The organism is Rhizobium sullae, assembly GCF_900169785.1.
Lineage (GTDB): Bacteria > Pseudomonadota > Alphaproteobacteria > Rhizobiales > Rhizobiaceae > Rhizobium > Rhizobium sullae.
This window is the reverse complement of sequence record NZ_FWER01000047.1, coordinates 53,958-108,149: the sequence shown is the minus strand read 5'-3', so window position 1 is coordinate 108,149 and position 54,192 is coordinate 53,958. Positions and strand designations below refer to the sequence as shown.

The 54,192-nt window shown below is 62.3% G+C and carries 58 protein-coding genes and 1 pseudogene (2 of these 59 running past the window's edge); 31 read left to right on the top strand and 28 right to left on the bottom strand.

All coding sequences use genetic code 11. The features are described from left to right. The 3 genes in view from BN1800_RS29935 to BN1800_RS29925 are tightly spaced (at most 1 nt apart) and all read left to right on the top strand, a layout consistent with a single transcriptional unit that may run on beyond the window. On the top strand, positions 1 to 327 hold the 3' portion of the coding sequence (locus tag BN1800_RS29935; protein WP_087002644.1) for a type I secretion system permease/ATPase. Its footprint begins 1,830 nt before the window's first position; only the last 327 of its 2,157 coding nucleotides appear in the window; the start codon falls outside the window, past its left edge; its stop codon occupies positions 325 to 327. Beyond that, complete coding sequence (locus BN1800_RS29930; protein ID WP_087002642.1) at positions 324 to 1,616, top strand: HlyD family type I secretion periplasmic adaptor subunit; 1,293 nt, start codon at positions 324 to 326, stop codon at positions 1,614 to 1,616. Before BN1800_RS29935 ends, BN1800_RS29930 begins: the two co-directional genes overlap by 4 nt. Position 1,617: 1 nt before the next feature. Beyond that, positions 1,618 to 2,277, top strand: a complete 660-nt coding sequence (locus BN1800_RS29925; RefSeq protein WP_087002640.1) for a ribbon-helix-helix domain-containing protein — start codon at positions 1,618 to 1,620, stop codon at positions 2,275 to 2,277. Between the two features lie 68 nt (positions 2,278 to 2,345). On the opposite strand, the gene BN1800_RS29920 is transcribed toward BN1800_RS29925, so the two are convergent. Next, positions 2,346 to 3,146 (bottom strand): transglutaminase-like cysteine peptidase, encoded by an 801-nt coding sequence (locus tag BN1800_RS29920; protein ID WP_244564703.1) that lies wholly within the window; start codon positions 3,144 to 3,146, stop codon positions 2,346 to 2,348. Between the two features lie 402 nt (positions 3,147 to 3,548). On the opposite strand from BN1800_RS29920, the gene BN1800_RS29915 reads away from it, so the two are divergent. Beyond that, on the top strand, positions 3,549 to 4,784 hold the full coding sequence (locus BN1800_RS29915; RefSeq protein ID WP_087002636.1) for a type 1 periplasmic-binding domain-containing protein: 1,236 nt from the start codon (positions 3,549 to 3,551) through the stop codon (positions 4,782 to 4,784). Between the two features lie 201 nt (positions 4,785 to 4,985). Here the strand turns inward: BN1800_RS29915 and BN1800_RS29910 are convergent, their stop codons facing one another. After that, complete coding sequence (locus BN1800_RS29910) at positions 4,986 to 6,509, bottom strand: ABC-F family ATP-binding cassette domain-containing protein (protein WP_087002634.1); 1,524 nt, start codon at positions 6,507 to 6,509, stop codon at positions 4,986 to 4,988. A gap of 436 nt (positions 6,510 to 6,945) precedes the next feature. On the opposite strand from BN1800_RS29910, the gene BN1800_RS29905 reads away from it, so the two are divergent. Beyond that, positions 6,946 to 7,248 carry an alkylphosphonate utilization protein gene (locus BN1800_RS29905; protein WP_087002632.1) on the top strand — a complete coding sequence of 101 codons (303 nt, stop codon included), beginning with the start codon at positions 6,946 to 6,948 and terminating at the stop codon, positions 7,246 to 7,248. A 207-nt stretch (positions 7,249 to 7,455) separates the two neighbouring features. Here the strand turns inward: BN1800_RS29905 and BN1800_RS29900 are convergent, their stop codons facing one another. Continuing rightward, the gene (locus BN1800_RS29900; RefSeq protein ID WP_027507608.1) at positions 7,456 to 9,024 is read right to left on the bottom strand and encodes a helicase HerA-like C-terminal domain-containing protein; all 1,569 of its coding nucleotides are present in this window, start codon (positions 9,022 to 9,024) and stop codon (positions 7,456 to 7,458) included. A gap of 233 nt (positions 9,025 to 9,257) precedes the next feature. Between BN1800_RS29900 and BN1800_RS29895 the strand changes: the two genes are divergently transcribed. Next, entirely contained in the window at positions 9,258 to 9,647 is a 390-nt protein-coding gene (locus BN1800_RS29895) for a hypothetical protein (RefSeq protein ID WP_027507607.1), read from the top strand. Positions 9,648 to 9,803: 156 nt separating this feature from the next. Here BN1800_RS29895 and BN1800_RS43680 read toward each other — a convergent pair whose 3' ends face one another. Next, positions 9,804 to 10,049, bottom strand: a complete 246-nt coding sequence (locus BN1800_RS43680) for a hypothetical protein (RefSeq protein ID WP_425299076.1) — start codon at positions 10,047 to 10,049, stop codon at positions 9,804 to 9,806. Further along, a complete protein-coding gene (locus BN1800_RS43675; RefSeq protein WP_342210319.1) occupies positions 10,046 to 10,363 on the bottom strand; it encodes a TetR/AcrR family transcriptional regulator in 318 nt (105 codons plus the stop codon). The genes BN1800_RS43680 and BN1800_RS43675 overlap by 4 nt, the downstream gene beginning before the upstream one ends. Before the next feature lie 144 nt (positions 10,364 to 10,507). Between BN1800_RS43675 and BN1800_RS29885 the strand changes: the two genes are divergently transcribed. Beyond that, positions 10,508 to 11,032: a DinB family protein gene (locus tag BN1800_RS29885; protein ID WP_027507605.1), complete on the top strand. Its 525-nt coding sequence runs from the start codon at positions 10,508 to 10,510 to the stop codon at positions 11,030 to 11,032. Between the two features lie 15 nt (positions 11,033 to 11,047). On the opposite strand, the gene zwf is transcribed toward BN1800_RS29885, so the two are convergent. After that, entirely contained in the window at positions 11,048 to 12,559 is a 1,512-nt protein-coding gene (zwf, locus tag BN1800_RS29880) for a glucose-6-phosphate dehydrogenase (protein ID WP_087002630.1), read from the bottom strand. A 355-nt stretch (positions 12,560 to 12,914) separates the two neighbouring features. Further along, the gene (gene tam / locus BN1800_RS29875) at positions 12,915 to 13,685 is read right to left on the bottom strand and encodes a trans-aconitate 2-methyltransferase (protein WP_087002628.1); all 771 of its coding nucleotides are present in this window, start codon (positions 13,683 to 13,685) and stop codon (positions 12,915 to 12,917) included. 166 nt (positions 13,686 to 13,851) lie between these two features. On the opposite strand from tam, the gene BN1800_RS29870 reads away from it, so the two are divergent. Then, positions 13,852 to 14,514 (top strand): EF-hand domain-containing protein, encoded by a 663-nt coding sequence (locus BN1800_RS29870; protein ID WP_179213923.1) that lies wholly within the window; start codon positions 13,852 to 13,854, stop codon positions 14,512 to 14,514. Positions 14,515 to 14,531: 17 nt separating this feature from the next. On the opposite strand, the gene BN1800_RS29865 is transcribed toward BN1800_RS29870, so the two are convergent. After that, positions 14,532 to 15,155, bottom strand: coding sequence for a cysteine hydrolase family protein (locus BN1800_RS29865; protein WP_087002625.1), 624 nt, complete (start codon positions 15,153 to 15,155; stop codon positions 14,532 to 14,534). A gap of 80 nt (positions 15,156 to 15,235) precedes the next feature. Here BN1800_RS29865 and BN1800_RS29860 point away from each other — a divergent pair, with 80 nt between their 5' ends. Beyond that, the gene (locus tag BN1800_RS29860; protein WP_087002623.1) at positions 15,236 to 16,120 is read left to right on the top strand and encodes a LysR family transcriptional regulator; all 885 of its coding nucleotides are present in this window, start codon (positions 15,236 to 15,238) and stop codon (positions 16,118 to 16,120) included. Here BN1800_RS29860 and BN1800_RS29855 read toward each other — a convergent pair. From BN1800_RS29855 to BN1800_RS29845, 3 genes are read right to left on the bottom strand one after another with little or no spacing between them, the layout of a single operon-like run. Next, positions 16,117 to 16,368, bottom strand: a complete 252-nt coding sequence (locus BN1800_RS29855) for a PIN domain-containing protein (protein ID WP_087002621.1) — start codon at positions 16,366 to 16,368, stop codon at positions 16,117 to 16,119. The two genes, BN1800_RS29860 and BN1800_RS29855, sit on opposite strands and share 4 nt — an antisense overlap. Further along, positions 16,322 to 17,053 carry a metallophosphoesterase gene (locus BN1800_RS29850; protein ID WP_027507599.1) on the bottom strand — a complete coding sequence of 244 codons (732 nt, stop codon included), beginning with the start codon at positions 17,051 to 17,053 and terminating at the stop codon, positions 16,322 to 16,324. Before BN1800_RS29850 ends, BN1800_RS29855 begins: the two co-directional genes overlap by 47 nt. 12 nt (positions 17,054 to 17,065) lie before the next feature. Then, positions 17,066 to 18,106: a zinc-dependent alcohol dehydrogenase family protein gene (locus tag BN1800_RS29845; protein ID WP_087002619.1), complete on the bottom strand. Its 1,041-nt coding sequence runs from the start codon at positions 18,104 to 18,106 to the stop codon at positions 17,066 to 17,068. Between the two features lie 252 nt (positions 18,107 to 18,358). On the opposite strand from BN1800_RS29845, the gene BN1800_RS29840 reads away from it, so the two are divergent. Beyond that, positions 18,359 to 19,246: a branched-chain amino acid aminotransferase gene (locus BN1800_RS29840; protein WP_087002657.1), complete on the top strand. Its 888-nt coding sequence runs from the start codon at positions 18,359 to 18,361 to the stop codon at positions 19,244 to 19,246. Between the two features lie 34 nt (positions 19,247 to 19,280). On the opposite strand, the gene BN1800_RS29835 is transcribed toward BN1800_RS29840, so the two are convergent. Continuing rightward, on the bottom strand, positions 19,281 to 19,859 hold the full coding sequence (locus BN1800_RS29835) for a hypothetical protein (RefSeq protein ID WP_087002617.1): 579 nt from the start codon (positions 19,857 to 19,859) through the stop codon (positions 19,281 to 19,283). Between the two features lie 154 nt (positions 19,860 to 20,013). Between BN1800_RS29835 and BN1800_RS29830 the strand changes: the two genes are divergently transcribed. Beyond that, the gene (locus BN1800_RS29830) at positions 20,014 to 22,110 is read left to right on the top strand and encodes a catalase (protein WP_087002615.1); all 2,097 of its coding nucleotides are present in this window, start codon (positions 20,014 to 20,016) and stop codon (positions 22,108 to 22,110) included. 95 nt (positions 22,111 to 22,205) lie between these two features. Here the strand turns inward: BN1800_RS29830 and BN1800_RS29825 are convergent, their stop codons facing one another. Then, positions 22,206 to 23,435, bottom strand: a complete 1,230-nt coding sequence (locus BN1800_RS29825; protein WP_087002613.1) for a multidrug efflux MFS transporter — start codon at positions 23,433 to 23,435, stop codon at positions 22,206 to 22,208. 170 nt (positions 23,436 to 23,605) lie between these two features. On the opposite strand from BN1800_RS29825, the gene BN1800_RS29820 reads away from it, so the two are divergent. After that, positions 23,606 to 23,938, top strand: a complete 333-nt coding sequence (locus BN1800_RS29820) for a nuclear transport factor 2 family protein (RefSeq protein WP_087002612.1) — start codon at positions 23,606 to 23,608, stop codon at positions 23,936 to 23,938. 164 nt (positions 23,939 to 24,102) lie between these two features. Here BN1800_RS29820 and BN1800_RS29815 read toward each other — a convergent pair whose 3' ends face one another. Then, the gene (locus BN1800_RS29815; RefSeq protein WP_027507592.1) at positions 24,103 to 24,834 is read right to left on the bottom strand and encodes a sulfite exporter TauE/SafE family protein; all 732 of its coding nucleotides are present in this window, start codon (positions 24,832 to 24,834) and stop codon (positions 24,103 to 24,105) included. A gap of 544 nt (positions 24,835 to 25,378) precedes the next feature. On the opposite strand from BN1800_RS29815, the gene BN1800_RS41620 reads away from it, so the two are divergent. Beyond that, positions 25,379 to 25,528 carry a hypothetical protein gene (locus BN1800_RS41620; RefSeq protein WP_165928111.1) on the top strand — a complete coding sequence of 50 codons (150 nt, stop codon included), beginning with the start codon at positions 25,379 to 25,381 and terminating at the stop codon, positions 25,526 to 25,528. An 88-nt stretch (positions 25,529 to 25,616) separates the two neighbouring features. Then, a complete protein-coding gene (locus BN1800_RS29810) occupies positions 25,617 to 25,943 on the top strand; it encodes a GCG_CRPN prefix-to-repeats domain-containing protein (protein ID WP_087002610.1) in 327 nt (108 codons plus the stop codon). 61 nt (positions 25,944 to 26,004) lie between these two features. Here BN1800_RS29810 and BN1800_RS29805 read toward each other — a convergent pair whose 3' ends face one another. From BN1800_RS29805 to BN1800_RS29795, 3 genes are all read right to left on the bottom strand, one after another. Beyond that, entirely contained in the window at positions 26,005 to 26,808 is an 804-nt protein-coding gene (locus BN1800_RS29805) for a COG3904 family protein (protein WP_087002608.1), read from the bottom strand. Next, positions 26,805 to 28,106: a hypothetical protein gene (locus tag BN1800_RS29800; RefSeq protein ID WP_143534145.1), complete on the bottom strand. Its 1,302-nt coding sequence runs from the start codon at positions 28,104 to 28,106 to the stop codon at positions 26,805 to 26,807. The genes BN1800_RS29805 and BN1800_RS29800 overlap by 4 nt, the downstream gene beginning before the upstream one ends. Positions 28,107 to 28,222: 116 nt before the next feature. Continuing rightward, complete coding sequence (locus BN1800_RS29795; RefSeq protein ID WP_087002655.1) at positions 28,223 to 28,552, bottom strand: hypothetical protein; 330 nt, start codon at positions 28,550 to 28,552, stop codon at positions 28,223 to 28,225. Between the two features lie 212 nt (positions 28,553 to 28,764). Between BN1800_RS29795 and BN1800_RS29790 the strand changes: the two genes are divergently transcribed. The 3 genes from BN1800_RS29790 (at position 28,765) to BN1800_RS29780 (ending at position 30,964) form a co-directional block, all read left to right on the top strand. Beyond that, a complete protein-coding gene (locus BN1800_RS29790; RefSeq protein ID WP_027507588.1) occupies positions 28,765 to 29,367 on the top strand; it encodes a superoxide dismutase in 603 nt (200 codons plus the stop codon). 181 nt (positions 29,368 to 29,548) lie between these two features. After that, complete coding sequence (locus BN1800_RS29785; RefSeq protein ID WP_087002606.1) at positions 29,549 to 30,394, top strand: metallophosphoesterase; 846 nt, start codon at positions 29,549 to 29,551, stop codon at positions 30,392 to 30,394. Positions 30,395 to 30,448: 54 nt separating this feature from the next. Beyond that, positions 30,449 to 30,964 carry an anthrone oxygenase family protein gene (locus BN1800_RS29780; protein WP_244564701.1) on the top strand — a complete coding sequence of 172 codons (516 nt, stop codon included), beginning with the start codon at positions 30,449 to 30,451 and terminating at the stop codon, positions 30,962 to 30,964. A 29-nt stretch (positions 30,965 to 30,993) separates the two neighbouring features. On the opposite strand, the gene BN1800_RS29775 is transcribed toward BN1800_RS29780, so the two are convergent. Then, positions 30,994 to 31,695 (bottom strand): helix-turn-helix transcriptional regulator, encoded by a 702-nt coding sequence (locus tag BN1800_RS29775; protein ID WP_087002604.1) that lies wholly within the window; start codon positions 31,693 to 31,695, stop codon positions 30,994 to 30,996. A gap of 131 nt (positions 31,696 to 31,826) precedes the next feature. Here BN1800_RS29775 and BN1800_RS29770 point away from each other — a divergent pair, with 131 nt between their 5' ends. The 4 genes and pseudogenes from BN1800_RS29770 to BN1800_RS29755 all read left to right on the top strand — a co-directional run. Then, complete coding sequence (locus BN1800_RS29770) at positions 31,827 to 32,465, top strand: LysE family translocator (protein WP_087002603.1); 639 nt, start codon at positions 31,827 to 31,829, stop codon at positions 32,463 to 32,465. 337 nt (positions 32,466 to 32,802) lie between these two features. Further along, positions 32,803 to 33,246, top strand: coding sequence for a c-type cytochrome (locus tag BN1800_RS29765; protein WP_027507583.1), 444 nt, complete (start codon positions 32,803 to 32,805; stop codon positions 33,244 to 33,246). A 102-nt stretch (positions 33,247 to 33,348) separates the two neighbouring features. Then, a complete protein-coding gene (locus tag BN1800_RS29760; RefSeq protein WP_087002600.1) occupies positions 33,349 to 34,263 on the top strand; it encodes a cytochrome c in 915 nt (304 codons plus the stop codon). A gap of 53 nt (positions 34,264 to 34,316) precedes the next feature. Further along, positions 34,317 to 34,481: pseudogene (locus BN1800_RS29755) on the top strand (toxin-antitoxin system HicB family antitoxin); the annotation flags it as partial. A gap of 3 nt (positions 34,482 to 34,484) precedes the next feature. Here the strand turns inward: BN1800_RS29755 and BN1800_RS29750 are convergent. Beyond that, complete coding sequence (locus BN1800_RS29750) at positions 34,485 to 35,063, bottom strand: type 1 glutamine amidotransferase family protein (RefSeq protein WP_087002596.1); 579 nt, start codon at positions 35,061 to 35,063, stop codon at positions 34,485 to 34,487. A 34-nt stretch (positions 35,064 to 35,097) separates the two neighbouring features. Then, positions 35,098 to 35,673 carry a GNAT family N-acetyltransferase gene (locus BN1800_RS29745; RefSeq protein ID WP_179213922.1) on the bottom strand — a complete coding sequence of 192 codons (576 nt, stop codon included), beginning with the start codon at positions 35,671 to 35,673 and terminating at the stop codon, positions 35,098 to 35,100. A gap of 215 nt (positions 35,674 to 35,888) precedes the next feature. On the opposite strand from BN1800_RS29745, the gene BN1800_RS40685 reads away from it, so the two are divergent. The 4 genes from BN1800_RS40685 (at position 35,889) to bla (ending at position 38,990) form a co-directional block, all read left to right on the top strand. Beyond that, positions 35,889 to 36,137 carry a hypothetical protein gene (locus BN1800_RS40685; protein WP_143534143.1) on the top strand — a complete coding sequence of 83 codons (249 nt, stop codon included), beginning with the start codon at positions 35,889 to 35,891 and terminating at the stop codon, positions 36,135 to 36,137. A gap of 557 nt (positions 36,138 to 36,694) precedes the next feature. After that, positions 36,695 to 36,967 carry a Ni(II)/Co(II)-sensing transcriptional repressor DmeR gene (dmeR, locus tag BN1800_RS29735; RefSeq protein ID WP_039844305.1) on the top strand — a complete coding sequence of 91 codons (273 nt, stop codon included), beginning with the start codon at positions 36,695 to 36,697 and terminating at the stop codon, positions 36,965 to 36,967. Positions 36,968 to 36,987: 20 nt separating this feature from the next. After that, on the top strand, positions 36,988 to 37,950 hold the full coding sequence (gene dmeF / locus BN1800_RS29730) for a CDF family Co(II)/Ni(II) efflux transporter DmeF (protein ID WP_087002592.1): 963 nt from the start codon (positions 36,988 to 36,990) through the stop codon (positions 37,948 to 37,950). 77 nt (positions 37,951 to 38,027) lie between these two features. Continuing rightward, positions 38,028 to 38,990: a class A beta-lactamase gene (bla, locus tag BN1800_RS29725; RefSeq protein ID WP_087002590.1), complete on the top strand. Its 963-nt coding sequence runs from the start codon at positions 38,028 to 38,030 to the stop codon at positions 38,988 to 38,990. Positions 38,991 to 39,297: 307 nt separating this feature from the next. Here bla and BN1800_RS29720 read toward each other — a convergent pair whose 3' ends face one another. Further along, positions 39,298 to 41,637 (bottom strand): glucose/quinate/shikimate family membrane-bound PQQ-dependent dehydrogenase, encoded by a 2,340-nt coding sequence (locus BN1800_RS29720; RefSeq protein ID WP_087002588.1) that lies wholly within the window; start codon positions 41,635 to 41,637, stop codon positions 39,298 to 39,300. Positions 41,638 to 41,834: 197 nt separating this feature from the next. Here BN1800_RS29720 and BN1800_RS42930 point away from each other — a divergent pair, with 197 nt between their 5' ends. After that, a complete protein-coding gene (locus BN1800_RS42930) occupies positions 41,835 to 42,620 on the top strand; it encodes a GNAT family N-acetyltransferase (RefSeq protein WP_244564700.1) in 786 nt (261 codons plus the stop codon). Positions 42,621 to 42,626: 6 nt separating this feature from the next. Here the strand turns inward: BN1800_RS42930 and BN1800_RS29705 are convergent, their stop codons facing one another. The 3 genes from BN1800_RS29705 to BN1800_RS29695 form a co-directional block, all read right to left on the bottom strand. Continuing rightward, complete coding sequence (locus BN1800_RS29705) at positions 42,627 to 44,129, bottom strand: protein adenylyltransferase SelO (RefSeq protein ID WP_087002582.1); 1,503 nt, start codon at positions 44,127 to 44,129, stop codon at positions 42,627 to 42,629. A gap of 69 nt (positions 44,130 to 44,198) precedes the next feature. Continuing rightward, positions 44,199 to 44,438: a hypothetical protein gene (locus BN1800_RS29700; RefSeq protein WP_027507570.1), complete on the bottom strand. Its 240-nt coding sequence runs from the start codon at positions 44,436 to 44,438 to the stop codon at positions 44,199 to 44,201. 8 nt (positions 44,439 to 44,446) lie between these two features. Then, a complete protein-coding gene (locus tag BN1800_RS29695) occupies positions 44,447 to 45,403 on the bottom strand; it encodes a homocysteine S-methyltransferase family protein (protein WP_087002651.1) in 957 nt (318 codons plus the stop codon). A gap of 208 nt (positions 45,404 to 45,611) precedes the next feature. On the opposite strand from BN1800_RS29695, the gene BN1800_RS29690 reads away from it, so the two are divergent. Further along, complete coding sequence (locus BN1800_RS29690) at positions 45,612 to 46,241, top strand: TetR/AcrR family transcriptional regulator (RefSeq protein WP_027507568.1); 630 nt, start codon at positions 45,612 to 45,614, stop codon at positions 46,239 to 46,241. Between the two features lie 56 nt (positions 46,242 to 46,297). Then, the gene (locus BN1800_RS29685; RefSeq protein ID WP_087002580.1) at positions 46,298 to 46,570 is read left to right on the top strand and encodes a ribbon-helix-helix domain-containing protein; all 273 of its coding nucleotides are present in this window, start codon (positions 46,298 to 46,300) and stop codon (positions 46,568 to 46,570) included. Positions 46,571 to 46,753: 183 nt separating this feature from the next. Here the strand turns inward: BN1800_RS29685 and BN1800_RS29680 are convergent, their stop codons facing one another. After that, positions 46,754 to 47,278 carry a DUF1697 domain-containing protein gene (locus BN1800_RS29680; protein ID WP_027507566.1) on the bottom strand — a complete coding sequence of 175 codons (525 nt, stop codon included), beginning with the start codon at positions 47,276 to 47,278 and terminating at the stop codon, positions 46,754 to 46,756. 235 nt (positions 47,279 to 47,513) lie between these two features. After that, entirely contained in the window at positions 47,514 to 49,622 is a 2,109-nt protein-coding gene (locus tag BN1800_RS29675; protein WP_087002579.1) for a S9 family peptidase, read from the bottom strand. 245 nt (positions 49,623 to 49,867) lie between these two features. Here BN1800_RS29675 and BN1800_RS29670 point away from each other — a divergent pair, with 245 nt between their 5' ends. Next, positions 49,868 to 50,257 carry a DUF930 domain-containing protein gene (locus BN1800_RS29670; protein WP_087002577.1) on the top strand — a complete coding sequence of 130 codons (390 nt, stop codon included), beginning with the start codon at positions 49,868 to 49,870 and terminating at the stop codon, positions 50,255 to 50,257. Between the two features lie 301 nt (positions 50,258 to 50,558). On the opposite strand, the gene BN1800_RS29665 is transcribed toward BN1800_RS29670, so the two are convergent. Beyond that, positions 50,559 to 51,725 (bottom strand): AI-2E family transporter, encoded by a 1,167-nt coding sequence (locus BN1800_RS29665; RefSeq protein WP_087002575.1) that lies wholly within the window; start codon positions 51,723 to 51,725, stop codon positions 50,559 to 50,561. 164 nt (positions 51,726 to 51,889) lie between these two features. Here BN1800_RS29665 and BN1800_RS29660 point away from each other — a divergent pair, with 164 nt between their 5' ends. After that, on the top strand, positions 51,890 to 52,963 hold the full coding sequence (locus BN1800_RS29660; protein ID WP_087002574.1) for a methyltransferase domain-containing protein: 1,074 nt from the start codon (positions 51,890 to 51,892) through the stop codon (positions 52,961 to 52,963). A 22-nt stretch (positions 52,964 to 52,985) separates the two neighbouring features. On the opposite strand, the gene BN1800_RS29655 is transcribed toward BN1800_RS29660, so the two are convergent. Further along, positions 52,986 to 53,846, bottom strand: a complete 861-nt coding sequence (locus BN1800_RS29655; protein ID WP_087002572.1) for a VOC family protein — start codon at positions 53,844 to 53,846, stop codon at positions 52,986 to 52,988. Positions 53,847 to 54,118: 272 nt separating this feature from the next. Between BN1800_RS29655 and BN1800_RS29650 the strand changes: the two genes are divergently transcribed. Continuing rightward, a protein-coding gene (locus BN1800_RS29650) for a universal stress protein (RefSeq protein WP_087002570.1) crosses the window boundary here: on the top strand, positions 54,119 to 54,192 show its beginning. The gene runs 337 nt beyond the window's last position; only the first 74 of its 411 coding nucleotides appear in the window; the start codon lies at positions 54,119 to 54,121; its stop codon lies beyond the right edge, outside the window.

The window sequence follows — 54,192 nt, the reverse complement described above, 5'->3', positions numbered from 1 at the left end:
TTCGACATGCCGGTCGGTGAGCGGGGAACCAATCTGTCGAGCGGCCAGAAGCAGGCGCTGACGATAGCCCGCTTGCTTTTGACCAAGCCGAAGATCGTCTTCCTCGACGAACCCTCGGGCGCGATGGACCTTGCGACCGAGCGTCATCTGATCTCTAGGCTGTCCGGCGCCTTCGGCCGCGAAACGACGCTTCTGATCGCGACGCACCGCCACAGCATGTTGGAGCTTGTCGACCGCCTGATCGTTATCGACAAGGGCCGAATCGTCGCCGACGGTCCGAAGCAGGCCGTGATCGAGGCCATGCGCAAACCGGCGGGGCAGCAATGAGCGCGAACCGTCTCGACCATCCACCGTTTTTCGCCCGCGCCATCCTTGCGCTCTGCGCGCTGCTGATTGCAAGCTTCATCGGCTGGGCGACGATCGCGAGCGTCGATGAGATCGCCCGCGGCGAAGGCAAGGTCATTCCCGTTTCGAAAACCCAGATCATCCAGTCCTCCGAACCCGGCGTCGTCCAGCAGATCGCCGTCACGCTTGGCCAGGTCGTCCGCAAGGGCCAGCTTCTGGTCCAGCTCGACAATACCACGACCACCTCGACGCTCGGAGAATCGGTCGCCAAGGCACGCGCGCTCGGTGCCAAGGTCGCCAGGCTGAAGCTGGAGGAGGCGGGTCGGTACGAGATGCCTTATATCTGCCCGGAGGAGATTCTTGCCGTCGCCAAGGATGTCTGCAGCAACGAAGCGAGCCTCTTTGCTGCCGACCGCGCGAGCTACGAAAACAAGCTCGGCGTTCTCAAGGAGCGCGTCAAGCAGCGCGAAAACGAGCTCAACGAGGCGCATGCCAATATCGCCCGCCTGCAGGACAATATCGAGGGCGCGCAGCGCCAATACGACCTGATCAAGCCGCTCAGCGAAAAGAAGCTTGTGGCCCAAACCGAAATGCTGAAGGTCGAACGCGACCTGACGGACCAGCAGGGCCAGCTCAAGGTCTATCAGGAAAGCATTGATCGCCTGGAAGCCGCGGTGCAGGAGGCGACGCTCCAGCTCGGCGACTTGGCGCTTGAACTCCGCCAGCAGGCGTTGACCGAGAAGGCGACGACGCTTGCAGAACTCTCCGTCGTCGACGAAACGATCCGCGGTGCTTCCGACCGTGTCAAACGCACCGATATCCGCTCGCCGGTCGATGGCATCGTCAACACGCTGGAAGTCAATACGATAGGTGCCTATGTCGATCCGGGCCGCGTCATCGCCGGCATCGTGCCGACTGCCGATACCTTGCTGATCGAAGCGAAGATTTCCCCGCGCGACGTCGCTTTCGTCCGTCGCGGTCAGCCGGCGATCGTCAAGATCACGGCCTATGATTTCTCGATCTTCGGCGGGCTTGAAGGTGTGGTGGAAAACATCTCGGCCGACAGCCTGGTCGAAAAGGAAAAAGGCGAGACCTACTACGTGGTGCAGGTGAAGACCGACACATCGGAGCTGGAGCGCGACGGCAAGCTCTATCCCATCATTCCGGGCATGGTCGCCGCCGTCGAAATCATGACGGGCAACAAGACGGTCCTCAGCTACCTGCTGAAGCCGATCAACAAGGCGCGCTCCGAAGCGCTGACGGAGCGGTGAGATGCTGATTTCCAAACCCCGCGCGACCGATCTGACGAAGGCTGAACCCGCCGACGAGCCGCTGCCGGTTATCGGCGCGGAGGAAATCGAGCCGCGCTTCCGGGCCGTCGTCGGCCGGGCAGGTGAGCGCCGCGGCATCCGCCTGGAGCGCATCTATTGGGACGGCCTGGGCCGCATGTCCTCCGCTGGCAAGATGACGACCGCCGATCTGGTGCAATATACGGCGTCGCAGATGCCGGAATCCGGCAATCTCGCCTCGCTGCTGCGCGTTCTCAGTCTGAAATGGGCGCTGCGCCGCCTGGACGCCGTCGAGGACATAGCCTCGATGACGAACCTCAATGCCGTCATCCAGGCGTCGCCATCGCCGGCGATCCTGCTTACCCACGACAAGAAGATCCAGTATTTCAACGATCCGTTTCTCTCGATGCTGCGCCAGCGCCTGCCCATGGGTGATACGGCGCAATTGACTAAGAGCCTGCGCTTTTCCGTCGACACGCAGATCGAGCAGGCGATCACGACGCTGAACCTGAACCGCGGCAAGACGCTGAACACCGGCTTCAGCATCGGTGTCGGCACGCAGTCGATGCGGGGCCAGATCAATCTCGCCCTGGCGCCGACGCACGAAAAGTCGATGCTGATCGGCTACATCTCCCGCTACTGACTGACGCATGAAACGAAAAGGCGGCCGCATCGCGCGACCGCCTTGAACATCACGCGTTTTGGCTTGTCTCAGTACGCCGCGCCTTCGCCCGGTGCGACCTTCTCCAGCGGAATGCGGGAAGCGACCTGCTTGTTGCCGGCACGCAGCCCATGCAGATATCCCTTGCCACGGGCGATGGAGAAAAGCGGCTGGTAGTCGGGCAGGCGGTTGTCGGGCAGCACCTGATCGCGCATATTGTCGAGAATGAAGTAGTTGCCGTTGACCTCGACCGAAAGCACCGCGTGATAGAACTGGCGCTTCTGGTCAAACAGCACGACGATCGACATGTCCTTCATGTCGACGCCTTCGGCGCGAAGTGCCGCCATCTTCAGGATCGCGAAATCCTCGCAGTCGCCCGCTTGGCGGGCAAGCGTCTCGGAAGGCGTCGCCCAGTAGTCCGCCGTCTGATAGGTGTCGGCGTCCCGGCGGTAGCGGATCGCGCGATTGACTGCCACATTCACCGCATTCAGCTTGTCGCGGATCGAAGCGTGCCCGGTCTTGTCGAGCGTCGCCTTGACGACCTCAGCCGCATCCGAACAACCCTTTGCGCCGCACTTGATGGCCGCGCCGCTCGCCATTTCCGCCAGCGAAGGCGCGAAGCGCTTGACAGCGGCAAGCCGCTTGAACGGAATGGTGACGGAGCCGAAGACAGCATCATTCGAAGGGACCGCGTTGCGCGGCACACCCGGCTTGATGGAGGCGGTCGTCTCCGCGGCAAACGACGCAGTCTCCGCCTGCGGCAATTGCGTCACGGCGGCAAGATTAATCCTCTGAACGGCGCTCGAAACGTCGCTGGCGGCCGTTCTGAGGAGATTGAAAACGCCTGCCATGCTGCCTGCCTGTGCTAGCGTGTAAATAGTATTGGTTGCCAGTATTGATGTATATGACGTCGCGCTGATCTGCATTTCTGGCATTTGTGCCGCAACATTCGAGCTGAAAAGTAATGGTGCGAAAGATGATAAAGTAAAAGACGCGAGTATTTTTGCTTTTGTGCTGCGCTTCATCGGTTTGGTTCTCCCCGTGCGAGAGAAATGTACCCAATAGCTATAAATATGCAGTTTGGAAGCGTGGGTAATCCAAGTATAAATCTTCCGTTCAAAGGCGCGTAAAACTTTAGCTTTGCCGTCAACCAAGTTTGGGGGAAGGGTTTGATTTTCGCCTGCGCCCGGTGCAGAAATAAGCGCCGTCTAAAAGGCCGCAAAAGGCCGGGATGCCGCATTTCGGGGGAAACAGTGATATCGCATTCAAAGCTACGGACCGAACCATCATATGGTTTATGCGGCGGGCTCGCTGACGCGCTTTCGGTCGCCTTGTCTGCACCCCGGCGCCTGTCCCACACACTGCCGCTGCTGATTTTCCTTACCGCCGCCGCAGGCTGCCAGTCGGGTGCGGATGGGCTGGGCACGGCGAAGAATACCGACATCAAGGCGCCGTCGAGCAAGGTCGAAGAGACCTTCGGCGAGACCGGTACGGAGGTCACGCTGCTGCTGCCTAGAGGCGCGAGCGGTGTTTACGAGGGTGCCGCCCGCGATGTGCGCGACGGCGCAGCTCTCAGTGTCGGCGAACTCGGCAACGGTCAGGTTTTTGTCAAGGTCATCGATGTTTCGGGCGGCGCGGGTGCGGTGCCTGCCGCCGTGAGCGCCGCCAAGGCGCGCAATTCAGCGCTGCTCATCAGCTATGCTCCGCCCGCCGTCACCTCAGCGATTGCCGCCATGCCCTCCGATCAGCGTCCGCCGCTGGTCAACCTTGGCGACGACGTTCCGGCAACTGCCGGCAATATCTACAACTTCGCCTCGGACGAGCTCGACAGCGCGCTTGAAGGCATCCGTGCGGCGGCTACGGGCGGGCACAAGAAGGTGATGGTTTTCGCCCCGAGGGACTTTCCGCCGACCTATGAGATGCGGCTTGCCGACGCCATCCGCGCTGGCGGCACCTATGCCGGGACCGCGCGCTACGATCTCAGCGATGCAGCCGCTGCCGATGCCGTGCAGAAGTCGAAGGCCCAGCTTCAGCAGGCCGATACGGTCGTCATCCTCGGCAAGAGCGTCATCGTGCCGACGGTTGCCGGTGCGATCAAGGCGAGCGGCCAGGGCAATCTCGTTCTCATCGGCACCAGCGCCTGGCCGTCTCAGGCCTATGCAGACCCCGCTGTCGCGGGCGCCACGATCGCCATGGTCGAGCCGGACGATGCCAGCCTGATCGCCGACCGCTACAAGCGCCACCTTGGCCGCACGCTGTCCACGGACGCCGCCTACGGCTACGACGCCATCGCCATCGCCGCAGGTATCATCCGCGTCAAGGGTCCGGCGGGCGTGACGGCCGAGAACCTGACGATGAAGACCGGCTTCCGCGGCGTGACCGGGCTCTTCCGCCTGAGCCCGGGCGGCAATGTCGAACGCAAGCTCAGCCTCTTCACGATCACCGGCGGCAAGCTGAACCTGCTGGGCGCTGCGCCGAAGGCGTTTTAAAATGGCTCTTTTGTTCCACTCCACTCCTGTGACGGCACAGGAATGGAGGCCGAAGTAGCGGTTTGCTGCCCCCTCATCCCTTCTCCCCGGCGGGGAGAAGGTGGCCCAAAGGGTCGGATGAGGGGGCCGCACTGCACGACCTCTCCTCACTTGGCCACGGAGGGGTAAGCGGATAACCACGTCCCGCAACCCACGCGCCAATCACCGCCCGCCCGCCGAGGCGAAGAACCCCTCCGGGCTCTCCACCTCCACCAGCTTCCGCTTCTCGATCAGCCAGAAGCGGTTGCCGACGGCGCGCACGAAGCTGCGGTCGTGAGAAACGAGCAGGCAGCTTGCCTGATGCGCCATCAGCTCGCCTTCCAGCGCTTCCTGCCCGTCGATGTCGAGATGGTTGGTGGGCTCATCGAGCAGGTAGAAGTTCGGGTTGGAGAGCCGGAGCACCAGCATGCCGAGCCGCGCCTTCTGCCCACCGGAGAGCTGGCCGATGGGGCGGCCCTGCATCTCGATCGACATGCCGGCACCGGCCAAAAGCCCGCGTGCCCGCTGATCGCCGACGTCGAAGCGGCGGATAATCGTTTCCAACGGCGTATCGGCATCGCTGAGATCGGCAAGCGCCTGGTCGCCGTAGCCGAGCGCGAGCGACGGCGTGGCCTTGATGCCGTTCTCGGCGGTTTGCGGGTTGGCGATCGCCTTGCGCAGCATCGCGATCAGCCGCGTCTTGCCGGCGCCGTTTTCGCCGAGCAGCACGATCCGGTCTCCCTGGCAGATGAACTGCTTGCCGGTCTTGAAGAGCAGCGTGCCGTCCGGCGTCCCAACCGCCGCATCGTCCAGCGTCACCAGCACCTTGGCATGCGTGCCGCGATTGGCGAGCTTGATGGCGCCGGCCGAGCGCTCCAGATGCGCCGGTTTCGCCGCGTCTTCAAGCTTATCCGCCCGCTGCTTCAGCTGCTTGGTCTTCACCACCAGAAGGTCGCTGCCGGAATTGATGCCGATATTGTTGAGCTTCGCCGCTTGCTTGCGCAGCTGCTCGGCCGTCTTCATATCGCGCTCGTAGCGGCGCGCGTCCGCCGCGTCGAACTCATTGATCGCAACCCGCGCCCGGGAATAGGGCAGGGCGAAGAGCTGCGATTGCTCCGGACGCAGAAAGAGCGTGCGGTTCGTCACGGCGTCGAGGAAGGCGCGGTCGTGGCTGGCAAGGATCACCGGCACGTCGCGAGGGAGCGCGTTCAGCCATTCCTCCAGCCGCGCGATCTTGCCGAGATCGAGATGGTTGGTCGGCTCGTCGAGCATCAAGAGGTCCGGCTCGGTGACCCAGACCCGGGCAAGCATCGCCAGCCGCTGCCACCCGCCGCTGAGGGCGGCGAGCGAACGCTGGCGCAACTCCTCCGGCACCTCGAACGAATCCAGCACCACATCGACGCGCCAGCTCTCGGTTTCCACCTGCTCCGGAGAGAGTGCATCGAGAACGGCGTCATAAAAGGTCCTGGCGAAAAGGGCAGGCGGCACGTTCTGCTCGACATAGCCGACGGTCAGCCCGCGCGCCCTGGTGATGTCGCCTTCCGTCGCATCGAGCGTGTCGGCGATGCAGCGGAAAAGCGTCGATTTCCCGCGGCCGTTGGCGGCCACGATGCCGATCCGGTCGCCTGCATTGACGACGAGGTTGAGCCTGGAAAACAGCGGGTTCGACAGCGTGATGCCGAGGTTGCGGATATTGAGAAGGGTCATACTCGTTCTCTGGTCTTGACCGCGCGATCATCCATCGAGGGCTCTTGGGCCATCATCGATGCGATGCATCAGCGGTGGATCTGAAATCGCAGCCGCTCAAGCGATAAAGCTTGGCGCTGCTGGCCACAAAGGGCGGACCAGGAAGAGAGTTTGGCGAGAAACGGTCTCTGGTCAGCCCTGCAAACGCATTTGCAGGGCGTTGACGGGGCCACGCTGCCGGTTGAACCGGAAATAGTAATTTTGCACGCGACCCTCCTTTCAATTTGAGTGCACACACGAAATACCATCGCCTATGCAGGAATGCAACCATGGCGGTCGCATTAGGCTTTCTTCAAAAACACGGTACGCGGCACGAGGCCCTTGTCTTTCCGGCCGAACTTGCGCAAGCCGGCCTGGCTGTTATAAGCGGCCAAATTCTGATTTAGGAGAGACGACCATGGCGGGCAATGACGACGAATACGTCTATGACGAAGTGACGGGCGAATGGCGTCCGGCTTCGGAATTGGCTGCTGCCGCGCAGGCGGCCGCCGAGGTCCGGGACTCTGCCGGAAACGTCCTCAAGGACGGCGATTCCGTCACTCTCATCAAGGATCTGAAGGTCAAGGGCGCCAATCAGACCCTGAAGCAGGGCACGGTGATAAGGTCGATCCGCCTGACGGAAAACCTGGAAGAAATCGACTGCCGCCACGATACCATCAAGGGCCTCGTCCTGCGCACGGAATTCGTCCGCAAGCGGTAGGCGGATTTCCTCTTATGGTCGCCGGCTTGCCGCTCATCCGCCTGCCGGCACCTTCTCCCCGCCCGTGGGGAGAAGGAAATATGCCGCGCCGTCTTCTCAAATCACCGAGGCAGGGTGGGGCACCTTCCCTCTCCCCGTCAGAACGGGGAGAGGGTTAGGGTGAGGGCGGTCCCCATGGCAAGAGGCCGCGAACCGCGCTGCCAAGACTTACCGCTTCAAACTCCCCAGAATGCCGCGTACCAGCGCCCGGCCGACCTGCGTCGCAACCGTCCGTGCTACGCTCTTCATCGCGGCTTCCACGACGGTTTCGCGCTGATAACCGGACGAACGTCCGCGCGATTGGCCGCGGCTTGGCTGTTCATCATCGCTGCCGCCGAAGCCGGGCAGGCTCCAGCCGGAGGTCGTTCCGGCGCTCGTCTGCTGCGCTTGAGCCTCCTCCTGCGCCCGCTTTGCGGCTTCTGCTTCGGCAGCCTTCCTGGCACGGGCGGTCAGCATTTCGAAGGCGGATTCGCGGTCTACATCCTCGTCATAGACACCGAGCACTGGGCTCCGGTCCATAACCTGCCGGCGTTCCACCTCCGTCACCGGGCCGACGCGGCCGGATGGCGGGCGGATCAGCGTGCGCTCGACGATCGACGGCGCGCCCTTGGTCTCCAGCGTCGAAACCAACGCCTCGCCGGTGCCGAGATTGGTGATCACGGTGGCGCAATCGAAGGCCGGGTTGGGGCGGAAGGTATCGGCGGCTGTCCTCACCGCCTTCTGCTCGCGCGGCGAATAGGCGCGCAGCGCGTGCTGCACGCGGTTGCCGAGCTGGGCGAGCACCGTTTCCGGCACGTCGAGCGGGTTCTGCGTGACGAAATAGACGCCGACGCCCTTCGAGCGGATCAGGCGCACGACCTGCTCGACGCGCTCGGTCAAGACCCGCGGCGCATCATTGAAGAGCAGATGCGCCTCGTCGAAGAAGAAGACGAGCTTCGGCTTGTCCGGATCGCCGATTTCCGGCAGCTCTTCGAAAAGCTCGGAGAGTAGCCAGAGCAGGAAGGTGGCGTAAAGTCTGGGGTTCATCATCAGCTTGTCGGCGGCAAGCACGGAAATCTGGCCGTAGCCGTTATTGCCGGTGCGCATGATGTCGGAAATCTTCAGCGCCGGTTCGCCGAAGAAATGCTCGGCACCCTGCTGCTCGAGAACGAGCAGCGCGCGCTGGATAGAGCCGACGGAAGCCTTGGAAATCAGGCCGAACTGGCTGGAAAGCTCGCTCGCATTCTCGCCCATATAGTTGAGCAGCGAGGAAAAATCCTTGAGGTCGAGCAGCGGCAGGCCTGCCTGATCGGCGATCTTGAAGGCGATGTTGATGACGCCCTCCTGCGGCTCGGAGGCATCCATCAGGCGTGCCAGAAGCAGCGGTCCCATTTCGGCGATCGTGGTGCGGACCCGGTGGCCCTTCTCGCCGAAGAGGTCCCAGAAGATCACCGGGAACTGGTCGAACTCGTAATCGGCAAAACCGATCTGCTCGGCCCGCTTGATGAGGAAATCCTTCGGCTCGCCCTTGGCGGCGATGCCGGAAAGGTCGCCCTTGATGTCGGCGGCAAAGACCGGAACGCCAGCTCTGGAAAAACCTTCCGCCAGCACCTGCAGCGTCACCGTCTTGCCGGTGCCGGTGGCGCCCGTCACCAGGCCGTGGCGGTTGCCGAATTTCAGGTCGAGATATTCCGGCTTGTTGATGCTGTCGTCCGGATTGCGGCTGGCGCCGATGAAAATCTTGCCATCCTCGAGCATGAAACAGTTCTCCCTTGGGCCGATGCCGCCGCTTGCGTTTGAAATGCGGAGATCGCAATAAGCCGCATTCATCTTACTATCGTCCACCTGTTATAAGCAGGGACCGGGATGCCGACAACTGTTTGCATTGAAAGCAAATCCGGGGAAAATGCCCTCTCCCGGCGGCGCGGCTTGAGTTGCAGAAGAAACTCGAATAACGTTGACGTTAACGTCAAAATAACAGGAGGCTGACGATGAATGAAGTTGTGACCCAGATTGCCGATCGCGTGGGTATTGCGCCCGATCTGGCGGAGAAGGCGCTGGGCATGATGCTCGGCTTCCTGCAGCGCGAAGGGGATGACGCCGCAGTCGCCAAGATGATCGAAGCCATCCCGAGCGGCGCCGATCTCGTCGCCCAGTACAACGGCGAAGGTGCCGGCGGCGGCCTGCTTGGCGGTTTGATGGGCGCTCTTGGCGGCGGCGGAATCATGGGCCTCGGCCAGCAACTGATGAGCCAAGGCCTCGGCATGGGCGAAATCACCTCACTCGCCAAGGAAACCATCGCCATCGCCAAGCAATATGCCGGCGAAGAAGTCGTCGACGAAGTCGTCGCCTCGGTCCCGGGCTTGAGCCAGTTCGTTTGATCGCGGAAGTTACGCCGCTTCCAGGGCTCTAAAAAAGCGTGAGGCGAATCGCGTTCGGGTACTGAAGCCGCTCGCATCGGAACGTTGCGAGCGGGTGCTATCAAAGGCATTTCAATCAGATCCAAAATTTTAGATCTTTTGACTCGCTTGGGCCGCCTAAGGTGCGGCTACTTCGCCTTCATCTGCGAGGTACAGGCTGACCAGGCGGATAAGCTCGCTCTGCACGGCCGGGTCCCTTAACGTGCCACGGCGGGCGGCGTTGTGGATGACGCCGTCAATAGCATCGGAGATGACCAACGCGGCTGTGCGGTCGATCATATCGAGCTCGCGTCTCCGATAGGTGGCGACGGCTTTCTCATAGTAGGCGAGATACTCCACCTCAAATGTGCTGTTAGGATTCATGTACCCATCGAAGATGGGGGCGTCATCGAGCAAAACTCTATGGAGCCCGGGGCAGGTGCTATGGGCGGCGATATTCCCTGGACCAGGTTTGCGACGAATTGCGCCGCTGTTAGCCCTTCGATCTGGCACTTCCGCATGACGGCAAGACAATCATTGAGATGACGGCGGCGAATCGCTTCGATCAACGAGAGCTTGTCCGGAAAATACTGGTAGAGCGAGCCAATACTCAACCCGGCCGTGTCAGCGACCTTGTTGGTTGTGAACCCGGCCCACCCTTCGTTACTCAGAATGCGAGCACCGGCCTCAATTATCATTTCAACGGTCGCTCGGGAGCGCGCCTGGCGCGGTTCTTTCCGCATCACCGGCGGCTGCTTTGCAATGCGAGTAGACAACAGAACGTCTCCAGACAGAATATGAGCGTATCACTCGCATTCTAGGAATTTTAAGGGAGTCCGACAATGAGCACATTGCTTCATACTTTGTATGGCTATCATGCATGGGCCAACCGTGACCTATTCGGTAAGTTGGCAACGCTCGACCGGGAGAGGCATAAGGCAGAAATTCATACGGCCTTGCGGCTCATTAACCACTATTATGTCGTCGCCCAAATATTTGCTGCTCATCTGAGCGGCGCTCGGCATCACTATACGTCCGACAATACAATCGAAACTCCGACGCTAGACGTACTGGATGCGGCGGTGAAGGCTTCCGATCAGTGGTATTTGGACTATGTCGGGAAGGTTACGACTGCGGATCTTTCCGAGGCTGTTCAGTTCGCCTTTACGGATGGCGACAAGGGATACATGACGAGAGAGGAGATGCTTACGCACGTTGTGCTGCACGGGGGTTACCACCGGGGCGAGGTCGGCCGGATACTTTCTCAGCTTTCCATTTCACCGCCGTGGGATACTTTTGCGGTCTATCTTCACCGGACCGAACCGGGTCGCCGGCTGCAGGGTGGAAACCAGTCTGTTTCTGCTTGAATCTTCACTTGCGGCTCATTTTTTCTTCACCTGTAGCACGCCAAGCCCATGCCAGTGCCGTCCGTCGCGTTCGATGAGGCCGTCGGCGCAGGCAGGGCCCATGCTGCCGGGGGCGTAGGCTTCCGGGTCGCCGCCCTTCGCCCATAGGTCGAGGAAAGGCTGCACCGCCGCCCAGCCGGCTTCGATGCCGTCGGCGCGCTGGAACAGCGTCTGGTCGCCGATCAGCAGGTCGTAGATGAGGGATTCGTAGCCGGTCATCTTGCCGATGTCGAACTGGTCGGCATAGCGGAAGTCCAGCGAAACCGGCACGGTGTCGACCGAAAGCCCGGGCGATTTGATCGATATCTCCAGGCTCATGCCTTCGTCCGGCTGCACCTGGATGACCAGTTTGTTCGGCGGCAGCCGCCGCGTGACGTCGGTCTCGCGGAACTGTGCGAAGGGCACGGGTTGGAATGTCACGACGATCTCCGTGTCGCGCGCCGTCATCGCCTTGCCGGTGCGCAGGTAGAAGGGCACGCCCGCCCAGCGCCAGGTGTCGGCATAGAGCTTCAGCGCCACGAAGGTCTCGGTCTTGCTGTCCGGCGCCACCTGCGGCGTCTCGTGATAGGCGGGGATTTCCGCGCCGTTCAGCCACCCACCGGAATAGACGCCGCGAACGCCGTGTGCTGCCGCTTCTTCTGGCGTATAGACGCGCAGCGCCTTCAGCACCTTGCTCTTCTCGTTGCGGATCGCTTCGGCGTCGAAGCTGTTCGGCGGCTCCATGGCGATCATGGCGAGCAGCTGGAACAGGTGGTTCGGCACCATGTCGCGCAGCGCCCCCGTCGCGTCGTAGAAGGCGCCGCGGCTGCCGACATCGACGGTTTCGGCCGCCGTGATCTGCACATGATCGATATAGCGGCTGTTCCACAGCGATTCGATCATCATGTTCGCAAAACGCGCCGTGAGCAGGTTCTGGACGGTCTCCTTGCCGAGGAAATGGTCGAGCCGGTAGATCTGGCTCTCGTCGACGTTGCTCAGGATCTGCGCGTTGAGCGCCCGCGCCGAGGCGAGGTCCGTTCCGAAGGGCTTTTCGATGGCGATGCGGCGGAAGGTGTTCTCGTTCTCGGCGGCGAGTCCGTGACCCGCGAGCTTCTCCACGATCCCGCCGAAGAAGCGCGGCGGCACGGCGAGATAGAAAGCCGCATTGCCGCTCGGCGCCGAAGACAGGCGCTTGGCGATCTCCAGATAGATTCCCTCGCCGGTGAAATCACCGGAAATATAGCTGATCCGCTGCCGCAGCCGTGCCCAGGCTGGATCCTTGACGAGCGGTTCGCCATCCCCGAGGCCGGCCAGGAAATCGTCCAGTCGCCCCCGCAGCGTCTCGTCGTCGCCGGGCTCGATGCCGATGCCGAGAATGTCGAGATCGTCGCCGACCATAGCGCCGCGGGTGAGATTGATGATCGCCGGAACGAGAAGCCGTCGGGTAAGGTCGCCGGTCGCCCCGAAGATGACCAGAGTGGTGGGCGGCGTGGGCTTGGCGTTTGGCATGGGGATCGCGCTCCGTGATTGTCAGCGCCGGAATATAAGGCCGCCGGGCGCTACCGCAAGCGTGGTCGGTGGCCTTGCGCAGGCCGCTTACTAGCCCTCCCTCATCAGGTCAGTTGAGGGGAAACATTCCAAGCGCTTCAATCTCAGGCGAGGCTGCGGCAAACACGAGGTTGCCGACTGGCACTGTCATATATTCTTTCCTCATTCCTGTGCCAGGCACAGGAATGAGGGAATCTGTAGTTGCTGCCCTACCAAGCTATCCCTCGGGGAGACGGGCTAACGTCGACAGGAAGCATATACCGCTGCGCGAGATGCTGGCGGCACAGCGCGGCGACTTTGCGGTACCGGCGCACTACTAACCCTTCACCGCCACCAGAAACAGCCGCGGGAAGCGCAGCAGCACCCGCCCGTCCGCCATCTTCGGATAGGCTCTCTCGACACGCGCAAGATAATCCGCAAGAAATGCCTCGCGTTGTTCTTCGCCGGCATGGGCGAGGTAGGGCATCAGACCCGTTCCCTTCACCCATTCGACGATCGCCCCGGCGTTCGCCATCGGGTGGTTGTAGATCGTGTGCCAGATATCGACGCGCGCGGATTTGCCGATCAGGCGGCTGTAATAGGCCGGCGGCGGCGGAAGGGGGTTGCGGCGCACGCTCTTCTTTTCGAACGCCGTCTTCCATGGTCCGGCATGGGCGCTTTCCTCCATCAGCAGATGTGTCGGCTCGCCGAGATTGTCGGGCATCTGCACGGCCAGTACACCGCCCTTGGAAAGCCCGTCCATCAGCCGGTCGAAGATGTCGAGATGGTTTGGCAGCCATTGGAAGACGGCATTGGCGAAGAGCAGATCGGCGGGCTCCTCCGGCTGCCAGATCGCAAGGTCGGCCTCGGTGAAGGCAGTGCCTGGAAGCCGCTTCTGCGCGGCCTCCAGCATGTTGAGGTCGCTGTCGAGCCCGGACACGCCTTCCCTGCCGTAGCGGTCGATGATGAGTTCGGTCGAATTTCCCGGCCCGCAGCCGAGATCGATCGCGCGTTCGACCCGCTCCAGCGGAACCTGCGCCAGGAGATCGCGCGCCGGGCGTGTCCGCTCATCCTCGAACTTCACATATTGGCTGGCGGACCAGGCCATGAGGCACCTCCTGTTATTGTCCCGTTTCCGTGATGCGACGATGGTTCAAGCGCGTCATGCTTAGCAGCAATTCTTGGCGACTTGTATGTGGCGTGTTGCAGCTGTCGTCGAATTGCTGCACGAATGGGTTGCATTATTGATGTCCGCTCATGGCTTGGAGGGATTCATGAGAGCCGGTTTCGTCTTTGCCGCAATCTGTCTGTCGGCCGCCGCAATGCCAGCACGGGCCGGGACGCCGGCTGCTCCGCCGATTTTTCTTGTGGAGGGCATGGGCAATACGCGCGACGGGTATGTGTCCGAGCATCTCGAGCCTTTTGCGGTCTACACCGGCGCCGACCGTACTTTGGATCAAGGCGATATCGACAGGCTCCGGCAGGTCGACGCCGCGCGCCAAAGGGCCGCCGACGCGATGCCATTCTTCGCCGGCGATCTCGATGCCGACGGGCGCATGACGCTCGACGAATACAAGCTCGCCAACCTCTACGAAAGCCGCGAACAGGTCGAACTTGGCATGGAGGCCCGCTTCGCGAATTTTGATCGTAACGGCGACGGTATCGTGACACTCGACGAAGCGCTGACATCGCCGCCGCTGCGGCAAGCGGCGTTGGCTTATGGATTGAGCGGCGCGGATCGCGTCGCCGCCCTGATAGCGCTCGACCCCAACAAGGACGGCAAGCTGACGGAGGACGAGTTCAGGACGCTCCTCCTCTCCGCCTTCGATTTCTACGACAAGGACGGCGACGGTGCTCTTTCGAAAGCCGAAAAGGCGAAGCGCGCCGCAACGGTCAGGCAATACAGGGAAGAGCAGGAGAAACGGGAGAAGCCGTAAGCCGGCATCTGCCGGACTCAGACCGTTGCGTGCCGGTTGACTATCGTTTCAATGCCAGGGACGACCGTCGCGAAACGGTCTGCAATCTCCGCCAGAGCCGTTCGGTGTACCGTCTCGGCCGGGATCATGCCGCCGAGCGGGTCCGGCAGATCGCGGCTCGCAGCAGCGGATGCGATGACGGTCGCCTTGATGCCGAGATCGAGTGCCGCGCGCGCCGTGGCGCTGATGCACATATGCGTCATGAAGCCAACGAGGATCACATCGGAGCGGCCGGTCTGCTCGGCAATTGCTGCGAGAGCCGCGGCAAGCGTGGTTCCGGCAAAGGCATTGGGAAGCGTCTTCGGGATAACGGCCTCACCGCCAGAAGGCGTCAGCGCGGGAATGATCTCCGCACCATACGAGCCGGTCGCGAAGAGGCCGCTGCCCGGGGCGTGGTGAACAATATGAATGATCGGAACGCCATCGCGCCGGGCGGCATCGAGCAGTGCGTGGATTTCTTCGACGGCTGCCGCGACGCCGTGCAGCGGCAGTCCGCCGTCCACATATTCGTTCTGCGCGTCGATCACGACAACGGCCGACTTCGACCAGTCGGCGGTTTTCGGCGTGACGCCCGCATGCTGAAGAAGGGTGAGGGGAACCATTGGCATATCTCCTTGGATGGATGGATAGCCAAGGACGCTAACCGCTTTCCCGCTGCGCGAATACTCGCTATCATATCACAATGACTGAGCAAAAACGCACAGATGTCGATTGGGAGGATTTGCGCTTTTTCGCGGCGCTGGCAAGGCACCGCAGCCTCTCGGCGACGGCGCGGGCGCTGAAGGTCAACCATGCGACCGTTGCACGCCGCATCGCCGCGCTGGAAAGCGTCCTCGGCTTCGCGCTCTTCGAGCGGCGTGCCGACGGCTATCAGCTCAGCCGCCACGGAACCGCGATCCTGTCCGAGGCGGGTGCCATGGAGATTGCTGCATCGGCGATCCGCGACCGGCTGGCTTATACGAATGGCCCGAGCGGCCGTGTGCGGCTGACGACGACCCGTTCCATCGCCGATCTCGTCATCGCGCCGCGGCTCGGTGATGTGCTGGGCGGGCTTGCGAACGTCGAACTCGAAATCGTCACCGATATCCGCGTGCATAGCCTTGCCCAGCGCGAAGCCGATATCGCACTGCGGCTCGGACACCCGAAGGATAGCGATCTGACCGGGAAGCGTGTGGCGACGATCGGATACGCCTTCTATGCATCGAAAGCGGCTGCCGAGACTGTTGATGAAAGCGGCCCAGCCCGGCTCATCGGATTTGACCTGGACACGGATGGCGTTGCCGAAGCCCGCTGGTTGGAAACGAGGTTCGGCCGGGATGCCTTCACCTTCCGCTCGAGCAGCAATATCGTGCAGGCAAGTGCCGCAGCCGCCGGGCTCGGCATCGCCATGCTTCCGCGCTTCGTCGCCGAGCATAACCCGGGTCTGGTCGAGATCGACTATGGCGAGGCCATGCCCGATCGCGAACTCTGGATGCTTGCCCCCGCCAATCTGGTCGATATCCCGCGCATCCGCGCGGTATGGGATGGCTTGGCTCAGGTGTTCTCTGCGTCGAGCGAAAGACTCTAGGCCGGTCCAGCTAGGTCCGTCTTTGCGAAATCGCGCCCTTTGTAAAGGAGAGAAATGCCGAGTGCCCTGGCGCAGGCATAGGAGAAGCAATCGGCGGGATTGAGCTGCGCCGGGTGGCCTCGGCCCCTTCCGTAATCGGCGATGGCTTTGATAGCGAGGCTTGCCGTGCGCTCGTCCATGGGAACAAGTTCGATCCGGGCCTCAGACGGAAACGTGACTGCTGACCAGCCGGCCGTTCCGAAGATCATGGATCATGAGGGCGGGAGGGTCGGTGACAGGCGGTTCGCGTAACGGATCGAGCAGCAAAGGATTGGCGGGACAGATCGAGCCGGATATGTACGCCGGAATACCTGCGATCAGGCTCGCCATTGGCCGATGGACATGACCGCTGCAGATTGCGATGGGGCGTCTTATGCCGCTCGATAGCAGGTCGCTCAGCGCATCCGCACCTACGCACATGACATCATCTAGAGGCGATATGCCGGTAGGGAAGACATGATGATGCATGAAGAGCAACGGTATGGCTGACGGATCGCTCGCCAGAGTCTGCCGCAACCACGGGAGATGTTCCGTGACATCGCCATGGGCGTGTCCGTCGACGCATGTGTCGAGGCCGACGATCAGCGCGGCGCCATGGCGTTCGGCAAAATGCATTCTTTCGCCATCGGCCCAATAGGCGGCCTCGGGCATCGCCGCGCGCATGACTGTGCGGTCGTCCGCGTTGCCGGGGAGGAATGAAGTGCGGCACGCGAGACTTTGCAACGCGGCAGTTATCTGCACGTAGCCTTCCCGCCAGCCGCCGTTGACGAGATCCCCGGACACCACGACGACATCCGGCTGCACCGTGGCCAGCCAGGAAATCGCCCTGTCAAGCCGGGCAAGGTTGTCATTGCTGGGGCTGGCGTGGATATCGCTTATCTGGGCGATCAGCATGGCACCACCACTTCAGAACCGCGTAATCACACTGATCCCGGTTCCTTCCGCCCTGTCCATCGCCATCAGCGCCGGCACCGCCTCTTCCAGGCTGATCGTCCGGCCGATCAGCTTCTGCGGAGCGATCTTGCCGGCGGAAAGCATGGAGAGCATGGCGTCGTAGCGCCAGGCCTGCATGCCGTGGCTGCCGTAGATTTCCAGCTCATGGCTGATCACCTGCGCCATCGGGATTTGCGGCGTCGAATGCTCTCCGAGCATCAGCCCGATCTGCACATGGCGGCCGCGGCGGCGGAGATTCTTGATCGAGTTGAAGCAGGTGACGGGATGGCCGAGCGCGTCGATCGAGACATGCGCGCCACCCTTGGTGATCTCGCGCACGGCTTCTGCGACATCGGCGACAGCCGCCGCGTTGATTGTCGCCACTGCCCCGCATTCGCGCGCAAAGGCAAGCTTCTCCTCGGAAATGTCGATCGCGATCGGATTGGCGCCGAGCGCGCTGGCGATCATGATTGCCGAAAGGCCGACGCCGCCCGCGCCATGGATGGCGATCCACTCGCCGGGTCCGGTGCGCGCCTGGTCGGCAACGGCGCGGAACGAGGTGGCGAAACGGCAACCGAGGCTTGCCGCCGTAGCATCGTCGACGCTGTCGGGCAGATGCACGAGATTGGTGTCGGCATAGTCGATCGCGACATATTCGGCAAACGAGCCCCAACGCGTGAAACCGGGCTGAAACTGGTTCGGGCAGACCTGCTGGTTGCCAGAATGGCATTCGCTGCAATGGCCGCAGCCGGAAACGAAGGGCACGGTCACCCGGTCGCCCGCCTTGAAGCGCATCACGCCCCTGCCGGTGGCGACGATCTGTCCGGCGAGCTCGTGTCCCGGCACATGCGGCAGGCGGATATCCGGATCGTGCCCCATCCAGCCGTGCCAGTCGCTGCGGCAAAGGCCGGTCGCGGCGATGGCGATGACCACGCCGTCCTCGCTCGGCGTGGGGTCAGGCACGGTGCGGATGTCTGGAGCCTGCTCGAAGGCTTCGTAATACATGGCTTTCATCGGACGGCCTCCTGCTCTGTTGTTTGAGATTCCGCCTTTATGATGCCACGTGGAAGCATCTCGCACCAACACACCGTTCGATCATTTTCGCTGATGCACTCATCGTTTTCATGCAGACGGACGCGCATGATTGTTGCGGCGGCATGGCCGGCTGCGGCATTTTTGTTGCGTCCGCTAGGAGCGGCCGAATTTCCGCTTGACCCTGCCTGCCGGGAAGGATTTTGCTTCTCCGACTTTTGGGAGGAAAAGATCATGCCCGTCGATACATCGCCCCGCACGGCCACCTGGACCCATGTCGAGGGCGAGTGGCTTCCCGGAAATCCGCCGCTGATCGGCCCGACCTCGCATGCCATGTGGCTTGCGTCCACGGTCTTCGACGGCGCCCGCTGGTTCGACGGTATTGCGCCGGATCTCGACCTGCACTGCCAGCGCGTCAACCACTCCGCTGTCAACATGGGCCTGAAGCCTCTGAAGACGGCCGAGGAGATTGAGGCGCTTGCCTGGGAGGGGATCGGGAAATTCGACGGCAAAACGCCGATCTACATCAAGCCGATGTATTGGGGCGAGCACGGCTCGCCGGGTAGCGTCGTCTCCGTCGATGCGGAATCGACCCGTTTCGCGCTCTGCCTTTTCGAAGCGCCGATGGGCGGCCACAGCGGCTCGTCGCTGACCGTCTCGCCCTTCCGCCGTCCGTCGCCGGAAACGGCGACGACGGACGCCAAGGCAGGCGGGCTTTATCCGAACAGCGGCCGCGCCATCGCCGAAGCGCGAAGCCGCGGCTTCGACAATGCCCTCATGCGCGACCTGAACGGCAACGTCGCCGAAACGGCATCCTCCAACATCTTCATGGTCAAGGACGGCGTCGTCTCCACGCCTGCCGCCAACCGCACTTTCCTCGCCGGCATCACCCGCGCCCGCGTCATGGGTCTGCTGCGCCAGGCAGGCTTCGACGTGCGCGAAGTGGCGCTTTCCGTCGAAGATTTCATGAATGCCGACGAAATCTTCACCAGCGGCAACTACTCCAAGATCGTCGGCGTCAACCGCCTCGACGGCCGCGATTTCGAAGACGGCCCGGTCACCCGCAAGGCGCTCGATCTCTACATGGACTGGGCCCACGGGCGCACTCATAGCGGCGAGTAGCGATCATGTGCCGGGACCGCGTTTGGGTGGGTCCTCACGAAAAAGGTACGCGTGGGTCCTGCACCAGATAAAACTCGGGAACCGGCGTGACGTCAGTGACAAAAAAGCCAAACGCCGGCCGGTCAAGGGGATCAGCGTGGCCGCTGGTAAAGCGCAGCCGGTCAAAGCTCTCGAAGCGGTTCTCGAAACGGGCAAACCGGCTGGACGAAATGAAGTCCGGATTGGGGTTGGTCTGATCGAACGACAGACCGTCGTAGAACTCGCTTGGTTTGCCGAGAATCTCTTGAAGTTCGAATTCGAACTCGATCCAGGCTAATCCGCTCTTGTTCAGGGCGACAACGCGCAAGTGGAAGGCCCCCTCGGGAAACCCGTGATATTGAATTGGCCTTGCGGCCCTGATCACCAGAGTGACGGGGCTGGCCGAGTCGAGTTCCTCGTTGATTTCGATCGGATCGGCTTTTGTACCTGAGCCTGTCACTGACAGGATGCGGAAGCTGCCAAGCTCATCGGAGAAGGAATAACCCCCAGCATACCAGCGTCCGTCGTCAGCCGGTCCGGCACTGATGAGCGACAGTGTCAGCAACGCAGCCAGGATTCGCAGGTGAGGCGTCATCGATCGAGTTCCTTCAGGAGAGTATCGCAGCCGCGCGGCGAATTTCAAGCGCTCAGCAGGCGTAAGATGGCGGAGCTCGATTGCAGACCCCCCGGGAGGAACATTAGCCCACCGTCCTCGTTTGGCGTCTATCACGCAAAATGAGGGACGTATCATGTCCGACAACCCGTTCGATACCAGCCGCGGCAATGGCGGCGAGACGCATCAGCGTATCCCCGAGAAAGGTCCGCACGAGGGCCTCGATCACCTGACCACAAATCAGGGCATACGGATTTCTGACAATCAGAACAGCCTGCGCTCGGGCACGCGAGGCCCGACGCTGCTCGAGGATTTCGTGCTGCGCGAGAAGATCTTCCATTTCGACCATGAGCGGATCCCGGAGCGGATCGTCCATGCCCGCGGTTCCGCAGCACACGGGTATTTCGAACTGACGGAATCGCTTTCCGGCATCACCAAGGCCGACCTTTTCCAGCGCAAGGGCGAGAAGACGCCGGTCTTCGTGCGCTTCTCGACGGTTGCCGGCGGTGCCGGTTCGGTCGACACCCCGCGCGACGTTCGCGGCTTTGCGGTCAAGTTCTATACGAAGGAAGGCAATTGGGATCTGGTCGGCAATAATATCCCGGTCTTCTTCATTCAGGATGCCATCAAGTTTCCCGATCTCGTCCACGCGGTGAAGATGGAGGCCGACCGTGCCTATCCGCAGGCCGGCAGCGCTCATGACACCTTCTGGGACTGGGCGTCGCTGATGCCCGAAAGCACCCACATGCTGATGTGGGCGATGTCCGACCGCGCCATCCCGCGCTCCTTCCGGATGATGCAGGGCTTCGGCGTCCACACGTTCCGTTTCATCGATAAGACTGGAAAGTCGACCTTCGTGAAGTTCCACTGGAAGCCGAAGCTCGGTCTCCAATCGACCGTCTGGGACGAGGCGCTGAAGCTGCAGGCGGCCGATAACGATTTCCATCGCCGCGATCTCTATGAGGCGATCGAAGCCGGAAACTTCCCGGAATGGGAACTCGGCCTGCAGCTTTTCGACGAGGATTTCGCCGGCAAGCAGCCCTATGACGTGCTCGATGCCACCAAGATCATCCCGGAGGAAGTGCTGCCGCTGAAAATCGTCGGCCGCCTCGTGCTGGAGCGCAACCCGGACAATTTCTTTGCCGAGACCGAACAGGTTGCTTTTTGCCCTGCCAATATCGTGCCCGGCGTCGATTTCACCAATGACCCGCTGCTGCAGGGGCGCCTCTTTAGCTATCTCGACACGCAGAAATCGCGCCTCGGCACAGCGAATTTCCATCAGCTGCCGATCAACGCGCCGAAATGTCCGGTCATGAACTTCCAGCGTGACGGACAGATGCAGATGAATGTCCCGGCGGGCCGCGCCAATTACGAGCCGAACAGCCTTGTGACGCATGGCGAGGGTGGCGGACCACGCGAATGTCCCGTAACCGGCTTCCCGACGTTCAAAGCTGCAACCGGAACCGAGGAACAGGGCGACAAGCTGCGCATCCGCGCCGAACTTTTCGCCGACCACTACAGCCAGGCGCGGCTGTTCTGGAAATCGCAGACGCATTCGGAACAGGCCCATATCGCCTCGTCCTTCGTCTTCGAGCTTTCCAAGGTCGGCCTGAAGCAAGTGCCGCCGCGCATGGTCGGTAACCTCTTGAACGTCGATCCCGAGCTTGCCAAGCGTGTCGCCGAAGGTCTCGGCATTGACTTGCCAGAGAAGAATCCCGCCGCCCGCGAGCCGGTCGACATGGCCCCTTCGCCGGCGCTTTCGATCCAGAAGAACATGAAGCAGACGGTCGAAGGCCGTAAGATCGGCATCCTGATCGCCGACGGCAGCGACGCCCACGCCCTGCAATCTCTGGTGAACTCGATCGAGGATGCGAATGCGACGGCCTTTGTCGTTGCCCCGAAGGTCGGGAAGGTAAGGCTGTCGGACGGCAGCGTCATAAAAGCCGATGGCCAGCTCGCAGGTTCTCCGTCGCAGATATTCGACGCTGTGGCGGTTCTCCTATCCGGAGAGGGAACCGGGATCTTGCTGAAGGAAGGTGCCGCGGTGCAATGGGTGATGAATGCCTTCGTGCACCTGAAGGCGATCGGCTACACGCAGGAAGCCTTGCCCCTGCTTCACAAGGCCGGCGTCGAACCGGATGAGGGCGTGATCATCTTGGACGGCGGCGCATTCCTCGATGCTGCCGCCAAGCGCTACTGGTACCGCGAGCCGAATGTGCGCATGCTGGCGTGAGTATTGGCCTGATCTGCCGTGTCGCCCCTCATCCGCCCTTCGGGCACCTTCTCCCCTCGGGAGAGGGTAGGGTGAGGGGCTTCCGCCACGAACTATCATAAGTTGTCCTCCCTCGGCCGCACCGTCCACGCATAGGCCGCACCCGCCAGGAGCAGCACGCAGGTGCCGAGAAAGACCGCCCTCATGCCGATATGGCCGCCGACGAATCCGCCGAGCACGGGTCCGGCGACCTGGCCGGCATATTGCGTCGAGATCGAAAGCCCGAGAATGCTACCGGCGGCGCTGTCCGGCACGCTGTGGCGGATGACGGCGGTGATGCAGGGCAGCAGTCCGCCGAGCGCAATGCCCATCAGGAGGCGCAGCACGATCAGCTGCCAGGGCTCGGTGACGAAGGCCTGCGGAACCAGGAGGAGGCCCGCAACGGCAAGCGCACCAGCGATCACCGGCCAGTGCCCGATCCGGTCGGCGAGCTTGCCGAGGCGCGACGCCGAAAGGATGCTGCCGAGTGCCGCCGCCGACATGACGATGCCGGCGGTCATCGTCACCTGCCCCTGGTTCTCCACCAGCTGCGCCACATAGACGGTGATGATCGGCTCGATCGACATGTTGGCGAGCATCAAAAGCAGGCCGGTCGCAAGCATGGCGACCACCGGGCCCTTGTCCGGGATCGCGCGCCAGCCGCCGCTAGCTTTCGCCGCCTGTTTGCGGGCAGGGGACTTCTCCTCCTTGATCAGGAAGGCGGTCGCGAGAAACGCGAGGAAAATCACGCTGCCTGCCGCGAGAAACGTGCCGCGGATGCCGATGACGGGCGGCAGCGCCCCGCCGATCAACGGCCCGACGAGATTGCCCGCCATGATGCCCGAGGACAGCACCCCGAGCGCCCAGGCCGAGCGGTCCTTCGGCGTCTGCGTCGCGACCAGCACCATGGAGCCCGAGGCATAGCCGCCCGCAAGCCCGACGAAAAGCCTGAGCGCCACCAGCTGCCAGACGTTCCCCGCCATGCCCATCAGCGAGATGGCGATCGTCATGCCCAGACTGGCGCGCACCAGCATCAGCTTGCGCCCGTAGATGTCGCCGAGCCGCCCCCAGAGCGGTGCCACAAGCGCGGCGGCGAAGAAGGTCGCGCCATAGGCAATGCCCGACCACTGCACGATCGCCGCATGGTCGCCGACGCCGAGTTCCTCGATATAGAGCGGCAGGAAGGGAAGCAGCAGCGTCATCGCCACGATGGTGGTGAAGGAACCGGTCAGCGAAATGGCGAGGTTGCGTTTCCAGTAGGCTGACCTGGCCGCCGCGTCCGCCGCGTCCATCTGCGTCTCTGTCATGTCGGGATCTCTATGGGTACTGTTTTGGAAGAGGCACGAGCCTACGCCCCGCCGGCTCCGGTGCCAAGGACGGATCGAGCCGCAACCGTCCGGCGATTTGCGCCTGGTGTCCTTTTCTGCTATAAACTGGTTGCGATCTGCAATCGGATTTGAAGAGGAGGAGAACTGCGATGACGATCCGCGAAGAAACCGTCCGTGGCCTCTACGACGCCTATGTCCAAGGCCGGAAGGACATCGTCCGGGACATGCTGAGCGACGATTTTACCTTCTCCAGCCCGCGCGACGACCATATCGGTCGCCACGAATATTTCGACCGATGCTGGCCGGAACCGCCGCCGTTTCGCGGCATGGAGATCGAATTCCTGGAGATCGACGGCGAGGAAGCCGTCGTCCGCTACCGTGCCGCAAAGCACGACGGCAGCGCCTTCCGCAACATGGAAACGCTGCGCTTCAAAGACGGCAAGCTTGCTGCAGTGGAGGTTTATTTCGGGCGGGAAGCTTAGTTGTGGGAGTGGTATCACAGCTCTGCATTCCGCCCCTCACCCTGCCCTCTCCCCGAGGGGAGAGGGTGGCCCGGAGGGTCGGATGAGGGGGTGAGCGACGCAAGGCGCGAACGTCGAAGCAATAAGCGATGACCGACATCTTGGAAGGCTGTGCCGCTCATCCCCTAGAAAAACCGCATCGCCGTCGTCGAGATGATGACGAGCGAGACGGTGATCATCAAGGGCTTGACCGGCAGGCGCCTGACGAGCATCGCGCCGAGCGGCGCGGCGATTACGCCGCCGACGATGAGGCCGATCGCCGAGCTCAGCTCTGACCAGCCGAGCGTCAGGATGAAGGTGAGCGAGATGATCGTGGTCACTGCGAATTCGGTGAGGCTGGTGGAGCCGATCACCTTTTTCGGATCGTGCCCGCGGCCGACGAGCGTGCTGGTAACGATCGGACCCCAGCCGCCGCCGCCGATCGCGTCGAGCACACCGCCGCCAAGCCCGACGGGCGGCACGATCCAGTCCTTGACGTCGCGCGGCCAGCGCGGCTGGAACGCCTTGAAGAGAATGATGAGGCCGACCGCGATCAGATAGGCCGAAACGAAGGGCTCGATCGCCTTGCCGTCGACATTGGCGAGAATATAGGCCCCGACCGCCCCTCCGATCATGCCCGCAGGCGCCAGCCGCACCACGAGCTTCCAGTCGACATTGCGGTGATAGACATGCGATGCGCCCGACGCCGCGGTCGTGAAGATCTCCGCCACATGCGTCATCGCGCTGGCATTGGCGACCGGCACGCCAAGCGCCAGGAGGCTCGTCGTCGAGAGCACCCCGAACGCCATGCCGAGTGCGCCGTCGACGATTTGCGCGCAGAAACCGACCAGCACGAAGAAGATGAAATCAAGCGTCATAAAAGTCCCCGAACCGGCGGCTTCCCCACTCAACACATGGCGGGCGAGAAAAGTTCCTTCCGCACCGTTCGACGAGCCTTGCTTCAGGCCCAAGTCGCGCGCGATAAGGCCTTTTATTTGTGATCATCATTCTCGTGCCGCCCGCTAACGAATCTGATGGATATCGAGACTGTCCACCACTTATTTCTTGTAGAGGGATTATGCGTTGGTCTGGACGGTGCGCGCCATTGGCTGCGGCTAACCCAATTGAACCGCTTTATCTGGCCCGGCTATGACTTTCGTCCACGGCCTGATGATCCCAACGCGTTGATTACGGGTTCATTCCCGAGGATTTCTTCAGCTAGGTCGAAGCTGCAATCGTCGCGGAAAATAAAAGGACGAGGCTCTCTCTCGCCGCGGGATGAAGAGCCTTGGCGTTCTGATTCGAACTGTGGAATTTTGCTACATAATTCTGACCTTAACCATATCACTTAGGCTTTCGTTCATCCTCCCGCATCAGTTTGCGCCCCGGTGGCTGGGAACCAACCATTGAGGATCGGAAGCTATGACCCATGTACTCGTGCTCTTCTCGGCTGTAACCGCGATCGTCGTATCGGTATCGGCAATCGGCTCCAAGCCGGCGCCGGACAATCCGGCGTGGCCGGAAATCCACCCGGTGAAGACCTCGCGCGTTCTGCCCGCGCCTGCGCGTTGATGACTGCGCGTTGATGAACGGGCAATTCATTATCGGTTCAGGGCCGCGGGGCTAAATCTCGCTTCGGCTGGATTTATGGAGACACGCAATGAAGATTATCTCGCTGGCAGCAGCGCTCGTTATCGGAGGCCTTTCGGCAGTTTCCGCCGAAGCGATGCCGATGGCGCCGGCGCATGCCGAACCCGCCGCCCCGTCTGCCATCACCAAGGTCGACTATGCCTGCGGCCCGGGCTGGCGTCTGACCCGCTGGGGCGAATGCCGCCCGCGCTTCTACCGCCCGCCGCCGCGTTACTGGGGTCCGCCGCCCCAGCGCTGGGGTTGGGGCTGGGAGCGCCCGCGTCACCATCGCCACGACCGCGACCGTGACTGGGGCCGCCACGACCGCTATGACCGCTACGAGCGCAGCAGCTTCTGAGCGGCGCAGCGATCGGTAAACGCTGAGATTGGCGAAGCCGGGACGAAATGTTGCCCCGGCTTTATTTTGTCTTCCGGGCCGCCACCTTTTCCGGCGCCGTCGCCAGCGCGAATTTTCTGATTTCTTCCGGCGTCAGATAATAGAGCCGGTCGGGCGGCGTCTCCATCGCATGCAGCCACAGGCCGGGCTTGATGCCCATCTCGCCGAGATGGCGGGTGACGCCGGCTGTCGTGCGCTGCGCCTCTGACATGGCGCGCTCCGGCGAAAGCTTCTCCTTCGAACCGTTGAAGACCTGATGCACGCCGATGACGGCGCCGTTCTCGGCCTCGCGGGTCACGCCGCCGGCCATGATGATCGGGCAGGAGGAGGCGCAGAGCGCGCCGCCCGCCACCCTTGTGCCGATCTTCCGTTCGCGGATGAGCTTCGACATCGCCAGCGCATCGCCGACGGCCCCGCCCGGCGAATCCAGCGAAACGGTCTTTACATATTCGCCGCGCGCCGCGATCTCCTTTTCGAAGCGGGCGGCCGCACCCGACTCGATCGCCCCTTGCGCCAGAAGCACGCCACCCGGCTTGAGCTCGAAGCGGATCGGCTGCTTGAGGAGCTCGATGCCGGTGGTGATCTCGGAGGGTGCTGCCTGCGGCCCGCCCTCCGTCAGCGCCGGCGGCAGCACCGGCATCGTCTCCGGCTGCGCCGGGTCGAAGCCCGGACGTTCCGCATTGGCGGCGCTGATTTCGCGCCAGTCGATGACGGCAAGCACGATCGCCGCAGAAAGCAGGGCGTGGAAAACATGCCGCATCAGCGCGCCGTCATCTGCCGAAAGCACGTAATCTTTCAGCCGCCGTCCTGCAGTCTCCAGCCTCATGCGGGCGGTCCCTTCCTCGGGCCTTTGCCGGAAAGATCGAAGCTCGCAATGTTCGATTGGTCCGGCGTTTCGCTTTTCTCTGCCTCGGCGAGCGCGGTTTCGAGATCGACGCCGCTCTGCCGGACGGCCCGCTGCACCTCCAGCGCCTGCAGAAGCTCGGCCGCGGTGATGCGCTCGGCAAACGGCAGGCGCTGTTCCTGGCGCCGCAACGTCGAGTGGACGATCGACAGCATGAAGATCAGCACCGCCGGCAGGATATCGATCGAGATTGCGCCGGCCCAGCTCGGGATGAAGTCGGACGCATAGCGCAGCACCGCTTCGGCCGAGGAGAGCGGCACGAACCGCCGTTCGGCGACCCGTTGGCGCGAAAGGATCTGGTCGGCGGCCTGTGACAGCACCTTGGATTGCGCCGCGACCGAGGATCGGATCGTCTCCATGACCTGATCCTGCCTTGTGGCAAGATCCGCCTCGCGGCCATCGGCGACGGGGGCGATGAAGCCGAGCGAAAGGTCTTCCGCCGCCCGCTTCACCGACGGCGCGATGGAGGTCTGCTCCAGCGAGGTGATGACGCCGGAAAGCCCGACGACTTCGGCGGCGAACTGGTCGGCGCGCGGATCGATGGCGCCCGGGGCCGAAACCAGCTTGCGCATCGTTTCCAGGTGCTTGCGGCCTTCGTCGAACAGCGAGGTGACGCGCTCGCGCGAGGCAGTGATGCCGTTTTCGAGCTCCGTCAGCTGCGATGCCATCTGCGACAGAAGCTGCACGACGCTGCCGGCGCCGGTCGTGCCGGTCAGCGCGCCGGTTTCCCGCTCCTGGTCGGCCAGCCGCTCGAATCGCTCCTGCGTGCGCTGGATGTCCGGCAGCAGGCTTTGCGCCGCCAGCGCGTTCTGATGCGCCTTGTCGAGGTCGGCGGTGTAATCCTCCAGCGTCTCGGCAAGATGCTGTTCGAGTGCGGCCGAGCCCGCGAGTGCTGCCGCGTTCAGCCAGCTCGACATGGCGATGATCATCGCACAGCCGAGGGCCATGACGCCCAGCATCGCACCGCGTCCCGCGGCACCCGTCACATGCGGATAGAAGCGCGCCATGTAGGTCCAGAAGGCATAGATTGCCACCGAGACCGCGCTGGAATAGATGAGGGCGGCGAAGAAGACGGCCGTCGCCGAACCGTCGAGGATGCTGCGCACGCCGAGATACGTGTAGACGCCGGATGCGAGCGCTAGGACGGCGAACGCGAAACGCGTCATTGTTTCGACGGCGTCGATGCCGTCCTGCAGGCGATGGGATGCGCCGAGCGCCATGGGTTTCCTCCCGGTGGTATCCTGTTAAGAAACCATTAAAATCCCGGCGAAAACAAGGCCCGCAAAAGCAGCGGATCGCTTACGCCGCTGGAGGTATGCCGGGCGCGCGGCGCGCCTTACTCTTCCGGAAGCAGGTTGAGGGTCGGCGTGTCCAGTTCGCTGCCGATTTCCACGGCTTTCGATTGTTTGTCATAAACGCAGATATGGGTGACGAAGCCGTTGGCGCCTTTCGGCCTGCCCGTCACCAGCGCCAGCCCGTAATGCTCGCTGCCGAACGGATCGACGACCGCCCGTGCATCCGCGATGGATGCGGCCGCCGCTTGCCTGCACTTGGCCTCCACATCAGCGGCAAATTCCTTCCATGCCTCGTCGGAGGACGCCTGGGCGCCGCCTGCGGTCAAAAAAACGAGGATCGCTGCGGAAAGACGGATATTATTCCTCTGCATCTTGGTTCCCTTGGGCCATGGTGTCTGCCGGAAGCGCGGCTGCATGCCGATGATGGGCGATTTTGGCCGCCGAAGCCAGATCTGCGGGCGAGGCAAATTTTCCTCGGAGGCGGCCTTTTTTTGATGTTTCCACCGTTGCCACCCTCCGTTTCCGCTCCTATGTTCCGCCTCACCTGCCGATCCCGCAATCTATTGCCAAGAGGAGATCTACAATGGCTTTCGAATTGCCCGCACTCCCGTACGACTACGAAGCTCTCGCACCTTTCATGTCGAAGGAGACGCTGGAGTTCCACCATGACAAGCACCACAAGGCTTACGTCGACAACGGCAACAAGCTCGCGGCTGAAGCAGGCCTTGCCGATCTTTCGCTCGAAGAGGTCGTGAAGAAGTCCTTCGGCACCAATGCCGGCCTCTTCAACAATGCTGCCCAGCACTACAATCACGTCCATTTCTGGAAGTGGATGAAAAAGGGCGGCGGCGGCAACAAGCTGCCGGGCAAGCTGGAAGCGGCCTTCGCCTCCGACCTCGGCGGCTACGACAAGTTCAAGGCCGATTTCGCCAATGCCGGCGCCACCCAGTTCGGCTCCGGCTGGGCCTGGGTTTCCGTCAAGAACGGCAAGCTCGAAATCTCCAAAACGCCGAACGGCGAAAACCCGCTCGTGCACGGCGCCACCCCGATCCTCGGCGTCGATGTCTGGGAGCATTCCTACTACATCGACTACCGCAACGCCCGCCCGAAATACCTCGAAGCCTTTATCGACAGCCTGATCAACTGGGACTACGTCCTAGAGCGCTACGAAGAAGCTACGAAGTAAGCGGCTCATCGCGAAACGGATTTTGCACCCGGCGTCAAAAGCGCCGGGTGTTTTCGTCTTTACGATCAAGTCGGGCAGGGTGCCTGTTGTAGCAGGACCGTCCGCGCAAGCTTTGCCGGTATGAATACATCGCCGCCACACTATCACAGCCCTGTCACCCGACGCTCCTAATGCAACCGCCATGCCCTCTTCCGATTTTCCCCTTTTCCGCTTCGGCATCATCGCCGACCCGCAATATGCAGCGATCGCACCGAATGTCGCGATGGACCGCTATTATGCCAACAGCCTCGCAAAGCTCGCCGAGGCGATCGAAGTGTTCAACGGCGAGGAACTGAGCTTCGTGATGACGCTCGGCGATCTCATCGACGGCATTTGGGAGAGCTTCGACGATATCCTGCCGGTCTACGAAAAGCTCCGGCACGAGAACCTGTTCCTGCTCGGCAATCACGATTTCGCGGTCCCGGTCGAGCGTCTTGCCTTTGTTTCCGCCCGCGTCGGCATGCCATCGCCCTATTACGCCTTCTCGCACCAAGGCTGGCGCTTCGTCGTTTTGAACGGCAACGAAGTCAGCACCTCCGCGCCGCCGGAAGGCCACCCGTACCGCAAGCTTGCGGCCGAGCGGCTGGCGGCGCTGGCGGCAACGGGTGCGATTAACGCCCATCGCTGGAATGCATCGCTCAGCGACGAGCAGTTCGCATGGCTTGCGGCCCAACTGGAGGCGGCGGAAGCGGCCGGCGACCGCGTGATCGTGATGAACCACTATCCCGTCTATCCGCCGAACGAGCACGACATGTGGGACCGGGAGCGCATCGTCGGCCTGCTCTCCGGCCATGACAACGCCATTGCCTATTTCTGCGGCCACAACCACGCCGGCAACTACGGCAGGACCGGCGGCTGCCACTTCGTCAATTTCAAGGGCATGGTCGACACCGAGAAGGAAAATGCTTTCGCGCTCGTCGAGGTCTTCGAAGACCGCCTCGAAATCCGCGGTTTCGGCCGCGAGGAATGCCGCACGCTGGCGCTGTAGAGACGTCATCGTTACCCGCCGGATGGAACCGATGCCTCTCCTGAAAAGTTAGTCATGAGACTTCAGGAGGCCATGCCGATGTTCCAGGCTCTTGAAATACTGACCGTCCTCGTTGTCGCCGTCGCCATGGCGCTCGCCCTTGCCCACGCGCTGGAACTGCCGGGCAAGATGCGGTTGTCGAAGGAGCAGTACCTCGCCGTGCAGCCCATCTATTATCCCGGCTTTACCTTCGGCGGCGTAACCGAGCCGCTTGGCCTGATCATGATCCTGGCGCTGATCGTGCTGACGCCGCCCTTCAGCGGCACCTACTGGCTGACCGCCGGCGCCTTCGTGGCGCTGCTTGCCATGCATGCGATCTATTGGATGGTGACGCATCCGGTCAACAATTTCTGGCTTAAGGAAAATCAGCTGGAAGGCGCCCGGAAACGCTTTTTCAGCTTCAGGTCCCATGGGGGGGTCGAAGCGCCGGACTGGACGGTTCTGCGTGACCGCTGGGAGCGCTCCCATGTCTTCCGCGCCGTCTTCGGCCTGATCAGCCTGATCCTGCTCGTCGCCGCCGTCGCCGTCTGACGCATCGCCGGCAGGGCCTTGTCCTGATGTTAGGACGAGGCGGCAAACGGCCTTTCCGCCCAGCCGTTCATCCATTCTTCCCGCAGCCCGTCGCCTTCCCCCCGGAAGAAGGCGTTTGCCGTTTCGCAATGCTCGACGCGGTCGCTGCGGAAATTGCGGATCGCCTGGCGCAGTTCGCACCAGCCGACGATGTTGGCATAGTGCGAATAGTAGATCAGCGCGATCGGGCGGATGGTGCGCTCGGTGGCGCGTCCCAGTTCGTCGCGGTAGTGAAGTGCCAGCTTCTGCTCGTCGCGGATCGCTCGGCGCACCATACCGAGATCGAAGCCGGCAGGCGGCGGCGCGACGGTGCCCCAGGCAAAGAGCGCTTTGTTTTCCATCGCCTGGCGGAGCGGCCCCGGCACCGCGCTGGCGATCTTGTGGTTCACGCGCTTGGCCGCAAGCTTCAGCTCCGCGTCGCCGGTGCGCTCCAAGAGCGCCAGCGACAGCACGATCGCCTCCATCTCCTCGATCGAAAACATCAGCGGCGGCAGGTCGAAGCCCGGGCGCATGATATAGCCGATGCCGCGCCCGCCCTCGATCGGCACGCGCATCGCCTGCAGTGCGGCGATATCGCGATAGATGGAGCGCATGGTCACTTCCAGCGCGTCCGCCATCGCCTGCGCCGTCACCGGCTTCTTCGCCAGCCGCAGGATCTGGATGATCTCGAAAAGGCGTGACGCCTTGCGCATTTTTTGCCGGTCTCCTCCAAGGCTCCTGACAATACACTGTCAGTTGTGTTTCGGTATAGCACCTGCAAATCCTATTGAAATCCAAGGCGGTCCGCAAAAAACGGCCGCCAGCTCGAAGGCAGACAACTGACATGACTTACACGGAAAACCTCTGGCTCTACTTCACCCTTCTCTTCGGCATCATCATCGTGCCGGGCATGGACATGCTCTTCGTGCTCGCGAATTCCCTGACCGGCGGCCGCAGCCGCGGCATGGCGGCAACGGCCGGCATCATGGCCGGCGGCGCGGTGCATTCGATTTACGGAGCGGTCGGCGTCGGCATCCTCGCGAGCCTGCTGCCCTCGCTCTTCAACCCGCTGCTTTTCCTGGGCGCCGCCTACATGATCTGGATCGGCTTCACCCTGATCCGCAGCTCGATCACGGTGGATACAGTCGGGGAGGGGAGCGTACGCTCCGGCTGGCGCGCTTTCCGGCAGGGCGCCATCACCTGCCTTATCAACCCGAAGGCCTATCTCTTCATGCTCGCCGTCTATCCGCAGTTCCTCAAACCCGTCTACGGACCGATCTGGCTTCAGGGGCTGATCATGGGCACCATGACGCTCGCCACCCAGTTCGCGATCTACGGCGCAGTGGCACTCACCGCCTCGCGAAGCCGCACGCTGCTGATCTCCAATCCCGGCGCCACCATCGTCGTCGGCCGCGCCGCCGGGGCGCTGCTGATCGCCGTTTCGCTGCTGACGGCCTGGCACGGGTGGAAGATGGCGGCCTGAGGCTTGCCGACAGATCCCTTCACCTGCAATTTCTAACACTTGGCTTGCGGCTAAATGTTGAAATTGCTTCCTCTCCCATAAGGGGAGAGGAACGTGCGGCGCGTTCGGCGTCCCTTCCTCCCCCGCTGTGGGAGAGGATATGAAATCTTGTCCTTGGCCTCCGGCCAAGCTTGGATTTCGTTGGTGAGGGATAAGCCATGCGCCCGCTTTACCATTTTGAATTCCTTGTCATATCACCCACTTGTTACTTCTCGCCCTGTATAAATTTGCCATCATGCGGCCGCGAATGTCTGGTGCCGGTCTTCGAAAGACCTCGGTATCGAAGAGGAGTTGATCTATGAAATTCAAAGCAATTGCGGCGGCTGTGCTCGTCGCCGGCATGGGGGTGACGTCGGTTCTTGCGCAGGAAGGCACGCACGAATCGCGCTCGGCGTTGATGAAGAAGGTCGGCGGCTCCGCCGGCGCCATGACGGCAATCGCCAAGGGCGAAAAACCCTATGATGCCGAGGTGGTGAAGGCAGCGCTGACGACGATCTCCGAGACAGCCAAGGTCTTCCCCGACCAGTTCAAGCCGGGCACGGAAACCGGCGACAAGGCGGCGAGCCCGAAGATCTGGGAGAAAATGGATGACTTCAAGGCACGCGCCGCAAAGCTTGGTAGCGATGCCGATAAGATTCTCGCCCAGCTGCCGGCCGATGCCGCCGGCGTCGGCGGCGCGCTGAAGACGCTCGGCGCCAATTGCGGCGGCTGTCATGAGAATTACCGCATAAAGACGGATTGAGCCACAGGCCGTCCCTAATCCGATCCGCCGGCCGCGCCTGCCTTGCCGCAGGTGCGGACCGGTTTATCTTAGGCCGTTGCAGTCGCTGAAAAGGGGAGCGGCATGGTCCGCAGATTCATCCGGTTTGTGCTCTGTCTCGTCGGCGTCGTCGTCCTCGGCGGTGCGGCCTTCTATTTCGTCACGGCGCCGAACCCTTTGCCGGAAAGTCATTGGGCCGCTCTCGGACAGCCGGATGTGAAGAACGGCGAGACGGTCTTCTGGGCCGGCGGCTGCGTTGGCTGTCACGCCGCGCCGGGTTCCCAAGGCGACGCCAAGCTGACGCTGTCCGGCGGGCTTGCGCTGAAAAGCCCCTTTGGCACTTTCCACGTTCCGAATATCTCGCCGGACGAGAAGGCCGGCATCGGTTCTTGGACGCTCGCCGAATTCGGCAATGCCATGAAGCGCGGCATCGCCCCCGGTGGCCAGCACCTCTATCCGTCCTTCCCCTACGGCTCCTATGCGCGCATGAGCGACAAGGACGTCAACGACCTTTTCGGTTACATCAAGACGTTGCCCAAAAGCGGCAATGTCGCACCGCCGCACCAACTGCCGTTCCCTTATGATATCCGGCTTGCACTCGGCGGCTGGAAGTTCCTTTATTTCAACGACGCGCCCCGAATTGTGCTCGCCAACGCCGATGACAAGCTGAAGCGCGGCCAATATCTCGTTGAAGGCCCGGGCCATTGCGGCGAATGCCATACGCCGCGCAACACACTTGGCGGCTTCGAGCCGGACATGTGGCTTGCAGGCGCCCCCAACCCGGAGGGCCGGGGCCGCATCCCGAATATCACCCCGGCAGGGAAAGACGTCGGCTCCTGGAGCGAGTCCGACATCGCCAACTACCTCGAAACCGGCTTCACTCCGGACTTCGACACGGTTGGCGGGTCGATGGCTGAGGTCCAGCGGAGCCTCGCGCATCTGCCGAAAAGCGACCTCGAAGCCATCGCTGCGTATTTGAAGGCGGCGCCGAGCCGGTAATGCTTGCAAAAAGTGATAGCATCCGCATATCTCGCCGGTATGAACGGCCGGTCAAGCTGGGCAAGGAACCGCATAGGTCCTATTCGGGCAAGATGATGTTCCGTGTCGACCCAGAAGTCCATGCACGTGCGGCCAAGGCGGCGGAGCTAGCCGGCAAGAGCCTCAACCAATGGGCGGAAGAGACACTGTCGAGAGCGGCTGGAGAGCCGGCCGCCTGAGCCTCACGCCGCCTTCGGCTGGTGCTCCGCGCCGAACATCAGGAGATACTGGTCGAGATCCTCGTTGCGGAAGTCGAGCGCCCGGTAGATTTCGGCGGCGAAGGTGGTGGGCGCCGAGCCCGGAGCGGTGACCAGCATTCCGTCGCGCACCGCGGCCGGCACGTCCTTGTAATGTCGATGTCCGGAATAGCCGGGGAGGTCGGCAATAAAACGCAGGGCGTTGCTCGTATGCGCGGCATTGTTCAGCGCGCCCGCCTTGGCGAGCGCCAACGTCGCGCCGCAGATCCCCGCGACCAGTTTGCCGCGGGCCATGAAATCGTCGATGACGGGCTTCAGATCCGGCGCCTTTTCGGTCTCCCAGATCATCCCGCCGCACAGCACGAGCCCGTCGAAAGCCCCGGCCCCGAGCGCTTCGGCCGCCGTATCGGGCGTCACGCGCAGGCCGCCCATGGAACGCACCTCCGCACCGCCCGGCGCCGCCGTCACCACGTCGAAGCCGAATTCGGTGCGGGCGGAAGCCGTCAGCTGTCCGACTTCCCAATCCGCGAAAGCTTCCGTCAGAACCACAGCAAGCCGTGTCATATGTCTCTCCCTCGTCCGTTGGAGCGGCGGGCGCTCATGCCAGCGCCTGCATATAGCGCATGCCCGTGACCGGACGAGGGGTGAAGTCCATATGCTGGTAGAAACGGTGCGCCTGGATGTTGCCGGTCGCAGCACTGACCGAGAGGTAATCGCAGCCGGCAGCCTTCGCGGTTTCCCGGGCGCGGTTGACGAGGTGCTGGCCGATGCCGTGGCCACGATGGCCGTCGCGCACGAAGAGGTGGTGCAGGTCCATGCCGCGCTTGCCTTCCTGCGCCCTGTAGAGCGGCACGAGGATGGCGTAACCGATCAACTCTTCATCGGTTTCGGCCACCAGCGCCGTGATCCACGGAACCGGGCCGAAGAGATCGCGCTCCAGCTGCTCGGGCGTGGCGGCGGCCGCGTCGCCGTGATGGGCGGCAAGTAGGGCGATCATCTCGTTGAGCGCCGGCAGGTCCCGTGGTTTTGCCGTGCGGATCGTCACTACCGGTGGTCGGAGCAATGAAATTTCGCTGTCTTCGGTTGCAATCATGGCCTTGGCGTCCTTGCTTGGTGTTCTGCCGTCAGGACGCTGCCAATACAACAAAGCCGCCTGACGGCGGCTTGTTGACAAAATGATCTGTCCGGCCGCCCTTTACAGGTACAGCCAAAAATACGTGCTGGTGATGTGCGCGTTCTCGATCATGCGCGATAGATTCTCCAGAACGCGCCGTTTGTCAATGGGCTGTCATCATCCATCAATACGGTCAATTAAGTTGTGTAACGTGATGCTGCAGCTTTATCTGGAAATTCGGCAATTCCAGACGAACGCTTTTACGGAGGGGCATCATGCGTTCGTGTCCGAGGAGGTGCAAGGATCGCATTTTCGCGGTCACCGGTGTCAATGCCGATACGAAAGGCCCCTTGGGTTTCGCGGCTGAGCGCTACGACCCGACGGAAAACCAGCGCTATTTCGTCTATGGCATCTTCGCAAGCGTCATCCCGAAGCCGAAGAGAAGACCGTCGTCACCACCTGCGATCACCGGTGCAGAGCTTCGTCTGGGACGATTTCACGGCAAAGCTGGACCGGCGCTATGAGTATTTTTTTCTATCCGCTGAAGCCAGACCGAAGAACGCGCGGCCGGTGAAGATCGTGGTCAGGACCGAGCTGCGTTTTACGGACCTCGAGCACGACGTGTTTTCCAACCGCGCGTCGCCAGCAACCACGCCTATCGGCGTCGCCCGACGCGCTGAAACCGGAGAAGAGACGTCTTGAAGCGCTGCAATGGCTGAGCCGCGAAGCCCGGCACGCTGCGGCTGGAAGCCCGTGCAGGTGTTCACCAAGATGGCGGGCGCGATGACGTTGTAGCGTTCCGGCGGCTTCTCGCTTCTTCCCAGCCGGGGTCCGAAGGGCGGGTCGAGACCCGTGGCGCGATCCCGGTTGATGTCCGAAGGTCAATGAGGGGGGAACAACGAAGGAGCGAACGTCTGGCAGCAAGCAAAGACGATGCCGCACCGTCCCCCTCATCCGACCTTTCAGGCCCCTTCTCTTCGAGGGGAGAAGGGGGAATGTTGCGGCGTCGCAGCCAGTTTCGCACTTCCCTTTCTCAATCATTGAATATACCATACCCCCCTATATTAACAAACGGCCCCTCATGTCCCACACCATCCGACAGAAGAAAAAGCTCATCGCCCGGGTCAGCCGCCTCAAGGGCCAGCTTGAGGCCGTCGAGCGCGCGCTGGAGGCGGAACGTCCCTGCGGCGATATCCTGCAACTGCTGGCCTCCATCCGCGGCGCGCTGAACGGGCTGACCGGCGAGGTGCTGGAAGATCACCTGCACGAGCACGTGTTGCACGCGGCCGACGAGAAGGCTCGCGCCGAGGCGGTCGAGGAAATTTCGCAAGTACTGCGGACCTACATCCGCTGACGACATCGAAGGAGCGCGCGATGAGCACACAAACGCTGGAACATGACCATGTCTTCCTGGGCGTCGACCACGAGCGCAACGAGCGCCGCGTCTGGTTCGTGATCGTGCTGACGGCGGTGATGATGGTTGTGGAAATCAGCGCTGGCACAATTTTCGGCTCCATGGCGCTCGTCGCCGACGGCTGGCATATGTCGACGCATGCAAGTGCGCTTTTGATCTCCGCCGTCGCCTATCTCTATGCCCGCAAAGAGGCCCGCAATCCGCGCTTTACCTTCGGCACCGGCAAGCTCGGCGACCTGGCGGGTTTCGCAAGCGCCATCATTCTCGCGATGATCGCGCTGCTAATGGCTTGGGAAAGCGTCCTGCGCATCGTCAATCCGGTGCCGATCAGCTTCGCCCAGGCGATCGGCGTCGCCGTCATCGGCCTTGCCGTCAATCTCGTCAGCGCCTGGCTGCTCAATGACGACAACCATCATCACGGGCGTGGCCACCATCATCGCCACGGCGACCATGCGCATGCTGATCACGGCGACCACGCCCACGCCGGCGGGACCACCGACAACAATATGCGCGCCGCCTACACGCACGTCCTTGCCGATGCGCTGACCTCGGTGCTCGCAATTGCGGCCCTTTCCTTCGGCAGCCTTTACGGCTGGCTCTGGCTCGATCCGCTGATGGGCATCGCCGGCGGCCTCATCATCGCGCAATGGTCCTGGGGTCTGATGAAGTCTTCCGGCCGCGTATTATTGGATGCGATTGCCGATGGAGAAGAACTGCCCGGCGAAATCCGCAAAGTGATCGAAACCGGCAGTGACCGCATCACCGACCTGCACGTCTGGCAGGTCGGCCCGGGCCATCACGCCGCGATCGTTGCCGTCGCGACGTCCGAGCCGCGCGAGCCCGCCTTCTACAAGGCGAAGCTCGAAGCGCTGTACGAGCTGTCGCATGTAACCGTCGAGGTCACGCAACGACAGGCGGCTTGATGAAGCCGCAAACGTGACGGCAAGGCGCCACAATCGCGGCTTAGCTCTTTGTCTGTTGGTTCAGCCGGAGTGATTTCATGAATGACTTTTCAATCCATCGCCGCCTGATCTTGAAGACGGCGATGCTTTTTCCCGCACTTTCCCTTGCCCCTTTCGCCCGCGCCTCCGGAACGGACGACGACATTGAGCGCCGGTTGGCGGAGCTTGAAAAGCGCACCGGCGGCCGGCTCGGCGTTTCGGTCATCGACACCGAGACGAAGGTCACGCTCGGCTATCGCGAAACCGAGCGCTTCCCGATGTGCAGCACCTTCAAGGTGCTTGCCTCGGCCATGGTGCTCTCGCGCGTCGACAAGGGCGAGGAAAATCTTGAGCGCCGCGTGATCTATCATGAGAGCAAGCTCGTCTCCTATTCGCCGGAAACGGAAAAACACGTCGGCGGTGAGGGGATGAGCGTTGCCGAACTCTGCAAGGCGGCGATTACGCTTAGCGACAACACCGCCGGCAACCTGCTGCTCGAAAGCTTCGGCGGCCCGGAGGCGCTAACCAAATGGCTGCGCTCGATTGGCGACCGCTCGACACGCCTCGACCGCTGGGAGACGGCGTTGAACGAAGGCAAGAAGGACGATCCGCGCGACACAACGACGCCAGATGCGATGCTGGACACGCTCGGCAATGTTGCGCTCGGCTCAGTGCTGTCCGAGCCCTCGCGCAACACGCTGATAGGGTGGATGATGGCAAACACCACCGGCGGCGCGCGCCTCCGCGCCGGTCTGCCGGGAAGCTGGAAGGTGGGCGACAAGACCGGCACCGGCAATANCGGCGGCGCGCGCCTCCGCGCCGGTCTGCCGGGAAGCTGGAAGGTGGGCGACAAGACCGGCACCGGCAATAACGGCACCGCCGCAGACATCGCCATCACCTGGCCGAAGGGCCGCGGCCCGATCCTCGTGACGACCTATATCGCCGAGGCGACGGCACCTGTGAAGGAGTTGAACCCCGTCTTCGCCGAAGTTGCGAAGATAGTCGCGGGCATGGCGGGATAACCTGCAAATTCAAAAGCATGCGGCGAAGATATGAATCTACGCCGCATCGTCTTGAATCATTTTGCGAACTTGCACTAGCGAATTGGCGGAGTAGCGTGACGAAGGGATATCCCACTTATAATATTGGGGTATCGGAAGAGGACTTCCCATTGGCTCTCCACGTCGAAGATCGTGAAGTGGACGAACTGGCAGAACGACTCGCCGGCTTGAATAAGAAAAGCAAGACGGAGTCGTCAGGCAGGCGCTGCTGCGCGAGCTTGAGTGGGACCCTCTATGACGACTGCTCTCCAGCGGCCGCCCATAACGCCTACGGCAGCGTATAGGCGATCACGTAATCCCCCGGCTTCGTCCCCACCGACCCGTGTCCGCCGGCAACCATGACGACATATTGCTTGTTGTCGCTGGTTGTATAGGTCATCGGCGTAGCCTGACCACCGGCCGGAAGCCGCGCTTCCCACAGCTGGTTGCCGTTGGTAGCGTCATAGGCGCGCAGGTAGTTGTCGACGGCAGCGCCCAGGAAGGCGACCCCGCCCTTGGTGAGTATCGGCCCGCCGATGCCCGGCACGCCGAGCTTGAAGGGCAGCGGCAATGGCGTCATGTCGCGCACGGTGCCGTTCTTGTGCATATAGGCGATCTTGCCGGTCCTGAGATCGACGCCCGCGACATAACCCCATGGTGGCGCCTGGCAAGGGATTTGCAGCGGGCCGAGGAACGGTCCCATGAAGACGCCGTATGGCGCTCCGTCATTGCGGTTCAGGCCTTGTTCGCTGCCTTTTTCATCCTGCCCCTTCGGCGGGATTTCGGCCGCGGGAACGAGCCTCGAGGTAAAGGCGAGATAGGTCGGCATGCCAAACATGATCTGCCGCTCCGGATCGACCGCGACGCTGCCCCAGTTGAAGGTGCCGAAATTGCCCGGAAAGACTATCGTGCCCTCCACCGAAGGAGGCGTATAGCGGCCCTCGTATTTGTAGCGGTGCAGAGCGATGCGGCAGGCGAGCTGGTCGATGAGCGTGACCCCCCACATGTCCTTCTCCTGCAGCGGATCGGGCGAGAAGGTGAGGTCGGAGATCGGCTGGGTCGGCGCCGTATGGTCCTCGGCGATCGCACCGCCCGGTGCCGGGATTTCCTTGAAGGGAATGATCGCCTGGCCGGTGCGCCGGTCGAGAACGTAGATATCGCCCTGCTTCGTCGGGGCGACGAGAGCCGGAACGACACTGCCGTCGGGTTTCGTCATGTCGAAAAGCACGGGCTGCGCCGGCACGTCCATGTCCCAGAGGTCGTGATGGACGAACTGCTGCACCCATTTCAGCTGGCCAGTATTGATGTCGAGCGCGATGACCGAGGAGGAGAACTTCTCGACATTGGCGCTGCGGTTCATGCCGAGCTGATCCGGCACCTGATTGCCGAGCGGGATATAGACCGCCCCCAGCCCTTCATCGACGCTGAAGACGGACCAGCTGTTCGGCGAGTTGGTGACATAGGTCTGGCCCTCGGGCAGGGGTGCGGTCTGGTCAGGATTGCCCGAATCCCAGTTCCAGATGAGCGCGCCCGTATTGATGTTGAAGGCGCGGATGACGCCGGATTGCTCCTGCGTCGAATAGTTGTCGTTGACCGCCCCACCGATGATGAGCTTGCCCGCGACGGCGACCGGCGGCGAGGTGGAGTAGTAATAGCCGGCGGGATTATATTTCATGCCGGTTTCGAGATGGAGGACGCCCTTGTCGGCGAAGCTCTCGCAGACTTTGCCGTCGGCGGCATCGAGCGCGATCAGCCGCGCATCGGACGTCGGCAGGTAGACCCGCGCGGCGCAGGGCTGTGCGGCTGGGGTCGCTGGATCGGCATAATAGGTCACGCCACGGCAGGTCTGGTGCTGCCGGTCCGGGTTCATGCCGGAATTGGCATCGTATTTCCATTTCTCCTGGCCTGTCTTGGCGTCGAGCGCGATCGCCCAGTTGTGCGGCGTGCAGAGGTAGAGCGTGTCGCCGACCTTGAGCGGCGTCACCTGATAGGTCGTCTCGCCGATATCGTCGGGCCGCTTGACGTCGCCGGTCTGGTACTCCCAGGCGACTTTCAAATCCTTCACGTTGCCCTTGTTGATCTGGTCGAGCGGCGAATAGCGCTGGCCAAAAGGCGTGCGGCCATATTGATGCCACTCGCCGTCTGGCACATTGCCGCCGAAGGGCGGCGCGGCCGCCGCGACCTCATTGGGCAACTCGCCGGCAAGATCATGCGGATCGGTCGTCATCGAATAGCCGGCCACGAGAATGGCGATGATCACCGGCACGGCGAGCGGCCAGGGATTGGCGGGGTAGGGAAGGCCGCTCGGGCTCGAAAACCCGAGCGGCCTTCGGATCCACGGCGTCAATAGCCAAAGCCCGAGCAGAATGATCAAGCCGCCGCGCGGCCCGAGCTGCCACCAGTCGAAACCGGCTTCCCATACGGCCCAGATCAGCGCCACGAGCACCAGCACCGCGTAGACCCACAGCGCCGCGGCCCTGCGCATGAAAAGCAGCGCAGCGGTAATGAGAAACATCAAGCCTGCAAACAGATAAAAAACGCTGCCGCCGAGCATCACGAGCCAAAGCCCGCCGCCGCCGAGTGCCAGTCCGATGATGAGAAAAAGGATGGAAGTAATGACGATCGCCATAAGGCCGGTCTCCCGCTGAGATGAGCTGGGCATGGGGGGATGCGGACAATTCCGCCGAATCAGCGACTTAGGGCGAAGGGGCTACCGTTCAATGGCCACAATTGGCGCAGGATGTCGTGGATGCCATGTTGCCGTAAACGTCGCGCGAGTGGGATGATCCTTTGAGGCGCTGCGGCTTCGCCTTCGGACAGCTCTGGATGAGCGAGGTGCCGCGGGCGCTGGCGATCAGCCCTCACCCTGAGGTGCAAGCCCGTGGGCGGCGCCTCGAAGGGCGAGGGCGGGTGATGAAGGTGTACGGTTTCCATGCGTCCCCCATCGGCCGACTCGATGAGGAAGATGAGGGGCACTCACGTTTCTCAAAAACGCCCTGTCGTATTGCTTCTTCGGCACCTTCCGTTCAGCGTGAAGCGCGCGACGCCGCTCGCAAGAAATATATAGCCGTGATATGCAATCGCATCATTGGATGGTGGGATCACGGGATGATTTCTGTTTCCAAGGCGGTTGGCGCGGCCGATTTCGAGATTGCCGCGGGATTCTGCGATGCGCTCGCGGCATGGGATGCAGCCGAGGTGCAGGCCTACGGCGTTGCTCCGGAAGAAGTGCTGGCCATGTACCACGGCGAAACCAGCAGTAGCCTGGCAGCAAGATACAGTATGGCGGATGCCATGATGTTTATTGCCAGATGGGAGGGCGCGCCCGCGGGATGCCTGGCCTTTGCTCCATTCGATGACGCAACCATGGAGATTCGCAAGTTCTATGTCGATCCCGAATTCCGCGGCAAGGGCATCGGCAGTGCGCTGATGCGAGCGGTCCTGGCTGAAGTTGAAAAAGGCCATCGCCGCGCAATCGTGGCTCACACGACGGTTTATATGGGAAACGCGATCTCGGTCTACGAGGCCTTCGGCTTCACCCGCTGCCCGCCGTTCCGCCAGATGCCGGACAGCATTGCACACACCGAGGTCTTCATGTCGCGGCCGATCTGACGAGTATCACGTCCCGCAAAACGTCTGCAGCACCCGCTCTTCCGGCTTCGGCGGCTCCATGTAGGCCGCAAACATCGGCTGGTCCTCGTAAGGCTTGGAAAGAACCGTCAGCAGCGCTTCGAACAAGGAGAAGTCTCCGTCCTCGGTCGCGGCAATGATTGCCTGTTCGATGCGGTGATTGCGCGGGATGAAGGCGGGATTGACCTTGCGCATCGCGTCAGCACGCTCGGCTGGCGATTGTGGATCGCGCGAAAGCCGTTCCCGCCAGCGCGTGAGCCATTCGCCGCAGGCCTCCGGCTCGCGGAAGCTCGCGGTAAAGGCCGCTTCCTCCATCGCGTCGCCCGCAAGCGCTGAGAGGCGCCGGAAGGCCAGCGTGAAGTCGGCTTTTCCGGCCTCCATCAGCGCCAGTAGCGATTGGATCAGCTCCAGATCGCCGTCGTCCTCCGAGGCAAGCCCGATCTTGCGGCGCATGCCGGCAAGCCAATGCGCCTGGAACCGCTTTCCATAGCCCGTAATGACGTCGTTCGCGCGCTCGACGGCCTTGTCCTGATCAGCATCGAAGAGCGGCAGCAGTGTCTCGCCAAGGCGGGCGAGATTCCACTGGCCGATGCCGGGCTGGTTGGCATAGGCATAGCGGCCGTGATGGTCGATCGAGGAGAACACGGTTGCCGGATCATAGGCATCCATGAAGGCGCAAGGCCCAAAATCGATCGTCTCGCCGGAAACCGACATGTTGTCGGTATTCATCACGCCGTGGATGAAGCCGACATGCAGCCAGCGGGCAATCAGCGCCGCCTGCCGTTCGCAGACCGTCTCGTAGAGTGCGAGATAGGGGTTTTTTGCGGCCCTCAGCTCCGGATAATGCCGCTCGATCACGTAGTCGGCGAGCGCCTTGATGCCTTCTGCGTCGCCGCGGGCGGCGAAGAACTGAAAGGTGCCGATGCGGATATGGCTTGCCGCGACGCGGGTGAAAACGGCACCCGGCAGCACTTCCTCGCGGTAGACCGGCTGCCCGGTCGAAGCCGCCGCCAGCGCTCGCGTCGCCGGAATGCCGAGCGCATGCATCGCCTCGCTGACAATATATTCGCGAAGCACCGGCCCGAGTGCGGCGCGCCCGTCGCCGCGGCGCGAGAACGGCGTCTGTCCGGCGCCCTTCAGCTGGATGTCCCGCCGCTTGCCGTTCCTGTCGATCACCTCGCCGAGCAGGATCGCGCGCCCGTCGCCGAGCAGCGGCACGAAACCGCCGAACTGGTGCCCGGCATAGGCCATCGCCAGCGGCTCGGCGCCTTCGGGCAGGAGATTGCCGGAAAAAATCGCAGCACCGTCGCGCCTCAGCAAGTCCACGTCGAGGCCCAACTCGGTGGCGAGGTCCTCGTTCAGCTTGATCAGCCAAGGCTCCGCCGCCTGCGACGGCTCCTGCCGCGCAAAGAAGCGCTGCGGCAACCGCGCATAGCTGTTGTCGAATGGAAAGGTGCGCACGGGCGCGGTTTTTTCAAGAACGGAGGTCATGGCCCATAGGTAGGGCCGCTCCGCTGCGCATGCAAGCCGCACGGCAGCGGACACATCCGTCGCCATCGGTCACGGAGCATGCACCGGCCCCGATTTGTCGGGACCGGCTGGCTGATCTGCGACATGCGCATGGTACCCGTTCGGGCCGATGCCGATGTCCCGCAGCAGATGACCGTCGAGACCCTCGAAAGGCATCAGTCCGGCATCGAACAGCTCGAAGGCTTCGTGCTTGTGCCTGTGATGGCTGAAGGCATAGCGAACTGCTTCATGAAACAGATGGCTCGGCCGCCATTTCTGAATCGTAATCATGACACACCTCAGGCACTCGCAGCCTGCGGCGGCAGGCATGCTTCGCAGATCGCCGCGACATGCCGGTGATCGGTTCCGCAGCAGCCGCCGAGCACGCGCAGTTGCGGCATGCGGGACAACAGCCTCCGGTAGCGGTTGCCGAGGTCGATCGGATCGCCGGCATCCAGCGTCTCGCTGTCATCGAGCTCGGCATGGCTCATCATCGAGGCATTGGCGCGGATGCCGTAAATACGCTTCACCCATCCGCTGCCGTGATCGAGCGCCGCCTCGAAATGCATCGGGTGGGCGCAGTTGATCATGTAATAGGCCGGCGCGCCGTCGGTCGCTGTGTCCGTCGTTTCGATCGCATCCTGGATGCTGCGGCCGGTCACCAGCCTGCCATCGGTTTCCACAGTGAAGGAGATCGCAGATGGCATGCGATGCGCCTTGGCTGCGCGGGCAATCCCGATCGCCTCGTCGATATTAGTGAGCGTGAAGGCCGCCACCATGTCGGCTTCCGACCCGGCGAAAGCTGCAATCTGCTCGCCGTGGTAGTCCTCGGCTTCCGACGCGCTCGTCGCGCCCGCCTTGTAGCCGTCGCCGCGCGGGCCGATCGCGCCGCTGATGACGATCGGCATCTGCGGCCGCTCGTATTCGCGCCTGAGCTCAACAAGCAGGTCCACGGCCGCCTCGTTTGCAGCCTTCAGTGCTTGCGGCGAATAGCCGAGCCTGTTGCCCCAATCGGCATTGGCCCGCCATGTCGCCGTGTCGAGCACGAAACCGATGCCGTGCCGCCGGGCGATGTCGAGATAGCGCCTGTAGTATTCCGCCATTTTCCGCCGCCCTTCCGGCGAGGCGAGAAGAACGAAGGAAGCAAAATGCGGAAGCTCCATGCCCTCGCGGAAGATCAGCGTGGTTTCCATGCCGCCGTCGGTGATGAATGTTCCGCCGCTCAACTGCGGCAGTCTGTCTCTGTATTTGCTCATCTGTGGGCCCGCCCTCATTTTGACCGGTCGGATCGATCGGCCGGGTGAAATTTCTCCTCCTTTAGAGCCTGCTAAACTAGCCTGCTTGCGGTATACTGGTGGCGATTTCCCGGGTTGCCGATTTGAATCAATCGGTTGGGAGGATGAGGCGGCATGGGTGATGCGTTGGGCCGCGATGAAAACTGTACCGGCGGTACAGGAGGGGCTTATGCGCAAGGGCGAGGAAACGAGAACCCGCATTCTCGACGTGGCGGAGGCGGCCGTGCTCCAGAAGGGTTTCGGCGGCACCTCCATCGAGGAGCTGATTGCCGAGACCGGCATCACCAAGAGCGGGTTCTTTTATCATTTCAAGGACAAAAACGAGCTCGCGAAAGCGCTGCTTAACCGCTACATCGAAAACGACGAGCGGATCTACGACGAAATCTTCAGCCGCGCCCGCGACCTGGTGGACGATCCGCTGCAATCCTTCTTGCTCGGCCTCAAGCTCCTGTCCGAGTTGCTCTCCGATCTGCCGAACGGGCATCCCGGCTGCCTCGTCGCGACCGTCTGCTATTACGAACGGCTCTTCGATCGCGAGATCCGGGAGACAAACCGGAACGCGGTGCTCGCCTGGCGCCGCCGCTTCCGCGGCATGTTCGAAGAGATCGTGGCCGTCTACACGCCGCGCGAGCCGGTGCAGATCGATCAACTTGCCGACATGGTCTCCTCCGTCCTGGAGGGCGGCATCGTGCTGTCGAAGACGCTCAAGGAACCGAATACGCTTGCCGAGCAGATCCTGATGCTCAGAACGTTCGTCAAGCTGCTGTTCCAACCGGCAGCGGAGGTGTCGAGGGGGTAGGTTAGGGATCGGAACGAAGATGACAGCGTGGCTTCGGCACCGGCGATGCAGACGCTTTGAACGAGAAACTCAATATCGAGCTGACCTCGCGACAGGCAGAGAGCCTGTGCCGGCTCATTGCATCCGGCGAATATGAAAAGCCCGATGAAATTCTTGCCGAAGCGCTTGACGAATGGCTGCTGTGGCATAGCGCCGAATTCGGCGACGCCGCCGTTCTGAAAAAGCTGTGGGATCAGGAAATAGCAAGCGGACCTGGCGAACCACTTGATGTCGGTAAGCTGCGTGAGGAAGCGCGCAATCGACTGGAAGCGGCCAACCGTGGTCGTTGACGTCAGATGGACACCACAGGCGGGTGATGACCTCGACGTCCCGATCTTCAGGAAGATGCGCGGATGCTGGTCGAGGCGCCCTATATTCGTCTTATAGGCTGGTGCCTGACGGTGAGCCGTTGACTATATCGAAATCGTCCGCGTCTTTGATGGTCGCCGCGATCTTGAAAAATTGCTGCAGCGCTAACTGCCATCCTCCATCGCCGCTGCCATCTCGGCGAGCTTGCGCACGGTATTGAGGTTCCGTGACGTTCCCGCCTTGAGCGCCGGCAGCTTGAGCTTCGATTTGCCGGAGCCGATCGGATAGTGCACGTAGATTTCGTGGCCGGAAATCACAGCTTCCTCGCCATCCGGCGCCACCATCTGCTCCAGAGCGTCGGCAGGCGCCATGTCGGGTAAGAAGTTGACCAGCAGGAAATTCGGCTTGGCATCGGGGAAGGGCGCCTCATCGACGATCTTCTGCAATTCGTTGCGGTTGCGGATCATCACGCCCGGCTTCTTGCCGAACTTCTTGGCCAGAGCCTCGTCGAGTTTTTCGCCGACTGCCTGTTCGCTTTCATCCGAAAGGAACACAACGTTGCCGCTCTGGATGTAGGTCCGGACATGCTCGAAGCCGAGCCCTTCGCAAATGCCCTTCAACTCCGCCATCGGCAGCGCGCCGGTGCCGCCGACATTCACGGCTCGAAGCAAGGCGACGTAGACTGGCATTTTGTCCTCCTCAAAGTGCCTGTATCAAGCCCCTCTGCCCCGCCGGGCATCTCCCCCACAGGTGGGGAGATCGGCTGGCTGCACCGGCTTCCTCAAACATTAAGCGGTTCAGCGCGGCTTCAATCAGCGATCATCCTGCCTTGGGGTTCAAGAGGCGGGATGCCGTGGCCACCAGTGATCTCCCCCATATCGGAGAGATGCCCGGCAGGGCAGAGGGGGAGGCCACACGGCAAACTCACACCTTCCCCGCCACTTTGATCGCGAACGCATACTCAAACGCAATCTCCTCCAGCCGTTGGAAGCGGCCGGCGGCGCCGCCGTGGCCGGCATCCATGTTGGTCTTGAGCAGGACCGGCGCCGCGCTTGTGGTCTTGTCGCGGAGCCTGGCGACCCACTTTGCCGGCTCCCAGTATGTGACGCGCGGGTCGGTCAGGCCGCCGAGCGCCAGGATCGGCGGATAGGCTTTTTCGCCGATATTGTCGTAGGGGGAATAGGAGGCGATCTGCTCGTAGTGTTCCTTGCTCTCGATCGGATTGCCCCATTCCGGCCACTCCGGCGGCGTCAGCGGCAGAGTGTCGTCGAGCATTGTGTTCAGCACGTCGACGAAGGGAACGGCGGCGATGATGCCCGCGAACTTCTCCGGCGCCATGTTGGCGATGGCGCCCATCAGCATGCCGCCCGCCGATCCGCCCTCGGCGACGATCTTCGCGTAGGAGGTGAACTTCTGCTGATTCAAATAGTCAGCGGCGGCGATGAAGTCCTTGAACGTATTGGTCTTGAAGGCCATCTTGCCGTTCTCGTACCAGGCGAAACCCTTGTCCTTGCCGCCGCGGATATGGGCGATGGCATAGACGAAATCGCGGTCGGCGAGCGACAGGCAGTTGGTATTGAAGCCGGCCGGAATGCTGATCCCGTAAGCGCCGTAGCCGTAGAGAAGGCAGGGCGCCGAACCGTCGAGCGGCGTGTCCTTGCGGTAAAGCAAGGTAACCGGCACCTTTTCGCCGTCCCATGCTGGCGCAAAGACCCGGCGGGTGACGTAGTCGTCCGGATTGTGGCCCGACGGCACTTCCTGCGTCTTCAACAGCGTCCGCTCGCGCGTCACCATGTTGTAGTCGTAAAGCTGCGAGGGCGTCGTCATCGACGAATAGGAAAAGCGGATGACGTCGGTGTCGTATTCCGCAGCGCCTTGCAGCCCGAGCGAATAGGCTTCCTCGGCAAAGGCGATCGCATGTTCCTCGCCGGTCTTGCGGTCGCGGACGATGAGCTGCGGCAGGCCGTCCTTGCGCTCCAGCCACAGCAGGTGGCGGGCATAGGCCATATGATTGATAATCAGCGTGCCCGTCTTGTGCGATACGACCTCGCGCCAGTTTTCCTTGCCGGGATTGTCAACCGGCGCTTCCATGATCTTGAAATCCTTGGCGCCGCCGTCGTTGGTGAGGATGTAGAAGACATCGCCGCCTTCCGTCAGCGTATACTCGATGCCGGTCTCGCGCTTCGCCACGAGCTTCGGCTGGGCCGTCAGGTCCTTGGTCGAGAGCAGCCGGTATTCGCTGGTTTCATGGTCGTGGATGTCGATGTAGATGAAGTCGTCGAGCAGCGAGCCGCCGACGCTCATGAAGAAGCCGGCATCCTGTTCCTCGTAGACCAGCCGGTCTTCGCTCTGCGGTGTGCCGACGATGTGGTGGAACAGCTTGGAGGGCCGGTGGTTCTCGTCGAGCGCCGAATAGAAGAAGCTCCTGCCGTCCGGTGCGAAGACTCCGCCGCCGCCGGTATTCTCGATCACGTCGGCCATGTCCTCGCCGGTCGAAAGATTGCGCACCTTGAGCGTGAAGAATTCCGATCCCTTGTCGTCATAGCCCCAGATGCCGCGGCTGTGGTCGGTGGAGTGGTCGAGGCCGGCGAGCCGGAAATAGGATTTGCCGATCGCCTCCTTATCGCCGTCGAGCAGAACGGTGCGGATCGTCTCGTCCTTGACGTCGCCGTCGCGCGGGATGCGGAAATAGCGCGGCTGTTCGCCGCCGGTTACGAAGAAGGTGCCGTAGGCGTGAGCGCCGTCCTTCATCGGCACCGAGCTGTCGTCCTCCTTGATGCGGCCGCGCATCTCGGCAAAGAGCGTCTTCTGCAGCGGCTTGGTGTCTTCCATCGCCGCGTTCATATAGGCGTTTTCCGCCTCCAGGTACCTGCGGATTTCGGGGTCGAGGATCGACGGATCCTTGAACATCGCCTGCCAGTTGCCGGCGCGCAACCAGGCATAGTCGTCCGTCCGGGTAATGCCGTGGCGGGTATCTGAAACGGGCTTCTTGGCGGCGGCAGGCGGGGTCGGCAGGTTCTTGAAAACAGACAAGGAAAAGCTCCGGATCGGAATTGCGGGGTGGAAAAGAGATAGAGGTGCGGGCGGCCCGGATCAAGCGCCAAGGCAGGTCTCGGGGCGCCTGCGGCAAAATCGAAGCTTTCCTCATGTGCCTTGATGTCACCACATTATTTAACAAAGTCCGCTACCGTCGCGCGGAATTTACGCTTCGTTCTGGCTTGGGCTGAGGACCAGGACCGGTCGGATTCCGCCATGAGCATGCAGAGGAATTTGCCGTAATGCCGAAATGCCTGGTCCTGTCTTTGTCTCTCGTCAGCCTTGCCTCTTCCGCCTTCGCGGTCGATCCGGCCATCAAGAAGCAGCTGGAAAAACTCGATCCCGCCACCCGCCTCGAACAGAGCTGCGACACCGAGGCGATGAGCCGCATCAACAAGGACAAGACCGGATTCAAGCCGGACAAGGTGATCGCCTACACCTTCAAGGACCCGATTCCCGGCGACGACAAGCTCGAAGCCCCGGGCGCCGTTTTCCGCAGCCACGGCGACTGGTATCACCTCTCCTACACCTGCATCACCGGCCCGCAGCACATCAACGTGCGCGAACTGCAGTACGAGATTGGAGAGAAAGTGCCGCGGGAAAAGTGGAGCGCGTATTATTTGTATGACTGAGGGCCGGGGCGTGGCTTGATGCGCTGCCTTCGCCCCTTGCTCCCCTCATCAGGTCAGCGAGGGGATGGGAAGGCAGCACTCTCGGCACTTCCATCGCAGTGAGGGGGCGGCAAACACGGCGTCTCTGTTTGGCGCTGCCCTTTTCCGTCATCCCTGTGCCAGTGCCAGCCACGCGCGTCCGCGCGGTGAATAACTCTCTTCCGACATCAAATGAGTCTCCATGCGCCCAAGGACCTGGGCGCACTGGATTCCTGTGACAGGCACACGAATGAGGAGTAGGAGAGACGCGTCCCGCCCCGAATTACTTCGGCAATTGCGGCTGCACCTTTTCCCCGATGAAGAGTTCCTCGATGATCGTCATGACGATCAGCGACAGCGGCAAGGCGAGCATGGCGCCGACCGCGCCCCACATCCATGTCCAAAAGATGATGGCGACGAAGACGATGAAGGGATTGATCTCCAGCCGCCGCCCCATGACGGCGGGGAAGACCAGGTTTTCCATGACGAGGTGAACGACGAAGAAGGCAGCCGCTGGCAGAAGGCCGAGGATGATGCCGTCATGGGTAAGGATGCCCGCGACCGCGATTGCAAAGGTCATCATGGTGATGCCGAGATAGGGAACGAAGCTCGAAAGGAAGGCGAAGAAGCCCCAGAGCATCGGGGCCGAAAGTCCGCCCGCCCAGGCGATCATCGCCATGGCGACGCCGAGCCCCGCATAGATGACCGAGGCAGTCGCGAAATAGAAACCGAGCACCTGCTCGACGGAGCTGATGACGCGGATGGCTGCGAGCCGCTGCCGCCGCGTCCGGAAGGCCAGGATGATCGTCCGGCGCAGCTTGACACGTCCCGAAAGGAAGAGCAGCAGCGCCGCAAAGAAGATCAGCGCCTGCACCAGCGCCGGTGTCAGGTTCGTTGTCACCAGATGCAGCACATTGCCGGTGTTTTCGAGCAGCGCGTCGATCGACACCGGCCCGCTCTCAAAGGTCGCCGGCGTAATGCGCAGCCAGCGTATCTGCTCCAGATGGGGCATGATCCGGTTGATCGTTCGTTCGATGAATGCCGGAGCCTCGTTGGCCAGCGTCGTCAAGGGTTCAGCGAGCGAATTGGCGAGTAGGAGAATCACCAGCGCAACGGCGCTGGAAAGGATGACGGCATTGGTGACCGGCGGCACGCCGAGCTTGCCCAGTTTCTCCGCCGCCATGCCGAGGATCATGCCGACGACGACGGCAAGCGTCACGGGGATGAGGATCAGCGACATCTGGTAGACGGCGGTAAGGCTAAGGATTGCGAAGATGCCGATGACCGCCCAGGACATGCTCACGTCGAGCGCGTCCTTCTCGACGCGGTGCGCCGGCGCCTGCGGCATTTCTTCCGTCGCGGTGGTCAGCGTTTCTTCCCATGCGCTCGTCGGCCGCTCGCCGATTGCGATCTTCTTCGCATGTTTCCGGATGCCATTGGCGAAGCGCATTTATGGAATGTTCCCGAAAGCCCCATTAACTCAAAACGAAAACGCACGGAATGCGTGTTGGTTCCGGCGGTGCCAGGTTGCCTGACGGCTACTCAGTTTGGGCAAATTGACAACCGCGAGGCAGGCTCAGAATAATTCTCGAGGGCTGGTTTTTCCTCGTCGCAATGGAGGGTGACACGCGCGGTCCCGATATCAAGAAGCTCAATGCACTCGTCGAACGGCTGGTCGGCGATGTCGGAGCCGCGGTTTCCGGCGCGCTCGTTGTGCTCGGCGATGATCTCGGCTTGTTCAAGGCTTTAGCGGACGGCGAGCCGCGGGATGTGGCGCGCCTCGCGAAGGAGACCGGACTGAAGGAGCGCTATCTCCGCGAATGGCTCTCGGCAATGGCCGCGGCCGATTACATAACCTATGACGAGGGGACGGACCGCTTCCATCTCACGCCCGAGCAGGCGATGGTGTTTGCGCAGGAGGATAGCCCCGCCTTCTTCGCCGGCGCCTTCCAGGTGACACAGTCGATGTGGATGGACGAGCCGAAGATCGCCGAAGCCTTCCGCAACGGACAGGGTGTCGGCTGGCATGAACACAGTGCCTGCCTCTTCCGCGGCACTGAACGCTTCTTCCGGCCCGGCTACAACACCCATCTGATTTCGAGCTGGATACCGGCGTTGGACGGCGTTGAAGCCAAACTCATCGCGGGAGCCAAGGTCGCCGATGTCGGCTGCGGCCACGGCGCTTCGACGATCCTGATGGCGCAAGCCTATCCCGCCTCGCGTTTCTTCGGTTTCGATTATCACGCGCCCTCGATCGAACGAGCCAGGGCCACGGCCGAAGAGGCAGGCGTCGCCGACCGTGTCACCTTCCAGCAGGGCACTGCGGCCGAATTCGCCCCTCAGGGTTATGACATGGTCGCGATGTTTGACTGCCTGCACGACATGGGAGACCCCGTCGGCGCCGGCCGTCATGTCAAGGAAACGCTGGCGCCCGGCGGGACCTGGCTGATCGTCGAGCCGTTTGCCCACGACAATCTGAAGGACAACCTCAATCCGATCGGCCGCGTTTATTACGGTGCTTCGACGATGATCTGCACCCCGGCGTCGCTGTCGCAGGAGGTCGGCCTCGGCCTCGGCGCTCAGGCGGGCGAGATAAGGCTCAGGAAAGTGGCGCTCGATGCCGGCTTCTCGCATTTCCGCCGCGCGACGGAAACGCCGTTCAACATGGTGTTCGAAGCGCGAGCGTAACGGGACTGCCGAGACCGTCGCCTCAAGCCGAAAGCGTCAGCCCGATGCCCCAGGGATCCTTGAGGAACAGGCCGCCGTCGCGCTTGTCGTTCTTGATCTCCAGCCGCTCGAGCGCCGCCACCGCATTGTCGAGCGCGGCTTTGTCGTTGAAGCGCAGCGTGTAGCCGGAAAGGCCGGTCATGCCCTCGGTGCGGGCGCCGGCGCCGCGGCTGTTCCAGATGTTGGCGGCGACATGGTGATGGTAGCCGCCGGCCGCAAAGAAGCTTGCGCCGGGGTAGCGCGCCATCAGCGTCAGGCCGAGGACGTCGCGATAGAACGCGTCGGCTTCCGGAATGTCGCCGACCTGCAGATGGATGTGGCCGATCGCGGTGCCGTCGGCCATGCCGCCCCAGGCATCCTCCGGCGCGCTGTCGTAGAGCGCCTGCAGGTCGAGGCGGATCGTCGCCATTTCCACCTGTCCGTCCTCGTGAAATTTCCACGCCTCGTGCGGCCGGTCGGCATAGATCTCGATGCCGTTGCCTTCGGGATCGGAGAGATAGATGGCCTCGCTGACGAGATGGTCGGAAGCCCCGTCGAGCACGACATTGTTGTGCGCCGCATGGCGCAGCCAGCAGGCAAGTTCCGTGCGGTTCGGCATCAGGAAGGCGGTGTGGAAGAGGCCGGCGGCATTGCGCGGGGCGATCTGCGCTTTGCTGTCGGTGGTCAGCGTCAGCAGCGGCAGGCCGTTCACGCCGAGCACGTCGCCGCTTGGCGCCTTCTCGATCACCTTGAGGCCGAGCATCGACTGATAGAAGCCCGAGACCAACGGCAGGTCGGTGACGACCAGATGCGACTGGTCGACATAGGCAGGCTGCGTCAGCGCATAGGAGGTTTCCGTCGTCATCAATTGATCTCCCGCCATGGATGGGAAAGGCTTAAGGGCGGCAGCGAAAGCGCTGCCTGTAGCAAGCCCGAGAATCGTCGCCGGTCCATGTCGCCTCCAAGTCCCTTCGGGCCGCTCTACTTCCATACTATATGGCGGATTCCGATTGTTCACAGAAGAGCGGTTTTTGAAGATAAAGCGTTGAGCAGATGTTGACGACCGCTTGTGCCCACTTGAACCTGTCTGGCGTGCGTTATCTTCTTAGGTAGGTAAGCCCGCTGTGGAGGAAAAGCATGTACAAGAAGATCATCGTCCCTGTCGAAATGGGCACGATCGAGAGGGGAGAAAGAGCATTCCGCAAGGCCGC

Bases quoted from the DNA above. Each gene is read 5' to 3' on its own strand.
- BN1800_RS42930 (WP_244564700.1), top strand. From the start codon at position 41,835: ATGAGCGAGGTGCCGCGGGCGCTGGCGATCAGCCCTCACCCTGAGGTG.
- BN1800_RS29905 (WP_087002632.1), top strand. From the start codon at position 6,946: ATGGCGGGCAATGACGACGAATACGTCTATGACGAAGTGACGGGCGAA.
- BN1800_RS29855 (WP_087002621.1), bottom strand. From the start codon at position 16,368: ATGATCTTCGGAACGGCCGGCTGGTCAGCAGTCACGTTTCCGTCTGAG.
- BN1800_RS29680 (WP_027507566.1), bottom strand. From the start codon at position 47,278: ATGCCAGTCTACGTCGCCTTGCTTCGAGCCGTGAATGTCGGCGGCACC.
- BN1800_RS29795 (WP_087002655.1), bottom strand. From the start codon at position 28,552: ATGCAGAGGAATAATATCCGTCTTTCCGCAGCGATCCTCGTTTTTTTG.
- BN1800_RS29820 (WP_087002612.1), top strand. From the start codon at position 23,606: ATGACGATCCGCGAAGAAACCGTCCGTGGCCTCTACGACGCCTATGTC.
- BN1800_RS29785 (WP_087002606.1), top strand. From the start codon at position 29,549: ATGCCCTCTTCCGATTTTCCCCTTTTCCGCTTCGGCATCATCGCCGAC.
- BN1800_RS29695 (WP_087002651.1), bottom strand. From the start codon at position 45,403: ATGAGCAAATACAGAGACAGACTGCCGCAGTTGAGCGGCGGAACATTC.
- BN1800_RS29825 (WP_087002613.1), bottom strand. From the start codon at position 23,435: ATGACAGAGACGCAGATGGACGCGGCGGACGCGGCGGCCAGGTCAGCC.
- BN1800_RS41620 (WP_165928111.1), top strand. From the start codon at position 25,379: ATGACCCATGTACTCGTGCTCTTCTCGGCTGTAACCGCGATCGTCGTA.
- BN1800_RS29870 (WP_179213923.1), top strand. From the start codon at position 13,852: ATGAGAGCCGGTTTCGTCTTTGCCGCAATCTGTCTGTCGGCCGCCGCA.
- dmeF (WP_087002592.1), top strand. From the start codon at position 36,988: ATGAGCACACAAACGCTGGAACATGACCATGTCTTCCTGGGCGTCGAC.
- BN1800_RS29760 (WP_087002600.1), top strand. From the start codon at position 33,349: ATGGTCCGCAGATTCATCCGGTTTGTGCTCTGTCTCGTCGGCGTCGTC.
- BN1800_RS29840 (WP_087002657.1), top strand. From the start codon at position 18,359: ATGCCCGTCGATACATCGCCCCGCACGGCCACCTGGACCCATGTCGAG.
- BN1800_RS29815 (WP_027507592.1), bottom strand. From the start codon at position 24,834: ATGACGCTTGATTTCATCTTCTTCGTGCTGGTCGGTTTCTGCGCGCAA.
- zwf (WP_087002630.1), bottom strand. From the start codon at position 12,559: ATGCCAAACGCCAAGCCCACGCCGCCCACCACTCTGGTCATCTTCGGG.
- BN1800_RS29765 (WP_027507583.1), top strand. From the start codon at position 32,803: ATGAAATTCAAAGCAATTGCGGCGGCTGTGCTCGTCGCCGGCATGGGG.
- BN1800_RS29900 (WP_027507608.1), bottom strand. From the start codon at position 9,024: ATGCTCGAGGATGGCAAGATTTTCATCGGCGCCAGCCGCAATCCGGAC.
- BN1800_RS29800 (WP_143534145.1), bottom strand. From the start codon at position 28,106: ATGGCGCTCGGCGCATCCCATCGCCTGCAGGACGGCATCGACGCCGTC.
- BN1800_RS29895 (WP_027507607.1), top strand. From the start codon at position 9,258: ATGAATGAAGTTGTGACCCAGATTGCCGATCGCGTGGGTATTGCGCCC.
- BN1800_RS29750 (WP_087002596.1), bottom strand. From the start codon at position 35,063: ATGACACGGCTTGCTGTGGTTCTGACGGAAGCTTTCGCGGATTGGGAA.
- BN1800_RS29860 (WP_087002623.1), top strand. From the start codon at position 15,236: ATGACTGAGCAAAAACGCACAGATGTCGATTGGGAGGATTTGCGCTTT.
- BN1800_RS29720 (WP_087002588.1), bottom strand. From the start codon at position 41,637: ATGGCGATCGTCATTACTTCCATCCTTTTTCTCATCATCGGACTGGCA.
- BN1800_RS29830 (WP_087002615.1), top strand. From the start codon at position 20,014: ATGTCCGACAACCCGTTCGATACCAGCCGCGGCAATGGCGGCGAGACG.
- BN1800_RS29925 (WP_087002640.1), top strand. From the start codon at position 1,618: ATGCTGATTTCCAAACCCCGCGCGACCGATCTGACGAAGGCTGAACCC.
- BN1800_RS43680 (WP_425299076.1), bottom strand. From the start codon at position 10,049: ATGAATCCTAACAGCACATTTGAGGTGGAGTATCTCGCCTACTATGAG.
- BN1800_RS29655 (WP_087002572.1), bottom strand. From the start codon at position 53,846: ATGACGACGGAAACCTCCTATGCGCTGACGCAGCCTGCCTATGTCGAC.
- BN1800_RS29805 (WP_087002608.1), bottom strand. From the start codon at position 26,808: ATGAGGCTGGAGACTGCAGGACGGCGGCTGAAAGATTACGTGCTTTCG.
- BN1800_RS29670 (WP_087002577.1), top strand. From the start codon at position 49,868: ATGCCGAAATGCCTGGTCCTGTCTTTGTCTCTCGTCAGCCTTGCCTCT.
- BN1800_RS29835 (WP_087002617.1), bottom strand. From the start codon at position 19,859: ATGACGCCTCACCTGCGAATCCTGGCTGCGTTGCTGACACTGTCGCTC.
- BN1800_RS29700 (WP_027507570.1), bottom strand. From the start codon at position 44,438: ATGATTACGATTCAGAAATGGCGGCCGAGCCATCTGTTTCATGAAGCA.
- BN1800_RS29775 (WP_087002604.1), bottom strand. From the start codon at position 31,695: ATGCGCAAGGCGTCACGCCTTTTCGAGATCATCCAGATCCTGCGGCTG.
- BN1800_RS29790 (WP_027507588.1), top strand. From the start codon at position 28,765: ATGGCTTTCGAATTGCCCGCACTCCCGTACGACTACGAAGCTCTCGCA.
- BN1800_RS29780 (WP_244564701.1), top strand. From the start codon at position 30,449: ATGAGACTTCAGGAGGCCATGCCGATGTTCCAGGCTCTTGAAATACTG.
- BN1800_RS29660 (WP_087002574.1), top strand. From the start codon at position 51,890: ATGGAGGGTGACACGCGCGGTCCCGATATCAAGAAGCTCAATGCACTC.
- BN1800_RS29810 (WP_087002610.1), top strand. From the start codon at position 25,617: ATGAAGATTATCTCGCTGGCAGCAGCGCTCGTTATCGGAGGCCTTTCG.
- BN1800_RS29865 (WP_087002625.1), bottom strand. From the start codon at position 15,155: ATGGTTCCCCTCACCCTTCTTCAGCATGCGGGCGTCACGCCGAAAACC.
- BN1800_RS29920 (WP_244564703.1), bottom strand. From the start codon at position 3,146: ATGGCAGGCGTTTTCAATCTCCTCAGAACGGCCGCCAGCGACGTTTCG.
- dmeR (WP_039844305.1), top strand. From the start codon at position 36,695: ATGTCCCACACCATCCGACAGAAGAAAAAGCTCATCGCCCGGGTCAGC.
- BN1800_RS29690 (WP_027507568.1), top strand. From the start codon at position 45,612: ATGCGCAAGGGCGAGGAAACGAGAACCCGCATTCTCGACGTGGCGGAG.
- BN1800_RS29705 (WP_087002582.1), bottom strand. From the start codon at position 44,129: ATGACCTCCGTTCTTGAAAAAACCGCGCCCGTGCGCACCTTTCCATTC.
- BN1800_RS29665 (WP_087002575.1), bottom strand. From the start codon at position 51,725: ATGCGCTTCGCCAATGGCATCCGGAAACATGCGAAGAAGATCGCAATC.
- BN1800_RS43675 (WP_342210319.1), bottom strand. From the start codon at position 10,363: ATGATAATTGAGGCCGGTGCTCGCATTCTGAGTAACGAAGGGTGGGCC.
- BN1800_RS29930 (WP_087002642.1), top strand. From the start codon at position 324: ATGAGCGCGAACCGTCTCGACCATCCACCGTTTTTCGCCCGCGCCATC.
- BN1800_RS29845 (WP_087002619.1), bottom strand. From the start codon at position 18,106: ATGAAAGCCATGTATTACGAAGCCTTCGAGCAGGCTCCAGACATCCGC.
- BN1800_RS29910 (WP_087002634.1), bottom strand. From the start codon at position 6,509: ATGACCCTTCTCAATATCCGCAACCTCGGCATCACGCTGTCGAACCCG.
- BN1800_RS29850 (WP_027507599.1), bottom strand. From the start codon at position 17,053: ATGCTGATCGCCCAGATAAGCGATATCCACGCCAGCCCCAGCAATGAC.
- tam (WP_087002628.1), bottom strand. From the start codon at position 13,685: ATGGCCTGGTCCGCCAGCCAATATGTGAAGTTCGAGGATGAGCGGACA.
- BN1800_RS29885 (WP_027507605.1), top strand. From the start codon at position 10,508: ATGAGCACATTGCTTCATACTTTGTATGGCTATCATGCATGGGCCAAC.
- BN1800_RS29770 (WP_087002603.1), top strand. From the start codon at position 31,827: ATGACTTACACGGAAAACCTCTGGCTCTACTTCACCCTTCTCTTCGGC.
- BN1800_RS40685 (WP_143534143.1), top strand. From the start codon at position 35,889: ATGCGTTCGTGTCCGAGGAGGTGCAAGGATCGCATTTTCGCGGTCACC.